Origin of the sequence: Pedobacter gandavensis, from assembly GCF_032678745.1 — a bacterium.
In the GTDB taxonomy this organism is placed as follows: domain Bacteria; phylum Bacteroidota; class Bacteroidia; order Sphingobacteriales; family Sphingobacteriaceae; genus Pedobacter; species Pedobacter gandavensis_C.
In genome coordinates this window covers 288,358-346,028 of the sequence record NZ_JAVTST010000002.1, presented here as the reverse complement: position 1 = coordinate 346,028, position 57,671 = coordinate 288,358, and the positions used below count along the sequence as shown (strand labels likewise).

Annotated in this window: 54 protein-coding genes and 7 tRNA genes (2 of these 61 only partly in view); 31 read left to right on the top strand and 30 right to left on the bottom strand. The window is 39.2% G+C overall.

Going from position 1 to position 57,671, the window contains the following annotated elements:
- From R2S10_RS09190 to R2S10_RS09175, 4 genes are all read left to right on the top strand, one after another.
- Nucleotides 1-2,115, top strand: the 3' portion of a protein-coding gene (locus tag R2S10_RS09190; protein WP_316840150.1) for an FtsK/SpoIIIE family DNA translocase. The gene continues 564 nt to the left of window position 1, outside the view; 2,115 of the gene's 2,679 nt are visible here — the last part of the coding sequence; its start codon lies beyond the left edge, outside the window; it ends in the stop codon at nucleotides 2,113-2,115.
- Between the two features lie 18 nt (nucleotides 2,116-2,133).
- Nucleotides 2,134-2,784 (top strand): outer membrane lipoprotein carrier protein LolA, encoded by a 651-nt coding sequence (locus R2S10_RS09185; protein ID WP_316840149.1) that lies wholly within the window; start codon nucleotides 2,134-2,136, stop codon nucleotides 2,782-2,784.
- 38 nt (nucleotides 2,785-2,822) lie between these two features.
- On the top strand, nucleotides 2,823-3,587 hold the full coding sequence (locus R2S10_RS09180; protein ID WP_316840148.1) for an MBL fold metallo-hydrolase: 765 nt from the start codon (nucleotides 2,823-2,825) through the stop codon (nucleotides 3,585-3,587).
- 21 nt (nucleotides 3,588-3,608) lie between these two features.
- Nucleotides 3,609-3,692: transfer RNA gene (locus R2S10_RS09175), tRNA-Leu, on the top strand.
- 539 nt (nucleotides 3,693-4,231) lie between these two features.
- Here the strand turns inward: R2S10_RS09175 and R2S10_RS09170 are convergent.
- From R2S10_RS09170 to R2S10_RS09160, 3 genes are all read right to left on the bottom strand, one after another.
- A complete protein-coding gene (locus tag R2S10_RS09170; RefSeq protein ID WP_316840147.1) occupies nucleotides 4,232-5,599 on the bottom strand; it encodes a Fic family protein in 1,368 nt (455 codons plus the stop codon).
- A 216-nt stretch (nucleotides 5,600-5,815) separates the two neighbouring features.
- Complete coding sequence (locus R2S10_RS09165) at nucleotides 5,816-6,157, bottom strand: DUF1905 domain-containing protein (protein WP_316840146.1); 342 nt, start codon at nucleotides 6,155-6,157, stop codon at nucleotides 5,816-5,818.
- Between the two features lie 41 nt (nucleotides 6,158-6,198).
- A complete protein-coding gene (locus tag R2S10_RS09160) occupies nucleotides 6,199-6,612 on the bottom strand; it encodes a helix-turn-helix domain-containing protein (protein ID WP_316840145.1) in 414 nt (137 codons plus the stop codon).
- A gap of 95 nt (nucleotides 6,613-6,707) precedes the next feature.
- Here R2S10_RS09160 and R2S10_RS09155 point away from each other — a divergent pair, with 95 nt between their 5' ends.
- The 4 genes from R2S10_RS09155 (at nucleotide 6,708) to R2S10_RS09140 (ending at nucleotide 10,416) form a co-directional block, all read left to right on the top strand.
- On the top strand, nucleotides 6,708-7,802 hold the full coding sequence (locus R2S10_RS09155) for an alkene reductase (protein ID WP_316840144.1): 1,095 nt from the start codon (nucleotides 6,708-6,710) through the stop codon (nucleotides 7,800-7,802).
- Between the two features lie 102 nt (nucleotides 7,803-7,904).
- Nucleotides 7,905-8,633 carry an SDR family oxidoreductase gene (locus tag R2S10_RS09150; protein ID WP_316840143.1) on the top strand — a complete coding sequence of 243 codons (729 nt, stop codon included), beginning with the start codon at nucleotides 7,905-7,907 and terminating at the stop codon, nucleotides 8,631-8,633.
- 12 nt (nucleotides 8,634-8,645) lie between these two features.
- Complete coding sequence (locus R2S10_RS09145; RefSeq protein ID WP_316840142.1) at nucleotides 8,646-9,413, top strand: SDR family oxidoreductase; 768 nt, start codon at nucleotides 8,646-8,648, stop codon at nucleotides 9,411-9,413.
- A gap of 1 nt (nucleotide 9,414) precedes the next feature.
- Nucleotides 9,415-10,416, top strand: coding sequence for an NADP-dependent oxidoreductase (locus R2S10_RS09140; protein ID WP_316840141.1), 1,002 nt, complete (start codon nucleotides 9,415-9,417; stop codon nucleotides 10,414-10,416).
- 350 nt (nucleotides 10,417-10,766) lie between these two features.
- On the opposite strand, the gene idi is transcribed toward R2S10_RS09140, so the two are convergent.
- The 3 genes from idi to R2S10_RS09125 form a co-directional block, all read right to left on the bottom strand.
- Nucleotides 10,767-11,303, bottom strand: a complete 537-nt coding sequence (idi, locus tag R2S10_RS09135) for an isopentenyl-diphosphate Delta-isomerase (RefSeq protein ID WP_316840140.1) — start codon at nucleotides 11,301-11,303, stop codon at nucleotides 10,767-10,769.
- 84 nt (nucleotides 11,304-11,387) lie between these two features.
- Nucleotides 11,388-11,858, bottom strand: coding sequence for a DUF6265 family protein (locus R2S10_RS09130; RefSeq protein WP_316840139.1), 471 nt, complete (start codon nucleotides 11,856-11,858; stop codon nucleotides 11,388-11,390).
- A gap of 58 nt (nucleotides 11,859-11,916) precedes the next feature.
- Nucleotides 11,917-12,720: a helix-turn-helix domain-containing protein gene (locus tag R2S10_RS09125; RefSeq protein ID WP_316840138.1), complete on the bottom strand. Its 804-nt coding sequence runs from the start codon at nucleotides 12,718-12,720 to the stop codon at nucleotides 11,917-11,919.
- 233 nt (nucleotides 12,721-12,953) lie between these two features.
- Here R2S10_RS09125 and R2S10_RS09120 point away from each other — a divergent pair, with 233 nt between their 5' ends.
- The 4 genes from R2S10_RS09120 (at nucleotide 12,954) to R2S10_RS09105 (ending at nucleotide 16,612) form a co-directional block, all read left to right on the top strand.
- Nucleotides 12,954-14,690, top strand: coding sequence for a HAMP domain-containing sensor histidine kinase (locus R2S10_RS09120; RefSeq protein WP_316840137.1), 1,737 nt, complete (start codon nucleotides 12,954-12,956; stop codon nucleotides 14,688-14,690).
- A 79-nt stretch (nucleotides 14,691-14,769) separates the two neighbouring features.
- Nucleotides 14,770-15,201 (top strand): DUF2147 domain-containing protein, encoded by a 432-nt coding sequence (locus R2S10_RS09115; protein ID WP_316840136.1) that lies wholly within the window; start codon nucleotides 14,770-14,772, stop codon nucleotides 15,199-15,201.
- A gap of 63 nt (nucleotides 15,202-15,264) precedes the next feature.
- Complete coding sequence (locus R2S10_RS09110; protein WP_316840135.1) at nucleotides 15,265-16,224, top strand: WD40/YVTN/BNR-like repeat-containing protein; 960 nt, start codon at nucleotides 15,265-15,267, stop codon at nucleotides 16,222-16,224.
- Nucleotides 16,225-16,228: 4 nt separating this feature from the next.
- Nucleotides 16,229-16,612 carry a VOC family protein gene (locus tag R2S10_RS09105; protein WP_316840134.1) on the top strand — a complete coding sequence of 128 codons (384 nt, stop codon included), beginning with the start codon at nucleotides 16,229-16,231 and terminating at the stop codon, nucleotides 16,610-16,612.
- Between the two features lie 169 nt (nucleotides 16,613-16,781).
- Here R2S10_RS09105 and R2S10_RS09100 read toward each other — a convergent pair.
- The 9 genes from R2S10_RS09100 to R2S10_RS09060 all read right to left on the bottom strand — a co-directional run bounded on the left by R2S10_RS09100 (nucleotide 16,782) and on the right by R2S10_RS09060 (nucleotide 24,924).
- A tRNA-Cys gene (locus tag R2S10_RS09100) sits at nucleotides 16,782-16,852 on the bottom strand.
- A 91-nt stretch (nucleotides 16,853-16,943) separates the two neighbouring features.
- The gene (locus R2S10_RS09095) at nucleotides 16,944-17,426 is read right to left on the bottom strand and encodes an Rrf2 family transcriptional regulator (RefSeq protein ID WP_316840133.1); all 483 of its coding nucleotides are present in this window, start codon (nucleotides 17,424-17,426) and stop codon (nucleotides 16,944-16,946) included.
- A 22-nt stretch (nucleotides 17,427-17,448) separates the two neighbouring features.
- Entirely contained in the window at nucleotides 17,449-17,763 is a 315-nt protein-coding gene (locus tag R2S10_RS09090; protein ID WP_316840132.1) for an iron-sulfur cluster assembly protein, read from the bottom strand.
- Between the two features lie 3 nt (nucleotides 17,764-17,766).
- Nucleotides 17,767-18,210 carry a SufE family protein gene (locus tag R2S10_RS09085; protein ID WP_316840131.1) on the bottom strand — a complete coding sequence of 148 codons (444 nt, stop codon included), beginning with the start codon at nucleotides 18,208-18,210 and terminating at the stop codon, nucleotides 17,767-17,769.
- Nucleotides 18,210-19,442, bottom strand: coding sequence for a cysteine desulfurase (locus R2S10_RS09080; protein WP_316840130.1), 1,233 nt, complete (start codon nucleotides 19,440-19,442; stop codon nucleotides 18,210-18,212). The genes R2S10_RS09085 and R2S10_RS09080 overlap by 1 nt, the downstream gene beginning before the upstream one ends.
- Nucleotide 19,443: 1 nt before the next feature.
- Nucleotides 19,444-20,754, bottom strand: a complete 1,311-nt coding sequence (sufD, locus tag R2S10_RS09075; protein WP_316840129.1) for a Fe-S cluster assembly protein SufD — start codon at nucleotides 20,752-20,754, stop codon at nucleotides 19,444-19,446.
- 47 nt (nucleotides 20,755-20,801) lie between these two features.
- Nucleotides 20,802-21,566 (bottom strand): Fe-S cluster assembly ATPase SufC, encoded by a 765-nt coding sequence (sufC, locus tag R2S10_RS09070; protein ID WP_316840572.1) that lies wholly within the window; start codon nucleotides 21,564-21,566, stop codon nucleotides 20,802-20,804.
- Nucleotides 21,567-21,594: 28 nt separating this feature from the next.
- Nucleotides 21,595-23,040, bottom strand: a complete 1,446-nt coding sequence (gene sufB, locus R2S10_RS09065) for a Fe-S cluster assembly protein SufB (protein WP_316840128.1) — start codon at nucleotides 23,038-23,040, stop codon at nucleotides 21,595-21,597.
- 237 nt (nucleotides 23,041-23,277) lie between these two features.
- Complete coding sequence (locus tag R2S10_RS09060; RefSeq protein WP_316840127.1) at nucleotides 23,278-24,924, bottom strand: PNGase F N-terminal domain-containing protein; 1,647 nt, start codon at nucleotides 24,922-24,924, stop codon at nucleotides 23,278-23,280.
- Nucleotides 24,925-25,039: 115 nt separating this feature from the next.
- On the opposite strand from R2S10_RS09060, the gene R2S10_RS09055 reads away from it, so the two are divergent.
- Nucleotides 25,040-26,194, top strand: a complete 1,155-nt coding sequence (locus R2S10_RS09055; RefSeq protein ID WP_316840126.1) for a hypothetical protein — start codon at nucleotides 25,040-25,042, stop codon at nucleotides 26,192-26,194.
- 42 nt (nucleotides 26,195-26,236) lie between these two features.
- Here R2S10_RS09055 and R2S10_RS09050 read toward each other — a convergent pair.
- The 6 genes from R2S10_RS09050 to R2S10_RS09025 form a co-directional block, all read right to left on the bottom strand.
- Nucleotides 26,237-26,321, bottom strand: a tRNA-Leu gene (locus tag R2S10_RS09050).
- 48 nt (nucleotides 26,322-26,369) lie between these two features.
- A tRNA-Gly gene (locus R2S10_RS09045) sits at nucleotides 26,370-26,442 on the bottom strand.
- A 484-nt stretch (nucleotides 26,443-26,926) separates the two neighbouring features.
- Nucleotides 26,927-26,999: transfer RNA gene (locus R2S10_RS09040), tRNA-Gly, on the bottom strand.
- A gap of 439 nt (nucleotides 27,000-27,438) precedes the next feature.
- A tRNA-Leu gene (locus R2S10_RS09035) sits at nucleotides 27,439-27,523 on the bottom strand.
- Between the two features lie 50 nt (nucleotides 27,524-27,573).
- Nucleotides 27,574-27,646, bottom strand: a tRNA-Gly gene (locus tag R2S10_RS09030).
- A 136-nt stretch (nucleotides 27,647-27,782) separates the two neighbouring features.
- Entirely contained in the window at nucleotides 27,783-28,271 is a 489-nt protein-coding gene (locus tag R2S10_RS09025) for a regulatory protein RecX (RefSeq protein ID WP_316840125.1), read from the bottom strand.
- Nucleotides 28,272-28,462: 191 nt separating this feature from the next.
- Here R2S10_RS09025 and R2S10_RS09020 point away from each other — a divergent pair, with 191 nt between their 5' ends.
- Both R2S10_RS09020 and R2S10_RS09015 read left to right on the top strand, forming a co-directional pair.
- Nucleotides 28,463-30,922, top strand: coding sequence for a bifunctional UDP-N-acetylmuramoyl-tripeptide:D-alanyl-D-alanine ligase/alanine racemase (locus R2S10_RS09020; protein WP_316840124.1), 2,460 nt, complete (start codon nucleotides 28,463-28,465; stop codon nucleotides 30,920-30,922).
- A gap of 9 nt (nucleotides 30,923-30,931) precedes the next feature.
- Nucleotides 30,932-31,522: a DUF502 domain-containing protein gene (locus tag R2S10_RS09015; RefSeq protein WP_316840123.1), complete on the top strand. Its 591-nt coding sequence runs from the start codon at nucleotides 30,932-30,934 to the stop codon at nucleotides 31,520-31,522.
- Between the two features lie 185 nt (nucleotides 31,523-31,707).
- Here R2S10_RS09015 and R2S10_RS09010 read toward each other — a convergent pair whose 3' ends face one another.
- Both R2S10_RS09010 and R2S10_RS09005 read right to left on the bottom strand, forming a co-directional pair.
- Complete coding sequence (locus R2S10_RS09010; protein WP_316840122.1) at nucleotides 31,708-32,415, bottom strand: TIGR00730 family Rossman fold protein; 708 nt, start codon at nucleotides 32,413-32,415, stop codon at nucleotides 31,708-31,710.
- A gap of 18 nt (nucleotides 32,416-32,433) precedes the next feature.
- Nucleotides 32,434-33,942, bottom strand: a complete 1,509-nt coding sequence (locus R2S10_RS09005; protein WP_316840121.1) for a sodium:solute symporter — start codon at nucleotides 33,940-33,942, stop codon at nucleotides 32,434-32,436.
- A gap of 78 nt (nucleotides 33,943-34,020) precedes the next feature.
- Between R2S10_RS09005 and recR the strand changes: the two genes are divergently transcribed.
- The 7 genes from recR to trpA all read left to right on the top strand — a co-directional run bounded on the left by recR (nucleotide 34,021) and on the right by trpA (nucleotide 40,297).
- Nucleotides 34,021-34,638, top strand: a complete 618-nt coding sequence (gene recR / locus R2S10_RS09000; RefSeq protein WP_316840120.1) for a recombination mediator RecR — start codon at nucleotides 34,021-34,023, stop codon at nucleotides 34,636-34,638.
- A gap of 5 nt (nucleotides 34,639-34,643) precedes the next feature.
- On the top strand, nucleotides 34,644-35,459 hold the full coding sequence (locus R2S10_RS08995) for an SDR family oxidoreductase (RefSeq protein ID WP_316840119.1): 816 nt from the start codon (nucleotides 34,644-34,646) through the stop codon (nucleotides 35,457-35,459).
- A 25-nt stretch (nucleotides 35,460-35,484) separates the two neighbouring features.
- On the top strand, nucleotides 35,485-36,327 hold the full coding sequence (locus R2S10_RS08990) for an alpha/beta hydrolase (protein ID WP_316840118.1): 843 nt from the start codon (nucleotides 35,485-35,487) through the stop codon (nucleotides 36,325-36,327).
- Nucleotides 36,328-36,604: 277 nt separating this feature from the next.
- Entirely contained in the window at nucleotides 36,605-37,591 is a 987-nt protein-coding gene (gene trpD / locus R2S10_RS08985) for an anthranilate phosphoribosyltransferase (protein WP_316840117.1), read from the top strand.
- A complete protein-coding gene (locus R2S10_RS08980) occupies nucleotides 37,591-38,247 on the top strand; it encodes a phosphoribosylanthranilate isomerase (RefSeq protein ID WP_316840116.1) in 657 nt (218 codons plus the stop codon). The genes trpD and R2S10_RS08980 overlap by 1 nt, the downstream gene beginning before the upstream one ends.
- Nucleotides 38,248-38,339: 92 nt before the next feature.
- A complete protein-coding gene (trpB, locus tag R2S10_RS08975) occupies nucleotides 38,340-39,521 on the top strand; it encodes a tryptophan synthase subunit beta (protein WP_316840115.1) in 1,182 nt (393 codons plus the stop codon).
- Nucleotides 39,522-39,529: 8 nt separating this feature from the next.
- Complete coding sequence (gene trpA / locus R2S10_RS08970; RefSeq protein WP_316840114.1) at nucleotides 39,530-40,297, top strand: tryptophan synthase subunit alpha; 768 nt, start codon at nucleotides 39,530-39,532, stop codon at nucleotides 40,295-40,297.
- Here the strand turns inward: trpA and nhaA are convergent.
- Both nhaA and R2S10_RS08960 read right to left on the bottom strand, forming a co-directional pair.
- On the bottom strand, nucleotides 40,287-41,468 hold the full coding sequence (gene nhaA / locus R2S10_RS08965; protein ID WP_316840113.1) for a Na+/H+ antiporter NhaA: 1,182 nt from the start codon (nucleotides 41,466-41,468) through the stop codon (nucleotides 40,287-40,289). The two genes, trpA and nhaA, sit on opposite strands and share 11 nt — an antisense overlap.
- 39 nt (nucleotides 41,469-41,507) lie before the next feature.
- Nucleotides 41,508-42,128 carry an L-threonylcarbamoyladenylate synthase gene (locus R2S10_RS08960; protein WP_316840112.1) on the bottom strand — a complete coding sequence of 207 codons (621 nt, stop codon included), beginning with the start codon at nucleotides 42,126-42,128 and terminating at the stop codon, nucleotides 41,508-41,510.
- 77 nt (nucleotides 42,129-42,205) lie between these two features.
- Here R2S10_RS08960 and R2S10_RS08955 point away from each other — a divergent pair, with 77 nt between their 5' ends.
- Nucleotides 42,206-43,870: an FMN-binding glutamate synthase family protein gene (locus R2S10_RS08955; protein WP_316840111.1), complete on the top strand. Its 1,665-nt coding sequence runs from the start codon at nucleotides 42,206-42,208 to the stop codon at nucleotides 43,868-43,870.
- A gap of 80 nt (nucleotides 43,871-43,950) precedes the next feature.
- On the opposite strand, the gene asnS is transcribed toward R2S10_RS08955, so the two are convergent.
- On the bottom strand, nucleotides 43,951-45,399 hold the full coding sequence (gene asnS / locus R2S10_RS08950) for an asparagine--tRNA ligase (RefSeq protein ID WP_316840110.1): 1,449 nt from the start codon (nucleotides 45,397-45,399) through the stop codon (nucleotides 43,951-43,953).
- A 143-nt stretch (nucleotides 45,400-45,542) separates the two neighbouring features.
- On the opposite strand from asnS, the gene R2S10_RS08945 reads away from it, so the two are divergent.
- Nucleotides 45,543-46,877, top strand: coding sequence for a HAMP domain-containing sensor histidine kinase (locus R2S10_RS08945; protein WP_316840109.1), 1,335 nt, complete (start codon nucleotides 45,543-45,545; stop codon nucleotides 46,875-46,877).
- Between the two features lie 467 nt (nucleotides 46,878-47,344).
- Here the strand turns inward: R2S10_RS08945 and sucC are convergent, their stop codons facing one another.
- Nucleotides 47,345-48,535 carry an ADP-forming succinate--CoA ligase subunit beta gene (sucC, locus tag R2S10_RS08940; protein WP_316840108.1) on the bottom strand — a complete coding sequence of 397 codons (1,191 nt, stop codon included), beginning with the start codon at nucleotides 48,533-48,535 and terminating at the stop codon, nucleotides 47,345-47,347.
- A 65-nt stretch (nucleotides 48,536-48,600) separates the two neighbouring features.
- Here sucC and R2S10_RS08935 point away from each other — a divergent pair, with 65 nt between their 5' ends.
- The 5 genes from R2S10_RS08935 (at nucleotide 48,601) to R2S10_RS08915 (ending at nucleotide 52,573) form a co-directional block, all read left to right on the top strand.
- Entirely contained in the window at nucleotides 48,601-49,251 is a 651-nt protein-coding gene (locus R2S10_RS08935) for an ABC transporter ATP-binding protein (RefSeq protein ID WP_316840107.1), read from the top strand.
- Nucleotides 49,252-49,303: 52 nt separating this feature from the next.
- Nucleotides 49,304-49,801 carry a hypothetical protein gene (locus R2S10_RS08930; RefSeq protein ID WP_316840106.1) on the top strand — a complete coding sequence of 166 codons (498 nt, stop codon included), beginning with the start codon at nucleotides 49,304-49,306 and terminating at the stop codon, nucleotides 49,799-49,801.
- 13 nt (nucleotides 49,802-49,814) lie between these two features.
- Nucleotides 49,815-50,432 (top strand): HAD family hydrolase, encoded by a 618-nt coding sequence (locus R2S10_RS08925; protein ID WP_316840105.1) that lies wholly within the window; start codon nucleotides 49,815-49,817, stop codon nucleotides 50,430-50,432.
- Nucleotides 50,433-50,504: 72 nt separating this feature from the next.
- Nucleotides 50,505-52,169 (top strand): S41 family peptidase, encoded by a 1,665-nt coding sequence (locus R2S10_RS08920; protein WP_316840104.1) that lies wholly within the window; start codon nucleotides 50,505-50,507, stop codon nucleotides 52,167-52,169.
- A 137-nt stretch (nucleotides 52,170-52,306) separates the two neighbouring features.
- Complete coding sequence (locus tag R2S10_RS08915) at nucleotides 52,307-52,573, top strand: hypothetical protein (protein ID WP_316840103.1); 267 nt, start codon at nucleotides 52,307-52,309, stop codon at nucleotides 52,571-52,573.
- A gap of 3 nt (nucleotides 52,574-52,576) precedes the next feature.
- Here R2S10_RS08915 and R2S10_RS08910 read toward each other — a convergent pair whose 3' ends face one another.
- Entirely contained in the window at nucleotides 52,577-53,539 is a 963-nt protein-coding gene (locus R2S10_RS08910) for a M20/M25/M40 family metallo-hydrolase (RefSeq protein ID WP_316840102.1), read from the bottom strand.
- Nucleotides 53,540-53,680: 141 nt separating this feature from the next.
- Between R2S10_RS08910 and R2S10_RS08905 the strand changes: the two genes are divergently transcribed.
- On the top strand, nucleotides 53,681-54,664 hold the full coding sequence (locus R2S10_RS08905) for an aldo/keto reductase (protein WP_316840101.1): 984 nt from the start codon (nucleotides 53,681-53,683) through the stop codon (nucleotides 54,662-54,664).
- An 89-nt stretch (nucleotides 54,665-54,753) separates the two neighbouring features.
- Here the strand turns inward: R2S10_RS08905 and R2S10_RS08900 are convergent, their stop codons facing one another.
- Both R2S10_RS08900 and R2S10_RS08895 read right to left on the bottom strand, forming a co-directional pair.
- The gene (locus tag R2S10_RS08900) at nucleotides 54,754-56,202 is read right to left on the bottom strand and encodes a glyceraldehyde-3-phosphate dehydrogenase (RefSeq protein WP_316840100.1); all 1,449 of its coding nucleotides are present in this window, start codon (nucleotides 56,200-56,202) and stop codon (nucleotides 54,754-54,756) included.
- Nucleotides 56,203-56,312: 110 nt separating this feature from the next.
- Entirely contained in the window at nucleotides 56,313-57,173 is an 861-nt protein-coding gene (locus tag R2S10_RS08895) for an RNA polymerase sigma factor RpoD/SigA (RefSeq protein WP_062547391.1), read from the bottom strand.
- Between the two features lie 378 nt (nucleotides 57,174-57,551).
- Here R2S10_RS08895 and R2S10_RS08890 point away from each other — a divergent pair, with 378 nt between their 5' ends.
- Nucleotides 57,552-57,671, top strand: partial view of a DUF2975 domain-containing protein gene (locus tag R2S10_RS08890; protein ID WP_316840099.1) — the 5' portion only. 540 nt of this gene lie beyond the right edge of the window; the window shows 120 of its 660 coding nt (coding positions 1-120); its start codon is at nucleotides 57,552-57,554; the stop codon falls past the right edge of the window.

Genomic DNA, 57,671 nt, shown 5'->3' with positions numbered 1-57,671 from the left:
GAGTTTGGTTATTGGACCAATAAATTATTGGCTGCACAGATCGGAAAGGCTGGTGTAGCAGGATTAATTGGCTTTTTAGGGCTATCTATCCTGATCATTGCTTATAATATTGACTTCAAACTTCCGGAACGTAAAAAACCGGATGCTATTATTCCTGATGTTCCAGAAGAGGAAGAAGAAGGGACTGAAAATGAATTGCGCTCAGGCTCGGTAGAGTTTACACTAAATGACCGATTAGCAAGGGATCAGAAGCGGGAGCAAAATGTAGGTATTCAGCCTTCAACAAGATTTGAAGAACGGGAACTGGAAAGAGAAATCATTCCTGAACATAGAGCCCCGGTTTCTCCAATGGCTAATATCCAATTGGAAACAACACCTGTAATTCCAATTCCACCAGTTGCAGCTCCAATAGTGCCGCCAGTACCAACACTAGAGCGGGAATATGTAATGGAACCAGAACCAGAGCAAGAACCAGAACCGGTGGTTTCAGTTGCTGCAGCGATGCCAATGGAAATTACCCCTGTTCCGGAACAAGAATTGGAATTGCTGATTGAAAAGACGGAAGAAGAGAAAAAATCTGATGACCTCGTAGAGCAGTTTGGTAATTATGACCCTACTTTAGATCTGTCGAGTTACAAATATCCAACCCTTGATTTATTAGATAATCACGGTTCCAACAAGATCTCTGTGAATACAGATGAATTGGAGGCGAATAAGAATAAAATTGTCAATACACTGCTTCATTACAATATCGAAATTGATAAAATTAAAGCAACGATTGGTCCAACGGTAACCTTGTATGAGATTATACCGGCACCGGGCGTAAGAATTTCCAAGATTAAAAATCTGGAAGATGACATCGCTTTAAGTTTAGCGGCATTAGGGATCAGGATTATTGCACCAATGCCGGGAAAAGGTACAATTGGTATTGAGGTACCTAATTTACACCCGGAAATGGTATCTATGAGAAGTATCCTGATGACGGAGAAATTCCAGACGACTACCATGGAACTGCCGATTGCATTGGGTAAAACCATTTCCAATGAGGTTTATATCGGTGATTTAGCCAAAATGCCTCACTTATTGGTGGCGGGTGCTACTGGTCAGGGTAAGTCGGTAGGGATCAACTCGATTCTTGTTTCCCTGCTTTATAAGAAACACCCTTCGCAACTTAAATTTGTGTTGGTCGATCCTAAAAAAGTAGAGTTAACTTTATTTAATAAAATTGAACGTCACTTCCTGGCTAAACTTCCTGGAGAAGCTGATGCCATTATCACGGATACGAAAAAGGTAATCAATACCCTGAACTCACTTTGTATTGAAATGGATCAGCGTTATGATTTGTTAAAAGATGCGCAGGTAAGAAACCTAAAAGAATACAATGAGAAGTTTATCAAAAGGAAACTGAACCCGAACAATTCACACCGTTTCCTTCCTTACATCGTCTTAATTGTAGATGAGTTTGCAGATTTAATGATGACTGCCGGTAAAGAGGTGGAAGCCCCGATTGCCCGTTTGGCGCAGCTGGCACGTGCGATAGGTATTCACCTTGTATTGGCTACACAACGTCCTTCGGTAAACATTATCACAGGTACCATTAAAGCGAATTTCCCTGCCAGACTGGCCTTTAGGGTATTGTCTAAAATTGACTCGAGAACGATCCTTGATAGTGGAGGTGCAGATCAATTGATTGGTAGAGGAGATATGTTGTTATCGACAGGAAATGACCTGATCCGATTGCAGTGTGCTTTTGTTGATACACCTGAGGTGGATCGTATTTCTGACTTTATTGGTAATCAAAGAGGGTATGCAGAGGCTTATCAGCTTCCTGAGTACATAGATGAGGCTGCTGAATCAGCTAAATCGGATTTCGATCCTAAAGACCGTGACTCCATGTTTGAAGAGGCCGCACGTCTAATCGTGATGCACCAACAGGGTTCTACTTCTTTGATTCAAAGGAAGTTGAAGTTGGGTTATAACAGGGCAGGAAGAATCATTGATCAGCTGGAAGCCACGGGTGTAGTAGGACCTTTTGAAGGTAGTAAAGCGAGAGAGGTGTTGATTCCTGACGATTATGCTTTGGAACAGTTCTTGACTGACCTGAAGAATAATTAACCCGAAAAGAGAATATAGATGAGAAAAATAATATGGTCGTTGCTGGTATTGACAGGTTTTGGATTTTCCGGTTATGCACAGCAAGATGCGAAGGCGAAAGCAATATTGGCAGAGGTAAGTAAGAAATACCGTTCTTTTGATGTGGTGAAAGCCGATTTCACCTTCAGTTTAGATAATGCACAAGCGAAGCTTAAAGAAACACAACAAGGAACATTAATTGTTAAAGCGAAAACAAATAAGTACCGCGTCACGATGACGAATCAGGAATTGATTAGTGATGGTAAAACGCAATGGACTTATTTAAAAGAAGATAAAGAAGTACAGGTAACAGACGCTGATCATAGCGGTGATGCCTTAAATCCAGCTCAAATATTCACCATTTACGAAATAGGCTTTAAATACGGCTATACCGGCGAAAGTAAGGTTGGTGGCAAAGTATATCAAATGATTGATCTGGCTCCTATAGACGTTAGTAAATCATACTTTAAGATCCGTTTAGGAATTGATAAGGCAGCGAAACAGATTGGAACAGTAGTCATTTTTGATAAAGGCGGGAATAAATACAGCTATACTGTGAAAAAGATGATAACAAACCTGAAAGTTCCGGAAAGTACTTTTTCCTTTGATCCGAAGAAGTATCCAGGAGTAGAAGTTGTAGACTTAAGGTAATTTGTTATTTTTGAAGATATGGTCTCAACTCATCAATTTTGAAAGTTACATTTTTAGGAACAGGTACTTCCCAAGGTATTCCAGTCATTACCTGCAATTGTGTGGTTTGTCAGTCGACAGACCATAAGAATAAGCGACTTAGGGTTTCTGTACTGGTTGAAATGGGGGATAAGACCATCGTCATTGATAGCGGTCCTGATTTCAGGTACCAGATGTTGCGCGCAAATGTGAAGGATCTGGATGCAATTCTCTATACTCATGAGCATAAAGACCATGTGGCTGGTTTGGATGACATCAGGCCTTTTAATTATCTATTGAAAAAGAACATTGATATTTATGCGACTACACGTGTTCAGGAGGCTTTAAAAAGAGAGTTTTCTTATATTTTCGCTGAAACTCATTATCCTGGATTGCCACAGATAGATGTACATACAATTACTGATCAGCCTTTTGAAATTGGCAATACCACAGTGATCCCATTAAATATCATGCATTATAAACTGCCGATTCTGGGTTTTAGAATTCATGATTTTACCTATATCACCGATGCCAAAACCATCTCTGAAGAAACGATAGAAAAAGTAAAGGGAACCAAGGTCCTAGTGATTAATGCCCTTCAACATGAAGAGCATATTTCCCATTTTACCTTAAAAGAGGCCATTGATTTTGCAGAAAAGATAGGAGCGGAAATGACTTACCTGACTCATATTAGCCATAATTTGGGCTTGCATGAGGAGGTAGAAGAAGAATTACCGAAAAATATTAAATTAGCCTATGATGGCTTAAGTATATTCTGCGAATAAATATATATTTGTAGGAGAAATACCCAGGTGGCGAAATTGGCAGACGCACCACCTTGAGGGGGTGGCGCTTGAAAAGGCGTGGCAGTTCGAATCTGCTTCTGGGTACAGCCGGACTTTGAACTCTTCAAAGTCCGGTTTTTTATGAAAAATCGTTATTTTTAGCTATTCTAGCATTGTTCAAAGTATTCCTGCTCATGTTAGTCTGGTAAAGGGGGAAGAGGAGATTAGCTTAGAACTATTTTATTCCAATTGGTGTCTTGCCTATTGACCAATGAGGCTGGTATAAATAATTTAATTGTGTAGGCAGACCGCTTGCTAATTTTTGCAGAGGCGTTACTGGTTGGCAGATTTTATATTCTCAATCAAATTATTAATGTTTTTTTTATTTCTTCCTATCGAAACTACAGACGTTTTTTTGTTGGGGTCACAAATACTATTTATCATTATTCGAGGATTATTGATATTGTCTTTATCATTAATGGTATCCACTCTTTTTTCATGCTTTATTATCTAATTATTATGGTATTTCATTTTACTAGGTTGAAACTAAGTCTCAAATTTATATAATTTCATACAATTTTATCTTACCTACCCTCAGCAAGATAAATTTTACACACTGTGTAGAAAGTTGAGATGGAGCGATATTATTGTTTCGATGAACTGTTGAATGCAGTTTTCCATTGTTTAAATTCGCTGGGCTTGATCCAATACCGGGCAAAGTTGCCCTCATGTAAAGACAGTAATTCGGTTTCCACTGCCTCTATGAATTGTGGACGTTCGATTTCAGGAATTTGAGTGGCAAAATTGGTGATACTTTCGGATGCCTGTTTGGAGTCCATTAACTGAGAGACGATGCGGGTGATCAAAGTGCGGATAGGCTCGCGAAATCTCAGGCGGAAGGGATCTGGTTCTCCCAAAGACTGCCGGAGTGCAGCATAGCGTGCAGCCGAACGTTCGTAGGCCCACAAGAATACATCCTTTAGCAAGTCAACACGATTCATTTCATATATGGCTAGTGTACCTTGTATATACAGATGATCTGGTACATCCACAAAAGAGAGTGGCGACAAGTTATGTTGGTTTAATGAAATGTTGGCAGCTAATCTTGATACGCGCTTGTTCACATCGTCAAAAGGCTGTAGATAGGGGAGTTGCACCATGATGAAAAAGGATTGTTCAAATGGGTTTTCTATTTGTCTTGCTTTTTGTAACATGAGGTCGAAGCTTTCTTCAATCAGTTGTGGTATACCCAGAGGCGTATATACTGATTTGGAGATGCCAACTCCAAAGGTACGCAGTCGACCAGGGGCCTCGGGATCAGGTAATAAGTTGTTGGCCAGTAACCCATGTAGGTTTTGAATGGTATAGCGGTTAAAACCGATTTCTATGGCTGATTGAACAATAAATTCAATGGCATCTTTATGATTTAGAATCATCTGGGCATCTAGAGCCGATTTGCTATCGTCTGCTTCTCCAAGAGAAATCAATCGTTCGGTATCAAGTAAGGTGTAGGTGTTGCCTTCCAACCTGCTGGAATTCCAGGATAGATCGATGAGCAAACGGTTCAGGATTTGTTGAGCATAAGTACCGGCAGGTTGATCTAACTTGGCTGTATTTCCAAATTCAGCGAGTAGCTGCATTTCTTCCTGACTTAGGTAACTGTCAATGTTGGGGCGATAGGATTCCAGGAATTCCCGTTGGTAGCCAACAGGTTTCCGTCTTTGGATAGGTTGGGCGAGGTCTGTTAGGAGCTGCTTGCTACTTGCTGTTAAAGGGATGAGATCAGTAAGTGAGACGCTTGTTGCCTGAGTTTCGGTTTGAGTGGGCAAGTGGTATCGTACAGCGCGAGCTTTACCTGTTACAATGATGTCGCCCTGTTTTTTAAGATTCAATAAGCGACGCTGTAAGCTGCGTTTTTCTATATTTAAATCTAGTGTTTTAATGATTTCATCAATGGATGCACCATCTGGATATCTCTTCAAGGCATCTAATATATGAGGGGCTGTTGTCATACTTTAGCTTTAATTAGTGTATTGCGACAAGAATCAACGTATTGCGACAAATATATGCATAGTCTGTCGCAATACTTACTATTGCGACAGACTATTTAAATTGTGACTACTTTACAAAAAAGATTTTATCCATGCCAACTTTTTTGTTCTATTATAATCTTGTCAAGGTATTAAGTGCCTTGACAAGACTTAATTTTTTAAAAAATCACCAGAGCTTTAAATGAATTTCTTCCACTCTAAATCCTCAATTATGGGTTCTATAAGCAATAAAAAGCGATTTAAATGTTCAAAATATTCCTGCTGATCGGTACATATCGGAAATAAGCATGCTATTGCTTTCCTGATCTCGGCATTAACTGACATATACATATCCAATCCTTTACGTGGTGCTAAATTCATGTTCTTAAATTCATAACCGTCTATTGTTCCAGAAACCTTGATGTATCCCCATTTACCCTTAATGTCTCTAGAATCTGGGATAACAATGTTATAGGTCCATGCGCCATGATTTGGAATATAATTTAGTGTCAGTTTTTTGTTTTTTAATAGTTTGATCATAACCTTTTATGTGTTAAAAACTAATGAGTTAAAGGAATTCTCTAGCTATTATTTAATAGTGCAACTGTTTGGTCCCTAATAAAACCTTCCTTATCTTTTTTAACTTCTTCTAGTATCGCTTTGCTATCTGCCGGAAGCTTAAAATATTTATCAGCCCATAAGTTAATTTCGATCATTAAAGGAAGCAGATCAACACCTTTTTGGGTTAGTTTATATAAGACCTTAGCTTTACTGTCCGGGTGGTCCTGTTTCGTAATTACCCCATTTGTTTCCAGCATCTGTAATCGGGAAGCCAATATATTGGTCGCTATTTTTTCATCCGATTTTAAGAAATCGCCATAAGTACACTGTTTAGAAAACATTAAATCCCTAACAATAAGCAGCGACCACTTGTCTCCCCAAATGTCTAGAGAGCTGCTGATAGGGCAATCAGACCTCTTTTTTAAATCATCCATAAAATAAACTATAAAATCACTTGCAAAATGAAAGTTGTTTGTATATTTGCACTTGCAAAACGCAAGCAAATTTACTAAAATAATTTATACGTGCAATGGAAACAGCATTAATCTTTGAACCATATAGCTTAAACGAGCTAAAATTAAACAATAGAACCGTCATGGCCCCAATGACAAGGAGCCGTTCCGCAAACCCTGGGAACTTAGCTACGGAGCTTACAGCGCTGTATTATAAACAACGTGCAAGTGCCGGACTAATCATTACCGAAGGAACTTTTATCAGCAAAGAGGCTGTTGGTGTAGTAAATGTACCAGGTATCTATAGTAAAGACCAGATACAGGGATGGAAACTGACTACAGATGCAGTACATCAACAAGGCGGAAAAATATTTGCCCAGCTTTGGCATACAGGAGCATATTCCCATCCTGATCTTCATGATGGAAAGAAACCATTAGCGCCTTCAGACGTAAATCCTGGGCAGCAGGTATTCACAGCGGAGGGTTTTAAACCATCTGAAGCCCCACAACCAATGACTGTTGAAGATATTAAAAGAACGGTAAATGATTTTAAGCAGGCTACTATCAATGCTTTCGAGGCTGGTTTCGACGGTGTTGAACTGCATGGTGCCAATGGTTACCTGCTGCAACAGTTCTTTAGTAAAAATACCAATCATAGGGAAGATGAATATGGCGGTTCTATCGAAAACCGTGCACGCATCTTGTTTGAAATTTTAGATGAATTGAAAGAAGTTGTCGATATCAGGCGTGTCGCAGTTCGTCTAAATCCATCGCTTAATGGAATTATGGGCATTTTAGTTGATGACGAAACGATCCCTTTATATGATTATATAGTGAACAAACTTAATGGTTATGGCCTGGCCTACATCCACTTGATAGAGCCATTTACAGATGTTTCTGCACTTTCAGATGCAATCCAAGAAGTTGCAAAGCACTTCCGTAAAATTTATAACGGCACCATCATTATCAATAGGGCGTTTACAAAGGAAACAGCCAATCAGGTACTAAAGGATGGAGATGCTGATTTGGTGTCTTTTGGCGTTCCATTCATTGCCAATCCAGATTTAGTAGAACGTTTCAAAACAGATGCAGCGCTAACCCAACCAGATCAAGCAACTTTTTATACCCCGGGCGAAAAAGGATACACCGATTATCCTAGTCTTAATCATTAAGAAATATTTGGGCGATCGGGTGGGCTCCGCTATATTCCCGATGAAAAATCGGGGGATGCCGCTGCAGTCCCTGTCGCAAACAACAATAAATAACAGAGCAAAATGAAAACTACAGGAAACACGATATTTATTAGCGGCGGGAGCGCCGGAATTGGCTTAGCTATCGCTAAAAAACTTAGTGCAGCAGGCAACAAGATCATCATTAACGGACGTAATGAAGAACGTTTGCAAAACGCCCTGAAACAATTGGATAATGCCATTGCAATTCAGGGCGATTTATCGGTCAAAGCTGATAGGTTGAAAATTGCAGAAGAATTAAAAAGTAAACATGCCGACGTAAATATCATCATTAATAATGCTGGGGCTGCTTTTATGAACGATTTAAGCGACAATAATAATAACGCAGCAGAAAAAGCTTACGAGGAAATTAATACCAATTATATTAGTGTAATTGATTTTACTGCGCTTACGTTGCCATTGCTTTTGCAACAAGAAGAAGCGGCAATTGTAAATGTTTCTTCGATCGCGGTATTCAGATCTAACAAATATTTGCCTACTTATTCTGCAAGCAAAGCAGCGCTACATAGCTACACCCAAGGGCTGAGAGATACCTTTTCAGAAAACAGAAACCTAAATGTGTATGAACTTTATCCGCCTTTGGTGAATACCGATTTTTCTGTCGAAATTGGTGGGGCAAATGGAATTCCAGCATCGGAAGTAGCGGATGAGTTATTTATAGCATTAGAGAAAAATCAATTTGAAGTTCCGGTTGGCGATACGAAGAAAATCCACGAACTGGTTATTCCAATAACAGAAAATGTTCCCCATTAATTAAGAAAGGCAATGAATTTAAAAGGGAAAAGTATCCTCATCACCGGCGGAGGATCGGGTATAGGACTTGAAGCTGCAAAACAGTTTCTGCAGATTGGTGCAAAAGTGATCATTACGGGCAGAAATCAGGATAAACTGGAGGCAGCCAAAAAAGCATATCCAAACCTGATTACCATACAAAGTGATGCTGGAAATGAAGATCACGCATATGCGCTTTTTGATAAGGTAAAACAACTTGGCGGTATCGATATACTCTATAACAATGCAGGCGTTGGTGTACCGCCAATAAACTTAGGCCTTTCAAATGATGCGCATTTGAAAGGAGCTGCGTATGAAATCCAGGTGAATTATCTTGGCGTTGTCCGTCTCAACAACCTTTTTATGGAGATGCTAAAATCAAGGGAGGAAAGTGCAATCATAAATACCACTTCAATTTTGAGTATTGTGCCTTCACTCATAGAGGCTACCTATTCGGCATCCAAAAGCGCGTTGGCTTTTTACACCAAATCCCTAAGAGAGCACTTAAAAATTCTGGGTGTCAAGGTAAAGGTTTTTGAACTGTTGCCACCTTTGGTTGACACGGATATGGTGGCCGATAGGAAAGATAAGAAAATTAGCCCCGAGCAACTGGTTAAGGAATTGATAAAAGGGCTTGAGCAGGATCGGTACACCATTCGGGTAGGTGATTCGAAGCTCATCTATTTCTTCAATCGCTTTTTCCCTAAATTAGCCTTTGGATTGATCAATCCGAAGAAAACAAATGCAACCTTAAAATCATAAGATGAAAGCATTCGCAATAAAAAAATACGATAAAAAGGGCGTTCTTGAACTTATTGATGTGCCTGCTCCGATCGTAAAAGAAGATGAAGTATTGGTAGAAATCCGAGCTTCTGGCCTTAATGTGCTTGATGCCAAGATAAAATCTGGCGAATTTAAAATGATACTGCCCTATAAAATGCCACTCATTTTGGGACATGACGTAGCTGGGGTAATTACTAAGGTAGGCACACAAGTGACACGCTTTAAGGTAGGCGATGAAATCTATGCCCGAGTTGCTGATTTTCACATTGGTACCTTTGCAGAGTATATTGCCATCAATGAGAAAGATATTGCACTTAAGCCAAAGAATATTACGATGGAAGAAGCTGCATCTATTCCTTTGGTTGCCCTCACCGCATGGCAAGCCCTCGTAGAAAAGGCCAATCTGAAAAAAGGACAGAAAGTATTTATTCAGGCGGGCTCGGGTGGGGTAGGTACAATTGCTATTCAGCTGGCTAAACATCTGGGGGCAACCGTGGCTACAACTGCAAGTGAAAAAAGCTTTGCAATGCTGAAGGAACTTGGAGCAGATGTACTGATTGATTACAAGAAGGAAGATTTTGAAAACGTACTGAAAGATTATGATCTTGTACTGAACAGCCAAGATACAAAGACACTTGAAAAATCATTACGGATCTTAAGACGTGGAGGGAAGGTGATTTCGATTTCTGGACCACCAACACCGGCTTTTGCCGAAGCAATTGGTGCCTCTTGGGTTGTTAAAACCGTCTTATCGCTTATTAGTTTTGGCATTAGAAAAAAAGCTAAAAAACTTGGTGCTGACTACTCTTTTTTATTTATGAGGGCAGATGGCAAACAATTGAGCGAAATCACTTCATTGATTGAAACAGGTGTGATCAGTCCCGTGCTTGACAAGGTGTTTCCATTTGAACAAACCAACGATGCTTTAGCTTATGTAGAAAGTGGCCGTACAAAAGGGAAGGTAGTGGTAAAAGTGAAATAAAAACAAACGTTGCTTAAACGGCGGTTTTGTCATGTTTATCCTAAAGTTTGCCCGCTTCTCCATGGCAAGAAGTATCCTTACTGGTCGGATAGTTCGGCAAAATTCTACAGTAGTTACTTTGATATTTGCCAAGTTTTTTGTTCTATTATAATCTGGTCAAGGTATCTTAATCGAAAATTACCTTGATTTTTGATGCCTGATCAAATGAATTTTTTTCTCTCCAAATCTTCAATTATTGGCTCAATAAGCAATAAAAAGAGATGCAAATCTTCAAAGTATCCCTGCTGATCGGTACTTTAGAGCAGGTTGATGTGTTTTTTAGGAAACCTTCAACCTGCTTTTTTTATGTCCTAATTGTAGTTTTTTCTGTATGCTTCCATTACTTGTTCAAAGCATATTTTTAACCATGCGGTATAGTCTTGATCCTGATGGTGTAAACTCTGCTCTAGCGCCTCCATCGTCATATATTTGAAATCAGCTACTTCTTGTGGATTGGGAATTGGCAACGTATCTGTACTTCCAAAATAAACATGGTCATATTCATTTTCAATCAATCCATTTTCAAGTTCTGCACGGTAAGAAAAGTTAAAAACAGGAATGAGTTCGGATTCCATTCCCATTTCTTCTTTTAACCTTCTGTGTGCAGCATCTATAGTCAGTTCGTCGGGTCTGGGATGACTACAGCAAGTATTTGTCCATTTTCCAGCAGAATGATATTTATCAAAAGCGCGTTGTTGTAGTAAAAGTTCTCCGGCACTATTAAAGATAAAAACGGAGAAGGCTCTATGAAGTTTGCCTTCAAGGTGTGCCTCCAGTTTTGGCATAGTTCCTATTGGGTTATCATTTTCATCAACCAGTATCACTTCTTCTTCTGTCGTCAAATTCATCCTTTCTTTTTCTCTAAGCTGTAATTTTATATACCTAAAAATGGGTAGGGGCAAAGGTCAACATTTTTCTGATGCTTTCCTTTTCTATTTGCCTTTAATGAAGTTATAATCCACACTTTGACCACCTCCGGAAATGACCGCTTTTAAGTTATTCCCTTTTCTCTTATAGCTGATCTTCTTTGGGAATTCGTTTTGAGGATTCTCACATACAAAACCATCAGTACTTAATGCAGTAAGCTTGAAATAAGTAGGTTGCTTTTCGCCAGTCACCCTCACCACATAATACAGGTCTTTTCCTTTTAATTCAAAGTCCATATCCTCTACGAACACAACTTCTTTTCCCTTAAGCGTAACTCCTTTTCCACTGAGTTTTGAACCGGAGGATTTTTCCCATTTTTCGTAGCCCGATTCTCCGGCTTTAGCATTGGTACGAACCCATTTGCCAGTTAACCATTCAAGTTTCTTGAGTTTTTCTGTGCTACTATTCTGACCGTATACGGTGTTTATGAATAAAAATGCCGACAGAATTAACAGTGTTTTTAGTTTGTTCATCATGTTTTTTATTTCGAAAATAAGGACATTTCAGTAAGCAGTATTGTACAAAACCGACTTGTTAATCTGTTTTGTTTAAAAAGAAATTGGCCATATTCTTCTCTTCAAAAAAATAAGCCGAAGGATCCTCCCCGGTAAAGGCTTTGAAGTTCCGGATAAAGTGAGATTGATCGTAATACCCGGATCTAAATACAATTTCAGACCAGGTACAGTGTTTGGATTTGAGGAGTAGAAATATGTAGTTAAAGCGTATAATTCGTGAATAGTATTTTGGAGAAAGGCCAACATATTTCTTGAATAAACGTTCCAGCTGTCGTTCGCCAACCTTGGCCACAGCGAGCATTTCAGCAACAGTAGCCATACCATTTGAGTTGAATATCAGGGATAGGGTATCTTTAATTGGATTTTCGGTAGCAGCAGTACTTTTGGAAATAAAATAATCATCCAAAACTTGTTTCAATATCTTTTCATCCTTAAAAGGGAGTATTTTTTCTTTAAGGCTAGCCAGTTCAGTATTAGGGAAGGTGTCCAAATCAACAATTTTATCCAGATACTGGTTCATGTTTAGAGAAAATAGCTGGGTAAGTGCTGCCGGCTTTAACTTAATCGCAACAGATGCAGTTGGCCCGGTATTTTCCAGGTAAAAATAACTGCTGATTTGGCCGGCCAGTAAATTTGGCGTTTGCAAGCACCAACCATCTTTGTTTTTTGATTTATATACACTCCCATAGTTGAAAATAAGCTCTGTGAAACCATCAGGAATAATTTTTTCTATACTTGGGCTTGCTTCATCGGATTGCATGGTCCAGTAGCATTCTATAAATTCATTTAAATCAGGATGTGGTTCAATTCTACTGAAATTCATTATGCAAAATAGGAAATATCTTCCTGGAAATATTGGCTGATGTAGGATCAAGGACAGAAAGCTTTAGACCTAAATTTTAAATGCCTGAAAGCTTTTATAGATTGGAAATTCGTTTTTCCTATTTATGATGTTTTGTATACGGTTGATTTACTGATCTTTCTTCCGTTATACTGGATAAATAATGATAAATTTGCAGTCCATTATTTTTTTTGAAGCAATTTTTAAAATCCTATATGCTCGTTAACAAAACAGGTGAAACCTCTAATAATCTCCGTAAACTTTTCATTTTATTTCTTGCCTTCACTTTTTTAATCGCTGCAGGTTCTTTGTTGCTGAGGCATTCCATCTTTAAAAAACTGGATACGCTGGCGGAACAATTGAGGGGGCATGCACAGAACCAGGAGATCAGTAATATCTTGCTGGACTTAAATGGCGCTGAGAGTGATTTTCAGCAGGCTATTCTATATGGGGAGAGTCAGAAGCTGGAAGATTATAAAACTAAACTTACCCGTACATTTAATCAGATCGAAGTGATACTGAAAAAATATGATCTGGACAGTACAAGAATGTTATCCGCGAATAAAGCACAATTGGGGAAAGCATTTGATGATAAATTGATGATTTCTAATGAGATTTTTAGTCTCAAACATAACTTCGATTCTCTACTAAGGATTACAAATATTCAAAGTATCGGTGGACAGCCATCAAAAGATGTTATTGAGAAGTATAAGTTTAACACTACTATTAAAAGAAGTACTGGAAAGGCAGACACTTCGGTTCGGGTTATCAAACCTGAGCAAAAGAAAAAAGGACTATTTAAACGTCTTCAAGACGCAATTGAGAATAAACAGGAAAATGCACAGTCGGTTAAGGTAGTTACTGTAAATCGGGAAAAGCAAATCCGTGATTCTGTAAATAGGTCGGTACTGAGAAAACAAAGCCATTCTCAGGGTGATATTCTAAGGAAATTAAATGAAGAAAATGGACGGTTGGCGAAATCCAATCAGCAGCTGATTTCTGCCAATTTAAGTCTGGTTATTCAATTGCATCAATTGGTTCAGGAACTAAAAGATATTCATTTGAATGATTGGGAAAAAGCCAGAACAGAAATGCTCAACCAATACCAATCCGCTACGAATGACATGAATAGTTTTACAGGAGTGGCAGTTTTAATGATCCTTATTTTTATCATTTTACTGATCATTTATATCCGTAAAGCAGGAAAATCAGAAGATAATTATATCCGTGAGAATGAACGTGCAGTAGCATTGGCCGAACAGAAATCGGAAATGCTGGCCATCATGAGTCATGAGATTAGAAACCCGCTAACTACCATAACTGGCCTGATTTACCTTTTAAATCGTAGCCCTTTGAATGATGATCAGAAAAAGAAACTGAACTCTATCAATTTATCTTCCAGTATGCTGATGGATACCATCAATGATATTTTGGATGTGAGCAAAATTGATCACCAAAAAGAAACTGCATTGAAAATTGTTTCTTTTCAGCCTTGCGTGGAGATTAAAGAAACGGTTGCTGCCATGACTTTTATTGCAGAAAGAAAACAAATCTCTTTATCAGCGGAATTTACCGGGGAAGAAGAAGCGATGGTTAATGGAGATCCTTTTAGATTAAAACAAATCATGATCAATCTCCTCAACAACGCTGTAAAGTATACGGATCAGGGTGGGGTAGTGGTAAAAGTCAATTTGAATACTGTTGATGGAAATACAATATTGTTGAATGTGAGCATCATAGATACGGGGATTGGTATTCCTAAGGATCAACAAGGAAAACTTTTTACCAGATATTATCAAGCAAATCGATCTGCAGGAAAACCTGGTACGGGATTAGGGCTGTATATCTGTAAGCAGTTGATCGAACTTCAAAATGGACACATCAGCGTGGAAAGCGATGCAGGAAAAGGTTGTCATTTTAAATTCGATATCCCTTATCAAAAACCAGAATAAGAAACAAAGCGCTAATTTTGTTGTTCCTTCTTAATCTAGGGGCTATTTAGTAACTTTAGGTACATTTAAAATATGAAATATGAGATACATTTCGTTGTTACTTCTATTCACCGTAATTTCTTTATCCGGATTTTCTCAAACTAGCGATGCTATAGTGGGACAATGGGTTAATTCTTCAGGTGAAGCGCACATTGATATTTTTAAAAAAGGAGACCGCTTCTTTGGTAAAATCGTTTGGTTAAAAGAACCTAAAGATGAGAAGGGGGATCCAAAGCTGGATGTGAAGAATCCTGCTGATAATTTAAAAAGGAGACCAGTATTAGGCCTTGAAATGCTAAAAGACTTTGTTTATGAGAATGGTAAATGGGTAGATGGTACGATTTACGATCCAAAAGTAGGAAAGACTTACAGCTGTAATATGAGCCTTAAGAGTAATGGACAATTGAATGTGAGAGGATATATTGGTTTCTCTCTGATAGGTAGGACGGATGTTTGGAAAAGATTTAAATAGATGAGAGGACTTATTTTTTGTTTATTATTTTTTCCTTTATACTCATTTTCACAAACCTACGATTTGATTCCGCTTATATCAGGGGAAAATACGAGTCTGCGTGGAATGAGTGTAGTTTCTGATCAGGTAGCCTGGGTAAGTGGTAGTAATGGCCATATTGGTAAAACTATTGACGCCGGGAAAACCTGGGAATGGATCAAACCTGAAGGTCGTGAAAAACTAGATTTCAGAGACATTGAAGCCTTTGATGCTGATAAAGCAATTGTCGTAAATGCAGGTTCCCCTGCTTATATTTTGCAAACTACTGATGGCGGGAAGACCTGGACTGAGCGTTATAAAAATCTGGACTCAGCTATATTTTTAGATGGAATGGGATTCTGGAATGACCAGCGTGGTATTGTTTTTGGTGATCCGATTAATAGTAAAATGCAATTGCTAAGAACGATTGATGCTGGAGTTACCTGGAATGATATTTCAGAAAATCTTCAAGCTAAAATGGGTATTGGTGAGGCGGCTTTTGCAGCCAGCGGAACTACCATTAAAACGATGGGCAATGGAAAAGTATGGATTGCTACCGGAGGAAAGGTGTCAAATATCTACTATTCCAGTAATTTTGGATCTACCTGGCAAGTTTTTGAATGTCCGATTCTTCAGGGCGAAAGCAGTACTGGCCCCTTTTCTATGGATTTTTATGATGAAGATCATGGAGTGATCGTGGGTGGTAATTACCTGAAAGATAAAGAAAATGAAAACAATGTTTTATTGACCAGTAATGGTGGTAAAACTTGGGTCAAACCAGCTAAACCAGTGGATGGCTATCGTTCTGGTGTCGTTTATATCACTGAAAAAACCTTGGTTGCTACAGGCAGCTCAGGAACAGATGTTTCTTCTGATGGTGGAAAAAACTGGTATAATATTTCAGAGGTTAGCATGAATGTGATTCAAAAGTCAAAAGCAGGTGATTTAATCCTACTTGCAGGTAGTAAAGGACAGATTTATCAGCTCACCATAACTTCAAAATAATTCCATGTTAAGTAAAGTACACCATATTGCAATTATTTGCAGCGATTATAATGTTTCTAAACGTTTTTATACAGATGTATTGGGTTTAACCATCATCAGGGAAGTATATCGGGCAGAAAGAGATTCTTACAAGCTTGACCTTGCGTTGAATGGAGTGTATGTAATAGAACTTTTCTCTTTTCCTAACCCACCTGAACGTCCTTCCAGACCAGAATCTGTAGGTTTAAGGCACCTTGCTTTTCAAGTGGAGGATTTAGAACATGTAATAGAGGTATTGAAAGAAAAAGGAGTAAACTCAGAGCCGATTAGGGTGGATGAATTTACCGATAAGCGTTTTACCTTTATCGCTGATCCTGATTTACTGCCCATAGAGTTCTATGAGAAATAATTTTTTTTACGCCTCATACAATAATCAGATGATTTAGTCGTCTTATATATGAGAGCGTTAATTTAGATGACGGGGATGTGGCTGGAAGCTATATCCCCGTTTCTTTTTGCCCAATATTTTTCAAATGAATTTATTGAAAAAAAGCCTGTCCGAAGACAAGCTTTTAATGACGTCATGGGCGGATTCGAACCGCCGTAAAAGGTTTTGCAGACCCACACCTAACCACTCGGCCACATGACTATAAAGTAGTTGTTGTGACAACAGGAGCAAATATATATAAAGTATACTAAATTAGTAGTCTTTATTTTAAAATACTTTAGAATGCCTTATCTTAGGCTTTTAAGGAGGGTTTTGTGGCAGGAATGGTTAAAATTAATTTTAATATATCAGTAGAGGCTTGCTCCTGACTGATTAAATCTTGTAAACTTACCTTGTCCAGGAGCTGGTCTACCGTCAGTTGTATCATTTGCCATAAGGACCTGATGGAACAGTCTACAGAATTCGTGCATAATTTTTCAGAGCCGGGATAATCTTCACAAAACTTTTTACTGAACAATGCCCCTCCAAGGATTTTCAATACCTGATTGATGTTAATTTGACTGGCAGGCATAGCCAGCAGGTAACCACCTTTATTTCCTGGAGTACTTTGCAGGTAGCCTGCGATTCGTAACAGTCGACTTAGCTTACTCACATAGGCAATAGACAAGCCTTCCACTTCGCTTAGTGCCTGGATAGTAATGCCTTCTTCCTGATCAGATCGTGCTACGCGAAGGAGTATTCGCAAACCATATTCTTCTTGTGCCGTAATTTTCATATTGATTTCTTTGGATGCAGATTTACATCATTCCCAATTCAAATCTAGCGGTTTCTGACATCATATCTCTGTTCCATGGTGGATTCCAGGTTACGATAACAGCTACTTCATTCACACCTTCAATTTTTTTTACCTTTTCTTCTACTTCCAGCGGGATGCTTTGTGCAGCAGGGCAACCCGGTGCCGTAAGGGTCATCACAATTTGAACGTTGTTGAACGGAGGCATGATCTCTGTTTCATAGATTAAGCCAAGTTCATAAATACTGACTGGTATTTCCGGATCATAAATCGTCTGTAAACAGTCTATGATTTTTTGTTTCAATTCGTCTTTGTCCATGGTCTATTTCTTTTCAAGTTCTTCAATAGTTTGATAAGCCAATGCATAATTTTTCATTTGCTTGATCATTGCCAATAGTCCGTTTGATCTGGTTTGTGCCAGGTGGCTAAACATGCCTATTTCTTTAATAAATTCTAATTTTGTCTCCAGAATGGCTTTAGGCGGCTGTCCGGACAAGACTTTAATCAGCATACTAACCAGGCCTTTTACAATCATGGCATCACTATCAGCCTTAAAAAACACTTTTCCATCCTCATAAGTAGCAATTAACCATACACTGGATTGACAACCTTTTATTTTATGATCTGTAGTTTTAAAAGCATCCGCTAATGGAGGCAATTGTTTTCCTAAGTCAATGAGGTATTCATATTTGTCTTCCCAGTTTTGAAACATGGAGAAATCTGAAACTATTTCTTTTTCTATCTCGGCAATACTCTTTTGATTCATCAGGATAACATTTTAATGGACTTATAAATCCCTTCAACAAGGATGTCAATTTCTTCTTTGGTATTGTATAGCGCAAAAGAGGCCCTAATCGTACCAGGAATTCCAAATCGTTTCATGAGTGGTTGGGTGCAATGATGGCCTGTTCTCAGGGCAATACCAAGATGATCGAGTAAGACCCCGACGTCATGAGGATGGATATTTTTGAGGATAAAGGAAACGAGACTTACCTTTTCTGTTGCTTTTCCAATGATCTTTAAACCAGGGATATCTTCCAACTGTCTGGTTGCATAATCGAGTAACTCATTTTCATGTTTTCTGATTTGTTCTTTTCCTATGCTTTTAATGAAGTCTAAAGCTGATTTTAAGGCAATCGTATCTGCGATATTTGGGGTCCCTGCTTCATATTTATAAGGAAGATCGTTATAGGTGGTCAGCTCAAAGCTAACTTCCCTAATCATTTCTCCTCCGCCCTGAAAAACAGGCATGGCTTCCAGGAGTTCCTTTTTACCATAAAGGACGCCAACTCCTGTGGGCGCATATAATTTATGCCCTGAAAACGCAAAAAAATCGCAATCTAAATCCTGTACATCTATGTCGAGGTGAACAGCCGATTGCGCAGCATCTACCAATACTTTTGCTCCAAACTGATGCGCCATCGAAATCATTTCCTTAACAGGATTTACGGTTCCCAGCGCATTAGATACCTGCACGATAGCTACAAGTTTGGTTTTTTTATTGAGCAGGCGCTGATAGTCATCCATGGAAAGCGTACCATCATCCAATACCGGAATCACCTTTAAAATGGCATTCTTCTCCTGACAAAGGATTTGCCAGGGGACAATATTGGAATGGTGTTCCATTTCAGAAATCAGAATTTCATCACCAGCTTTGATATTTTGTCGGCCCCAGGAATAGGCTACCAGGTTGATTCCTTCCGTAGTTCCCCGGGTAAAAATGATCTCTTCTACCATTGCTGCCGAGATGAACTCCTGAACGGCATGGCGACTGGCTTCATAAGCCAATGTAGCTTCTTCTGCCAGTGTATGTATTCCGCGGTGGATGTTGGCGTTATAGCGACTGTAATAGTCGCTTAAAGCATCAATCACGCATTGCGGTTTTTGAGAAGTTGCGGCATTGTCAAAATAGATCAGATTCTTTTCATTCACCTTTCTGCTCAGAATAGGGAATTGTTTTCTGATGTCGAGTACTTCAAAGGGCTCCGGTGCTTTCATTTTAGGAATTGGTTAGCTGAGCTATAATTAACTGTTCAACATGATTACGTAAGGAAGGTAGTTTAATCTGATCCAGAATATCCGATGCAAAAGCCTGTAATAATAAAGATTCTGCAGTTTTAAAAGGAATTCCCCTTGCTCTTAAATAGAACATGGCTTCTTCATCCAATTGTCCTACGGTACAGCCATGAGAACATTTTACATCATCAGCAAAGATCTCCAGCTGTGGTTTTGCATTAATGCTGGCACGTTCAGATAAAATAATGTTCTTGCTGGACTGGTAGGCATTTGTCTTTTGTGCATTGGGTTGCACGATGATTCTTCCACTGAAAACTCCCGTTGCAGTATCGTCCGCAATTCCCTTGTAGAGTTGGTTGCTGAAGCAGTTTGGTTGCTTATTGTCGATCAATGTATGGTGGTCTATATGACTGTTTCCTTTCAAAAGAGAAAGGCCATATAAATGTGTTTCATTTCCAGGGGCATCTAAGATCAGGTTCAGGTTATTGCGAACCACAGCACCATTAAGGGAAATGGTTAAGGTTTGTACATAGCTTTTGCCAATTTGGTGGATCTGGGTACTGCTTACCTGCGCCGCATTTGAACCATCATTTTGAATTTTATAATAGGCTAGGAATGCATTTTCCTGCAATACAATTTCTATCACCTCATTATTAAAGCTCTCCATACTGCCTACTGTAGTATAGGTTTCTATAAGTTGTACATTCGTGTTTTCTGCTAAATATACCAGGCTGCGGGGCTGAGAAATGATGTTTTCTGTATTTGCATCCGTAACATGATGAAGATACAATGGAATCTCCAACTGTTGCCCTTTTGGAATGTAAATGAAAATGCCATCCTTTATGAATGCTGTATTTAGCGCATGAAGGCCATCTTTAAGGTATTTACTACTGCTACCCAAATGCGCGTCTACGATCTTTTGATACGGCCCTTTTGCTGCGACTGCTAAAGGCAAAATGATCAATTCATTTTCAGAAGAGATGATCTTTGATAAATGAGGCATAAACCTTCCATTTATAAAGTAAAGTTCATTGGATTCGTTCTGTCCGGGTAGGTTCAGTGCCTGTAGACTGGAAGGGCTAAACCCGTCATTTAAATTCTCTTTTGAAAACTGATAATTCTTGTCAAATAAGCTGCTGATATTGGTGTATTTCCATTCTTCCAGCTTATAATTTGGTAATCCTGATTCATTAAAAGTGTCAAAAGCCGTTTTGCTAAGCTCATTGATTGGGCCAGGGGAATCCGTAGCTACTAATGCTTCAAATTGATCTTTAAAATAAGCGATGTTAGTCATTATCTTTTCTTTTTTGAGGAGGAATCGATTGTGTGTAAAAAGCGCGTCTATTCTTTTGCGGCTAAATCAGTTTCATCGGTAATGAAATCATATCCTTTTTCTTCCAACTCGAGGGCAAGGTCTTTATTACCGGATTTAACGATACGGCCATTATAGAGTACATGCACATGATCTGGCTGGATATAATCCAATAACCGTTGGTAGTGAGTAATCAATAAGATGGCACGATTCTCATTTCTCAATTTGTTGATCCCATTGGCCACAATACGAAGTGCGTCAATGTCAAGTCCGGAATCTGTTTCATCAAGGATGGCAAGTTTCGGCTCTAACATGGCCATCTGAAAAATTTCATTACGTTTCTTTTCGCCGCCAGAAAATCCCTCATTGATTGAACGGCTGAGTAAGGATTGGTCAATTTCTACTAAGGCCATTTTTTCCTTCATGATCTTCAAAAAAGCGAGTGCATCCAGTGGTTCCTGACCATGGTATTTGCGTTTCTCATTGACCGCTGCTTTAATAAAATTGGTGGTGCTGACTCCCGGGATTTCAACTGGATATTGAAATGCCAGAAATAAACCTTCCCTTGCACGGTCTTCAATCGATAAATCCAATAGGTTTTTATTTAGAAAGGTAACCGTACCTTCAGTAACTTCATATTCTTCTCTTCCTGCAAGTACTGAGGCCAGCGTACTTTTTCCAGAGCCATTGGGTCCCATGATGGCATGCACTTCTCCCGCCTTGATGTCCAGGTTTATCCCTCTCAGGATCTCTTTGCCGTCAATATTTGCGTGTATGTTTTTTATAGATAACATCATATTTGAAAATTTTGAGGATTAAAAATTAGCCTACACTGCCTTCCATACTGATGGCAAGTAGTTTTTGTGCTTCTATTGCGAACTCCATAGGTAGTTGATTCATCACTTCTTTGGCAAAGCCATTTACGATCAGCGCTACTGCAGCCTCAGCATCAATCCCCCTTTGTCTACAATAGAAAAGCTGGTCTTCCCCGATTTTAGACGTAGTGGCCTCATGTTCCACAATGGCAGTTTTGTTTTTTACTTCTATATATGGAAAAGTATGTGCGCCACATTTATCACCCAAAAGGAGGGAGTCGCATTGCGAATAGTTCCGGGCATTAAGGGCTCCTTTAGCTGCACGAACCAGACCACGGTAACTGTTCTGACTTTGTCCGGCAGAAATGCCTTTTGCAACAATCCTACTTCTCGTATTTTTTCCAAGATGTATCATTTTCGTCCCCGTATCGGCTTGCTGGTGATGGTTGGTGAAAGCCACAGAATAAAATTCCCCGATAGAATGGTCCCCTTTGAGAATTACACTAGGGTATTTCCAGGTGATGGCTGAACCGGTTTCTACCTGTGTCCAGGAGATCTTTGAATAGTCCCCCTGACAAATGCCACGCTTGGTGACGAAGTTGTAGATCCCGCCATTTCCTTCCTTATCGCCAGGGTACCAGTTTTGAACGGTAGAGTATTTGATCTCGGCCTTTTCCATCGCAATAAGCTCCACTACTGCTGCGTGTAACTGGTTTTCATCTCTCATTGGTGCGGTACATCCTTCCAGATAGCTGACGTAACTTCCTTCTTCAGCAATGATCAATGTTCTTTCAAACTGACCGGAGTTTTCGGCATTGATTCTAAAATAAGTAGACAATTCCATCGGACAGCGGACACCTTTAGGGATATAACAGAAAGATCCATCAGTAAAAACAGCTGCATTTAATGCCGCAAAGTAATTGTCGGTCATCGGTACTACCGAACCCATGTATTTCTTTACCAATTCGGGATGCTTTTGGATGGCTTCAGTGATAGAACAAAAAATGACCCCAATTTCAGACAATTGTTCTTTAAAAGAGGTCGCAATGGATACACTATCCATCACCACATCAACGGCTACTCCTGTTAGTCTCTTTTGCTCATTTAGGGAGATGCCCAGTTTTTCAAAAGTACGCAGGAGTTCAGGGTCAACTTCATCGAGGCTGTTGAGCTGTTCTTTTTGTTTAGGCGCAGCATAATAAATTATGTCCTGATAATTAATAGGAGGGTGTTTGATATTAGCCCAGGTAGGCTCTACTAACTTTAACCAATAGGCATAGGCTTTGAGTCGCCAGGCAAGCATCCATTCAGGTTCGTTCTTTTTTTTAGAAATGAGTTCGATAATCCCCTCATTTAATCCCTTCGGGATTGTATCTGTATCTATGTTTGTAACAAAGCCGTACTTGTAGTCATTTAGCGCGGATTGCTCCAACATATCCAAATCTTCATTCATGATATCGGTCTTTAATGTATTGATCACAATAACTGTACCTTATAAAGATAGGGCTAAACTATTGTTTGTACAAAAAAGTATAAACAGCTAAATGTAAGATTTTAAGAGGTTTGACTCTTGGTTTGGAAGTTTGAGGCGAATTGCGATATAATAGCAATGCCCTCATAATTGTCTGAATTATGAGGGCATTGCAAAAAGGTTTATTTTACCTTAAAAAGCTGCTTCTTTGAATGAATATTATTCCTGATCACCAATTAACACACCAGATACATTCCAGGAGCTGAAGCTGGTCCCTTCAGGTTTTCCAAGAGGTATGGCAACCTGGAGCTTATGTTTACCTGGTGTAAGGTTCTCTAAAGGAATTTCTACCGGGAGCGTAAGTGTTCCTGGGCACCAGTTTGAGCGACTTAAATCTGAGGAAGATAGCCCATTTCCGAAATTACCGGAAGAAGGATTGCTAAAACGGTAGGTTGCACAATCTTCTCTCCATGGAATAAAGTGATAAACTCTTTTTCCATCTACAAAAATCTCGTTCATTTTTGGAACGAATTCATCTCCTTTACCCCAGCCACCATGACCGGTAGTCAGGTACCTTAACCTTAGGTTTTTTACGCCTTGAGGGACATCAATGGTTACAGTCAGGGAATCTTTGTCGAACATAGTTCCGTACTCTTGTCCCGCCATTTCCATTAAGTTGGTGCTATTAAACACTGGCATAATGAAAGATTTCTTTTCTATCTCTTTTTCACCCTCATATCCAGGGTAGTAGTTTAAATTCAAACTTACATTATGTCCACCTTTATCATAGTTACCTATAAATACACCAATCCATACTTCGCCTTGCAACCTCGGTGAAAGTACGGTAATGTCTTGTTTGTAAATTGTAGAATCTGCCCAGTTGTATCCTTTTATTTTTGCCTGTTCATTGAAGTGCTTCACCCCAAATGAAGTGAAAAAACGCATCAATTCTAAAGGAGGTAGGTAATTATCTGTAGCTATTACTCCCTGGTATTTTTTGCCATTGTGGGCATTGTAAACTGGTAAGGCCTGTAATCCGTTTTGTAATGCATTAAGGAAAGAGACTGATTTGTCTACAGGGATCATGAATACAGATCCAGTTCTGTCGTAAGCATCCCCATTAGAGTTTTGAATCAATTCTGCAAATACAGATTGTCCAGGTCTTGCTGTTGGAAGTTTTACTTTTTTCAAGATCACTGTACCACCAGAAAAATGATATGTTACATTGGCCTGATCGGCTGCCGGGTTTTCAATTTTATTTCCAAAACTGATCTTTTCTTTATTGAATATGTTGATGGTTTGATAGCGACTTTCAATGATCTGACGTTGATAAGCGGCTTCATCAAGAATGTTACCCCATTGTTTTGGCCAGGCTAACTCTTCAGCTTTTACCTTACGGTAATCAATCTTTTTCGCATAGGTTTCTGTGTTGCCATTGCGAATGGTTTTTAAAATCAAACCTATGCCAGGAGTAATGCTAAGGTCTGGTGTTCCTTTAATTTTCAGGTCGTTGGTGTACCAGATTTCAATGGTATTAGAGCGGATAAATACCTTAGCTTTTTTACATGGGATTCCCATTATTGTATCTACACCCGCAATAAGTTCTGCATTTGCATATTCAGAAAATGGTTTTTTTAGGGTATAGGTGTTTCCATTGCTATTCAGTACCTGATAGGTAACAGCCTCCGCAAATTGAAGGAATTGTTCTTGTTTTGCCTGGCGATCCTGACCGGCAATCCTTGCCTGGGCTCCTTTAATAAAAAGCTTTTTCTCTCCGCCAACTTCTTTGCCGTTGCTGCGGGAACCATAAGTGATCACCGCTTCGGTAGCGGAAGTGTTTTTTTGTGCAATTGAGGCAGTACTCATAAAGAGCATTGCTATACAAAATAAATGGGTTCTCATAGGTGATAAAGCTAAGAATTATTATAATTAGAATATTTTTATATTCTTATTTTACCTTTATTTTAAACAGATTGCCAAGATGAAGATCGTAGTCAAATCCATTCTTTTTATTATCCTTTTTTCTCTGGTGACTGAAGCCAGAGCGCAGTTCCAGATAAATGTTAGTGTGGATACGGTACATAACACATTGAACAAGAAAATAATTAGGGTACTTGAGGATTATTTTAAGGTGGCACGAACAGATTCTCTTGCTCGAAAGTTCTGGGTTGATGAGGAGGTTCGTACACTAAAAGGCTTCGATTTACTGAAGGACATTTATAGCTATACCACATCAAAAGATTGTATGATTTTAGGAATAGCCAAGGAAAGAGAAGACGTCTTCAGAATAAAGTTGATGAATGAAAGTATAGGGACGGATGGAAAAAAGACCGTTTATTTTATTTGTAACTATATCTTTTACAAGAAAGGAGATACATTCCGCATCGGAAACGTTTTGTTTTGGCAACTAAAGGCTGATCAATACCAACAATTAGCGTCCAAAAATATTACTTATCATTTCCCCAGGAATACTCACCTGCCAGCTCAGAATGTGAAATTAGCCAATCGCTTGTTGGACAATTTACAGACTTTTATAGGCAAGAAGCTGGATAAGAAGATTGATTTTTATTCGGCAAACAATTGTGTTGATCTTTATAGATTAAGGGGATTTGATTACTATCCAGGAACGATGTCATCAATTACTGAGAATAATTGTGGGTACACAGATGATCGAAATTACCTGATGTATGGAGATAACTCCGGTTATCAAAAACATGAGCTTTTGAGATCTATTCTATTCCTTTGTCCAGATGGTGCTGGCGTGCTAAAGGATGGCCTGGTAAACCTCTGCGGTGGAAGCCTGGGAAAACCTACGACCTACCACATCAAGAAACTCTTACCTTATTTAAGAGATAAACCAGAGGTTTTTAAGAATATCGAGGATTTCTACTTTTTTGACGAGGAGACAGTTCCCTCTTTCGTTTTCAATGCAGTATTGGTTAACTATATCCTGAAGAAAGAAGGACCAGAAAAACTGAAGTCTTTATTGAAAGATAGTTCACTGAAATACACAACACTATCCGAATTGTTAGAACGACTTTATAATATAAAAGATCTCTCTAGTTTTTTCTTAAGCGAAATGGCTAGATATGAAGATGGTGATCGGAAGCTGGAATACCAGACTTTGCTTGACTAAAGTGCAAAAAAAAGCCTCTTTACGGGCTGTAAAGAGGCGATGTACTCAGAGCGGGAATCGAACCCGCACGACTTTTAAGGTCACAGGATTTTAAGTCCTGCGTGTCTACCAGTTCCACCATCTGAGCAGGTGTTAAACCTTTTAATATAAATATCTTCTATCTGGAAGATATTAGAGCGAAAGACGAGATTCGAACTCGCGACCCCGACCTTGGCAAGGTCGTGCTCTACCAACTGAGCTACTTTCGCGTTGATGACGATACGAAGATAGGTATTGTTTTGACTTTTTTATACTCCGTTCTGAAGATTTCACCGAATGTGCTGGATTTCAAGTAGAAAAAAATCATTTATTTTTTCTTAGCCATCATTTTTGGTTAGAAATGGCTGTTTTTAATCTTTAAATGAGCTTTTGATGAGCCTTAATCAGGTCGTTTATTTCTGAAAAACACGGTCTGTTCTAGAAAATCAGATATAATTTCATCATTTTCTACTGTAATTTGAGCAATAAAGGACTAGAAAGATGAAACCCTGCTAGGATATTTTATAGACTGTATTCGATCGTTGAAGTATCGGATCTATTTTAAACTAGATTGCTGTTTAAATTTTGTATTCGAATTTTGTTTTAGGAGGAAACGATAGATGAGTAGGGAATAGATTCCGTAAGTTATTTAGCTGCTGCCCTGTGATGAATTTTGCTGTAAAATAGAAAAGCCTTCCGATTGGAAGGCTTTTGAGCGAAAGACGAGATTCGAACTCGCGACCCCGACCTTGGCAAGGTCGTGCTCTACCAACTGAGCTACTTTCGCTGTTAACGTGCCACGAAGATAGGGATAGTTTTCAGTTTTCTGCAATCTCTTTTTAGAATTTAGTTGAATGGGCTGAATTTCAAGGAGAAAAATTTCAATCCTCCTGTTTTCTGCCGTACTAAATGTGATCAGCTAAAGAGATAGACCTATTAATGCCAATGGAAGGGTTGGTCTGTAGGTGTTTTATATAAAAGATGATTATCGAAATGATGTGCGATTGCTTTAGTTATTGGTATTCTGATGTCGAGCGGTTTTTTAGAGGGGGCAATATCCTTTTATGTCAGCAGTACGCGTTATGCTAATTTAGTTATTTCCAGGTAGCTTGCTGTGCTGAGTGTTGGATTTAAAACTTAAGGGGAGGGGTCGAGAGGCTGCTTAACTTGTATTTGAGATTTATAGGGCATAAAAAAGCCTCTTTACGGGCTGTAAAGAGGCAATGTACTCAGAGCGGGAATCGAACCCGCACGACTTTTAAGGTCACAGGATTTTAAGTCCTGCGTGTCTACCAGTTCCACCATCTGAGCAGGTGTTAAACCTTTTAAATTAAATCCCTTCATAAAATGAAGTTATTTAGAGCGAAAGACGAGATTCGAACTCGCGACCCCGACCTTGGCAAGGTCGTGCTCTACCAACTGAGCTACTTTCGCATTGTTTTATTTTAACATCATCCGATGTTGCCAAGTTCTTAAAGTGTATTTCGTAATACCCTTTGTTTCGTTTGGGAATGCAAATATAGGGACTTTTATTTATCTGTCAAGTTTTTTTTATAAATAATTTCGATGTTTAGTATAAGTCGTTGTCTTTCAATACTTCAATCACTAAATTATTTTCAAAACCCTTTGTCATAAGGTAGGTGATCAGCTTATTCCTTCTTTTATAAGGATCAGTTTCTTTGATTAAATTCGACTTTTTCTCTGCAGAAACTAAAATCGCTTTTAAATAATCATCGTAATCTATCGTATTTAAAGCTTTCAAAATCATTTTTTCCGGAACCTTCTTTAATTTAAGTGCCTGCTTAATCTTGATTTTACCCCATTTCTTGATATTAAACTTCCCGGAAACATAAGCCTGAGCGAATCTTTCTTCATTTAAATAGTTGGTGCCGATCAACTCAGAAATGTTTTCTTCCACCTCATCAGGCCTCAATCCCCACTCATAAAGTTTATTCCTGACCTCCTGTTGTGCGCGTTCCTGATAAGCGCAGTAATGCTCAGCTTTAAATAAAGCTGTTTTCTGATCGTATTTTACGGGTTTTTTCTCTGAATTTTCCAATATTACAATATTACACAATCGATACTTACAGAATTTCAAATCCTTTGTTCATAACGCAATATTGACGTTTTTAATACAAATAGCATTTAGCATAGGAAGCGGTCATTCGTATAACAGAACTGGAGGGCTGATTAATCAAAAAAATGGAGGTTTAGGAGTGTTATCCATACAAATCTTTTAATTTTGAAGCCATGAGCAACATTACCTATACCATCGACCATTTTGCGGAGATTCTTCATGCAAAAGCTTTTATTCCTCAACCGGAATTGATCGTTACCAGATTGGTGATTGATAGTAGAACGGTGATTGATCCTGAAAGTTCTATGTTTTTTGCTTTGAAGGCGAAGCGTGATGGTCATGAGTATTTGAAAGAGGCTTATGCAAATGGAATCAGAAGTTTTGTCATCAGTGATGAACAGTACTTTGGAATTTTTCCTGATGCAAATATGCTATTGGTTGAAAATGTAAGTCAGGCTTTGCAAACCCTGGCTATTGATCATCGGAATCAATACGATTTAAAAGTATTGGCGATTACTGGTAGTAATGGGAAAACGGTGGTCAAAGAATGGCTTTATCAGCTTCTTGCTGCCGATTATAACATCGTACGTAGTCCTAAAAGTTTCAACTCTCAGATCGGTGTGCCATTGTCAGTATGGAATATCCAGGAGGAACATACGCTTGGGGTTTTCGAAGCTGGGATCTCTAAAGAAAATGAAATGGAAGCGCTGCAACGCATTGTTCAACCCACAATAGGGATTCTAACCAATATAGGAGAAGCACATGCAGAAGGTTTTTCCTCTCCAAAAGCAAAGCTGCTGGAAAAATTAAAGCTCTTTAAGGATACAGAAGTTTTCATTTATTCTCCTGAATATACCAGTGGAATAGCAACTAAAGATCTACCAGGACAAACAAAATTTTCCTGGAGCTTAATCCAAAAAGCAGACCTGCAGATCTCTTTTATAGAACCTATAGAAGACAAAACCTATATCAGGGCTATATATAAAGGTACGGAAATAGAATGCCTGATTCCTTTCAGCGACAGGGCTTCTGTAGAAAATGGCATTATTTGTTGGGCTACGTTGCTTTCCTTAGGATATTCAGCGGAAGTAGCAGATGCGCGCCTTGAGAAATTAAATAAAGTAGGGATGAGATTGGAGTTGAAGAATGGCATCAACCAATGTTCTGTAATTGACGACTCTTATGTTGCTGATATCCCTTCTCTGGCCATTGCTCTAGATTTTTTAAACCTGCAAAATCAACACCCGAAAAAAACACTGATCCTTTCCGATTTACAGGAAACAGGCAAAAAAGAAAGCCTGCTTTATGCAGAAATTGCAGACCTATTGAAGCAGAAAAACCTGCAACGATTAATTGGTATTGGGCCCAATATCTCCTCTATGGCCTCTTTGTTTGATTTAGAAGCCTCATTTTACGAAAGTACACAAGACTTTATAGATCAATTTCCGGCCATACATTTTTACAATGAAACGATTTTGGTAAAAGGAGCCAGGAAATTTGAATTTGAACGGATTAGTAAGATGATCGCTCAAAAAGTTCATGATACTGTCTTGGAAATTGACCTCAATGCGCTCGCCGGAAACCTGCAATTCTATCGCAATAAGCTGAAACCAGGCGTGAAAATTATGGCAATGGTAAAAGCATTCTCTTATGGAAGTGGGAGTTTTGAAATCGCTAATGTCTTACAATACCATAAAGTAGATTACCTGGCGGTAGCCTATACAGATGAAGGTGTAGCTTTGAGAAAAGGAGGGATTACCTTACCAATTATGGTGATGAGCCCGGAGCCTTCTGCCTTTGATGCGATCCTGAAATACAAACTGGAACCTGAAATCTATAACCTGGATATTCTGAATAGCTTCCTTAAGTTTCTTCCAGCGGAGGTATATGATTATCCGGTTCACCTTAAAATAGATACCGGGATGCATAGGTTAGGTTTCGAAGAATCCGAGTTGGAGGAGTTATTATCTACCATTCAAAGTAGTAAAAAGGTCAAAGTAGTTTCTGCTTTTTCTCATTTGGTGGGCAGTGATGAGGTTCATCATGATGAATTTACCCAGCATCAAATTCAGCGATTTAAATCATTTGCACAAAAAATAGCCGATGGACTCGGATATTCTTTTATCTGGCACATTTCAAATACTTCCGGAATTTCCCGTCATCCGGAAGCACAGCTGGATATGGTACGTCTGGGGATTGGTCTATACGGACATGATGGCGGATTGAATCATAATAAAGGATTACAAACTGTTGCCGTACTTAAAACGACCATTACACAAGTCAAAGAGATTAAAGCAAATGAAACTGTTGGTTACGGTCGACAAGGTCTTCTACCTAATGGAGGGACCATTGCTACCGTTAAAATCGGTTATGCAGACGGTTATACCAGAAGGTTTGGGAATGGGGTAGGCAAGATGTTAGTGAATGGCCAATTGGTACCAACCGTTGGAGTAATTTGTATGGATATGTGCATGTTGGATGTAACCGGATTAGAGGTTAAAACAGGGGATGAAGTGATCTTATTCAATGGAAAACTTACCATTGCCATGCTCGCTGAACAAATTGGAACCATTCCCTATGAGATTTTAACGAATATTTCACAAAGGGTGAAACGGATTTATTTTTATGAGTAGTTTTGCAGCATGAACAGAATTGGTAGGGCCTTATTAAGATACATCATCAAAGGACTCTTAATTGTATTGCCTATTGCGCTAAGTATTTTTATTGTGATCGTTGCTGTAACTACAGTAGACAGCTGGTTAAATGTGAACAATATTCTAGGGGTTGATCCACAAACTGGAGCAAGCAGAAATATCCCAGGACTTGGTTTAGCCTTGGTTGTGGCCATCACATTGGTTGCAGGTGTTTTCGTGACCAATTTTGTAACAGAACCCATGTACAACTGGTTTGCCAGAATCCTGGACAGACTTCCCATTCTTAAATTCATTTACTCTTCCATCAAAGACCTTACAGAAGCTTTTGTAGGAGATGAGAAGAAATTCAATAATCCGGTACTGGTAGAAGTAGAAGGTGATTTAAAACGAATCGGGTTTTTAACGCAAAGCGATCTGACAAACATTGGATTACCTGGAGAGTCTATCGTATATTTTCCCTTTTCTTACTCTTTCGCCGGACAGGTTTATGTAGTGAAAAATGAAAAGATCAAACCTTTAAATATGACCGCTGCCGAGGCTATGAAACTAGTAGTTTCTGGTGGAGTAAGTCATGTCTAAAGCTGAAATAAAGTAATCACCATAAATGTAACTGGTGCTGAAAATGAAAAAAGATAGTTGTTAGCCCGACATTCAAATCTTTTGCCCTTTAGCGAAAGATTTGAGAAGGGGAGCAACTATCTTTTTCATTTTACCTGAGTTCTTACACCAAACCACAGGTCAATTATATAACCAAGCTTTAAAGCCTAGAAATTCGGTTTCAATACATACTTGTCGTAGAATCTGAAAATATGTTCAGCGGCTTCTTCTGCCGTATCTACTAACCTAAACAGGTTCAAATCTTCCGCATGAATATTGTGTTCCTGATGCAACATCGTAGAAGTAATCCAATCTACCAAACCACCCCAGTACTCTTTTCCTACCAATACAATTGGGAATCTGGCAATTTTACCCGTCTGAATCAATGTAATCGCCTCGAAAAGCTCATCCATTGTTCCCATTCCACCAGGTAAAACCACAAAACCTTGTGAGTACTTCATGAACATTACTTTCCTGATGAAGAAGTAATCAAATTCCAGTAGTTTGTTGTGGTCAATATATTTATTGTGAAACTGTTCAAAAGGAAGGTCAATGTTTAATCCTACAGACTTTCCTCCGTTCATGTGTGCGCCTTTATTTCCCGCTTCCATAATTCCAGGACCACCACCGGTGATTACTCCATATCCGCGTTCTGTAAGCAACCTGCCACATTCTACAGCAATCTCATAGTATTTATTCGTTTCCGCAGTTCTTGCCGATCCAAAGATGGATACACAAGGACCAATTTTCGCTAATTTCTCAAAGCCGTCTACAAATTCGGCCATAATTTTGAAGATCTGCCAGGAGTCCGTAACTTTTATTTCCTGCCAGTTTTTGTTTTCAAATGCACTTCTAATTTTCTCTTCACTTGTCATTCTATAGCTATTTAAGTCTTAAAATCTGGTTTGTAATTCTGTTTTTTTACTGATCAGTAACAGTCCAATAAAGGTGATCAACCCATTCACGAGGATCAGCTCTACACTAAACGTATATCCGCCAAGTAAGGTGGCAGAATTGGCGTTAAGCAGGTAGCATATCGCTGGTGATAGGATACATACTAAAGGTACTAATTTATCATGAAGTCCTCTTTTCTTCATGAAAAGACCGAAACTATATAAACCAAGTAATGGCCCGTAGGTATAAGAGGCCACCTTGAAGATTCCTTTAACGACAGATTCATCATTTAAAGTATTGAAAACAATGATCACCAGGAACATTAATAGGGAAAATGCCACGTGTACCAAGTGTCTTTTCTTTACGGCCCCAGCTGCATTCGCATTGTTGCCTTTATCCATATGCAGGAAATCTACACAGAAGGAAGTCGTTAAAGCGGTTAATGCAGAGTCTGTTGTGGCAAAAGTTGCGGCGGTTAAGCCCAACATGAATACAATAGCAGGCACAACGCTCAAATGATTAAGTGCAATCTCCGGGAAAAGAAAATCTGTTCTTGGTTTTCCGGTAACATGATCTAAAGGGATCTCTATGCCATTTTTAGTGGCGTAGATGTATAACAAAGCACCAACACTTAGGAAAAAGATGTTCAGGACCACAAAAATCCCTGTGAAAGTAAACATGTTTTTTTGTGCTTCGCCAATGGTTTTCATACTCAGGTTTTTTTGCATCAAATCTTGATCCAAACCAGTCATGGCAATCGTCACAAATACGCCTCCTATAAACTGCTTACTGAAATGGAAGCCGTTTGTCATGAAGTCCTCGTAAAAGAAAATCTTCGAATAACCACTTGTTTTAATGGCTTCGAAAGCCTGAGGGATATTCATGTTCAGACTGCTACAGATAAAATATAGCGTCAGAAAAACTGATAACACCAGGAAGAACGTTTGCAAAGTATCTGTAATGATGATGGTTTTTAGTCCGCCTTTGAAAGTGTATGACCAGATTAATGCCAAAGAAATCAATACGGTTACCCAAAATGGAACGCCATAACTGTCGAAAATAAAGCGCTGTAATACAATAACTACCAGGTATAATCGGAAAGCGGAACCGATGGTTCTGCTGATCAGAAAGATCGATGCTGCGGTTTTATAACTGTAAAAGCCTAACCTCTGTTCGATATAACTATAGATCGAGGTGAGCTTCATTCGATAATACAGGGGGAGCAATACCGTAGCTATAATGATAAATCCGACTGCATTTCCCAATACAAACTGAAAATACTGAAACTGATTACCGGAAGGGGCACCTACTTCTCCTGGAACAGAAATGAAGGTCACACCAGATAAAGCGGTACCAATCATCCCAAAAGCAACCAGATACCATTTTGAATTTCTATTCGCTATAAAAAAGGTAGCATTGTCTGATGATTTTTTGGAAGTAGCAAAGGCAATGATGATCAATAGCAGGAAGTAACCAATCAAAAAAGACAAAAGTATAGCTGGGCTCATAGTATGTTTTTAGCAGCTAAATGTAAGAAAATCAAATTTTAAAAATCAAATAACGGAAGATAAATATAAATTTGTAAAATGAACTTTTCCTCTAAGCTTCTTGAAGACGCTGTCAACGAATTTTCAAAGTTACCGGGAGTCGGACAAAAGACCGCATTACGCTTGGTATTACACCTTTTAAACAAGGAGCAGGAAGAAGTTTCGAACTTTGGAAACTCCATTATCAAGCTTAGACAAGAAATCAAGCATTGTGCCGTTTGTCATAATATCTCGGACCATTTACACTGTGAAATCTGCACCGCTAATAAGCGTGATAAGGAAATCATTTGCGTAGTGGAAGATACCAGAGATGTGATGGCGGTAGAAAATACTTCACAATATTTTGGCGTTTATCATGTGTTAGGCGGATTAATCTCTCCAATGGATGGGATCGGGCCAGCAGATCTTTTTATCGATTCATTAGTGCAACGCGTGGCCACCAGCCCGGTTAAGGAAGTGATTTTGGCCTTGAGTGCAACGATGGAAGGAGATACGACACTTTTCTACCTTTATAAACGTCTTAAAGATTTTCAAATTCCGATTACAGCTATTGCTCGTGGTATCGCTTTTGGTGGCGAATTGGAATATGCAGACGAAATCACTCTGGGTCGCTCTATCATTACAAGAGTACCTTATGAAAACTCATTAATCAAATAATCAGCATGGATTTTAAGAATAAAGTAGTCATCATTACCGGTGCATCTTCCGGTATAGGGAAGGCTTGTGCCGAAGAATTTGCCAAGCGTGGTGCAAATCTGGTACTGGCTGCCAGACAATATGTGACCCTTTGCGAAGTTACAGCAGATTTAGAAAGTAAATATGGCATTCGTGCGGTTGCTGTACAAGCAGATGTGAGCAAAGAACAGGATTGTGAAGAACTGACTAAGCAAGCCATACTCAGCTTTGGTAAAATTGATATCCTGGTGAATAACGCCGGACTATCCATGCGCGCTTTATTCAATGACCTTGACCTTACCGTATTGAAAAACCTGATGGATGTGAACTTCTGGGGAACGGTATATTGTACAAAATATGCATTACCGGAGATTTTGAAAACCAAAGGCAGTGTAATTAGCGTATCTTCTATTGCAGGTTACCGCGGATTACCAGGACGTACTGGTTATTCAGCTTCAAAATTTGCGATGAATGGATTTATGGAAGCTTTAAGAACAGAATTGTTAAAAACAGGAGTACACATTATGGTGGCTTGTCCTGGTTTTACGGCTTCAAACATCCGTGTTACGGCATTGGCAAAAGATGGTCTGGCACATGGAGAAACCAGTATGGAAGAAGGTAAAATGATGACTGCCGATGAAGTGGCTAATCGTATTGTGGATGGTATTGCTGCAAGAAAACGCACGCTGATTATGACAGGACAAGGGAAGTTGACCGTTTGGATCAATAAGCTGTTGCCTGCATTGGCAGATAAATTGGTATTCAACCATTTTACAAAAGAGAAGAACGCTTTGATTAAGTAAGGAACGATTGATCAAATAAAAAGATATGAAAACCAGGTTATTATTCATGATAGTCGCTTTCATCGGACAAGTATTTACTTCTGCTGCCCAGGTTAAGGTAGCGAAGGATATCGATTACGGTAAAGAGCCGGGCAAGATCAGTAACCAGTTAAATATCTTTTATCCGGAAGATACCCTTGCTAAAAAAGGAGTGATTGTCTTTATTCATGGTGGATCATGGAGCGGTGGTAAAAAGGAAACGTATTGGTGGTTGGGCAGAAACCTGGCGAGAAAGGGATTGGTGGCAGTAATGATCAATTACGGTCTGGCTCCTGATCAGCAATATGCGCAAATGGCTGCCGATTGTGCTACTGCGGTTACCTGGGTATCGGAACATATTGGTAATTACGGGGGAGATCCTAACCGGATATTCCTGATGGGACATTCGGCCGGTGGCCACCTTGCGGAGTTGATCAATTCAGATTCGCAATACCTGAATGCAGCTGGATTTAAAGCTGAAATTAAGGGCCTGATTTTAAATGATGCTTTTGGCTTGGATATGAATGAGTATATGAGCGCAGCCGAGCATGATGCCAATTATTATAATTTCCTTCGAACCTTTACGGAAAATCCAGAAGTGTGGACTAAAGCATCACCTCTAACCTATGTGCAGCAGATAAAAAATCCGCACCTGATTTTTTACGGTGGAAAAACTTATCCAGCCATACAATTGCAATCGGAACGCCTTAAAAAGCAATTAACCGAGCAACAGATTCCCAATTCAATACAAGTGATCAAGGGTAAGAAACACGTGGGGATGATCAGTCAGATGGTATTGGGAAGCAATCAATTGTATCAAAAGATACTTGATTTTGTCGCCCAGTATTAGTCTTGCTTTTGTGCTAATCGGTTGACTTACAAAATGAAAATCATCATTTGATTGGTATTCCGGCTTAAATAGTGTCCTATTTCTTTAATTTTTCAAGAAAAATTTTGCAATTATTAAAAACTATTCCATCTTTGCTTCAGATGATACAAACAAACGGACTTAATCTTTGGTGGTGGCACAACGCAATAGCGTAGTGTAACCCCCTATTTGAACGTTTTATTTACATAAAAATATTTTGAGGGTTGCTTTTTAAGCAACCTTTTTTGTTTTATACCCCATGAAGAAAATACTAAACCACTTATTTGAAAATAAGACCTTCAGCAGAGCTGAGGCACAGAAGATATTGACGGCTATTGCTTTAGGTGAGTTTAATACTTCACAGATTGCAGCCTTTATCACTGCTTACGGGATGCGTAACATTACAGTAGAAGAACTACAGGGATTCAGAGATGCCATGTTGGACTTATGTGTAAAGCTTGACTTTTCGGATTTTGAACTGATCGATCTTTGCGGTACTGGTGGTGATGGAAAAGATACTTTTAACATCTCCACTCTTGCTTCTTTTGTGGTTGCCGGAACAGGAAATAAAGTAGCAAAACATGGTAATTATGGCGTGTCTTCAGGCTGCGGTTCTTCTAACGTAATCGAATACCTGGGTTATCAGTTTACGAGCGATCCTGATACCTTAAAGAGAAATCTGGATACTTCAGGAATTTGCTTTATTCATGCCCCATTGTTTAACCCGGCGATGAAAACTGTTGCTCCAATTCGTAAAGAACTGGGAGTGAAAACATTCTTCAATATGCTTGGGCCGATGTGTAATCCGGCGCAGCCGAAAAACCAATTGGTAGGTGTGTTTAGTCTGGAATTAGCGCGTTTGTATGCTTATTTATATCAGGATACTGATAAGAATTATACGATTCTACATGCAGTAAATGGCTTTGATGAAGTTTCATTGACCTGCGACTATAAAATATTCAGTAAAAAAGGAGAAGCTTTAGTAAAAGTAGCGGATATCGGTTTTGAAGAGATGGACGAGTCGTTGATTAAAGGTGGTGATACGGTTGCTTCTTCGGCGGAGATCTTTATGAACGTATTAAACGGACAGGGAACAGATGCACAACACAATGTGGTCTTGTGTAATGCTGCCCTGGCTTTACAAACGATCGACGATACCAAATCTTTTGCCGATTGCTTTTATGAAGCAGAAGAATCGCTGTTTAACAAAAGCGCATTGAAATGCTTTAAAAGTCTGGTAGGGTAATGAGTCATCCACTGTTAAAAGTATGTGGGATGCTCCATCCGGAAAATATCATGGAGCTGGCTGCTTTGCAACCGGATTATCTGGGCTTTATCTTTTATAAAGGTTCTAAAAGATATGCCGGGGAAGTTTTACCAGAAGTTTTGGAGCGCTTACCGGAACAGATAAAGAAGACAGGTGTATTCGTGAATGAAACCATTGATACCGTACTCCAGCTGGTTCAGAAATATCCTTTAAATGCCTTGCAATTACATGGTTCAGAAAGCCCTGAATATTGTACTACATTGAAATTGAGGTTACAGGAGCATTCAGGAGCAGGAGTGAAATTGATTAAAGCATTTGGTGTCAATGATACTTTTGATTTTTACCAGCTAAACGCTTATGTGGGCTTGGTTGATTACTTTTTGTTTGACACCCAAACCCCGGATCATGGTGGCTCTGGTCGCCAGTTTGATTGGCAGTTACTGGCTAAATATACATTGGATGTCCCTTATTTTTTAAGTGGCGGAATCGGCGTAGAAAGCGCGGAAATGTTAAACGAAATTGTGGATGAAAGACTATTTGCGATTGATGTGAATAGCAAATTTGAAATAGAACCCGGCTTAAAGGACCTCAGTAAACTGAAAGAATTTATAAGCAAATTAAGAGATCGGAATTAATGTATAAATGATCCTGGAAAAATGCTTTTAAAAGGAGTAACAGGCCATAAAGCGAGCATATCAGGATTAATAAAAGAAATAAGAACAAGATTATGAACTATTTTGTAAACGAAAAGGGATACTTTGGAGATTTTGGAGGAGCATATATCCCTGAAATGCTGTACCCAAATGTAGAGGAACTGAGAACTAAATACCTGGAAATTATTGCAGACGAAGGCTTCCAAAAGGAGTTTCATCAACTGTTAAAAGACTATGTAGGCAGACCTTCGCCCTTATATCTGGCCAAACGCCTCTCGGAAAAATACGGTGCAAACATCTTTTTGAAAAGAGAAGATCTGAACCATACCGGAGCACATAAAATCAACAATACCATCGGTCAGATTTTGGTGGCAGAGCGTTTAGGTAAAAAGCGCATCATTGCAGAAACCGGCGCAGGACAACATGGTGTGGCTACGGCTACTGTATGTGCTTTGCGTGGTCTGGAATGCGTAGTTTATATGGGCGAAATCGACATCGCACGTCAGGCACCTAACGTAGCCAGAATGAAAATGCTGGGTGCAACAGTAGTGTCCGCAACTTCTGGTAGTAAAACATTGAAAGATGCGACTAATGAGGCCATGCGCGACTGGATCAATAATCCGGTAGATACCCATTACATTATCGGTTCTGTAGTTGGCCCGCATCCATATCCTGATATGGTGGCGACTTTCCAATCGATCATTTCTGAAGAAACAAAGAAACAATTAATAGAACAAACTGGTAGCGATCAGGCGGATTACGTATTGGCTTGTGTAGGTGGTGGAAGTAATGCCATGGGCATGTTCTATCATTTCATCAATGATGAAAACGTGAAACTGATCGCGATTGAAGCTGCTGGAAAAGGTGTAGATAGCGGACATTCTGCTGCAACCACTGCTTTAGGTAAAGAAGGCGTATTGCATGGTAGCAGAAGCATCCTGATGCAAACGGAAGATGGACAGGTGATCGAACCTTATTCTGTATCTGCAGGTCTGGATTACCCTGGCGTTGGCCCTCAACACGCACATTTGTTTAAAACCAAAAGAGGTCAGTACGTTTCAGTAACTGATGATGAGGCTTTACAGGCAGGTTTGTTGTTGACTAAGTTGGAAGGCATTATTCCGGCAATTGAAAGTGCCCACGCTTTAGCGTATTTAGAGAAAATGGAGTTTACAGGTAAGGAAAATGTTGTGATTTGTTTGTCTGGTAGGGGCGACAAAGACATGGATACCTATATGAAGTATTTTGGTTTATAAGAAGAGCAATGAATAGAATTAATAAGTTATTTCAAGAGAAAAAAAATATATTATCCATCTATTATACTGCGGGTTATCCGAAATTAGGGGATACAGTTGCCATTGCAGAAGAGCTGGAGAGATCTGGTGCAGACCTATTGGAAATTGGTTTCCCTTATTCTGATCCTGTTGCAGATGGACCGGTGATTCAGGCCAGCAGTAAAGCGGCATTAGATGCAGGTATGACACTTACAATGTTGTTTGAGCAATTGAAGGACCTGCGTAAAACGGTAAGTATTCCAGTATTGTTGATGGGTTATGTGAATCCTCTATTACAATATGGCGTAGCTAATTTCTGTAAATCATGTGCAGAAGTAGGTGTGGATGGTTGTATCGTTCCCGATCTTCCAATGGCAGAATATGAAGAGTTTTATGCAGGTGATTTTGCAGCACATGGCTTAACAAATATCTTCCTGGTTACCCCTCAAACTGCTCCTGAAAGAATTCAAAAGATCGATAGTTTAAGTAATGGATTCATCTACCTGCTTTCTTCTTCGGCTACAACCGGACAAAATTTAAAGGTGTCTGAAGGTACGGAAGCCTATTTCTCGAGAATCGCAGCCTTGAAGTTAAAGAACCCAACCATGATCGGTTTCGGAATCAGCAGCAAAGAAACCTTTGATAAAGCTTGTCAGTATGCTAACGGAGCCATCATCGGTAGTGCTTTTGTAAAGAACCTCAAAGCCGATGATGTATCCGGTAGTGTGAAAGAATTTATGAAAAATTTTAAGCCGTAACGGCTTTCTTTTTGTTGATTGATTTCAGGTATATAAAACCTGCTAATCCAGCAACTATAGAGGCGCAAAGGATGGCAAATTTAGCCTCCGTAACATGCATCTCGTCGCTGAAAGACAATAGGGAAATAAAGATGGACATGGTAAAACCAATTCCGGCAAGCATACCCAATCCGATGATGTGCTTCCAACCGGATCTGGAAGGTAAGGTTCCTAATTTGAGCTTTACCGCCAGCCATGAAAATAAAGTTACCCCTATTGTTTTTCCGGCAAATAGCCCCAGGATAATTCCCATGCCTAATGGTGAAACCAGTCCCCCAAGCATTTCCTTCTGAAAAGTAATGTTCGTGTTTGCCAAAGCAAAGATGGGCATGATAAAATAGTTAACCGGGCCGTTTAACAGGTGTTCCAGCTTTTCCAGCGGAGATTCTATATTCGTCTTGTTAGTCGGAATGGTGAAAGCCAGTAATACCCCTGCAATAGTCGCGTGAATACCCGAATGGTGGATGAAATACCAAAGGAAAACCCCTGGAATCAGGTAAAAAAATAATGCTTTTAGGTTCAGGTAATTGAATAGGGTTAAGACCGCAAGAACACCTGCTGCCATTAAAAGGTAGTCAAAATGAACCTCATTCGTGTAAAACACCGCAATCACTAGGATGGCACCAAGGTCATCTACAATGGCCAGCGCTGCTAGAAACACCTTTAAAGAGGTAGGAACACTTTTACCCAACATAGAAATGATGGCCAATGCAAAAGCAATATCTGTGGCCATTGGGATACCCCAGCCACTTGCAGTAGGAGTCCCGGCATTAAATACATAATATATTCCCGCAGGAACCAGCATTCCACCTAATGCCGCGATAACTGGTAAAGAAGCTTTCTTCAGCGAAGACAATTCTCCCTCCAATAGTTCTCTTTTGATTTCCAAACCTACCAGCAGGAAAAATACAGCCATTAAAGCATCATTAATCCATGCAGAGACCGTATAAGATATACTGCTACTGCCAAAGTTGAATCCTAATTCGGTCGTCAGCAGATTTGCAAATCCTGTACTAAAAGAAGAGTTTGCGATAAATAAAGAGATAGCCACACAAACCAAAAGGATGATCCCCCCAATTTGTCCGGAACGGAAAAAATCCCTGAATGCTTGTAAATTTAATAGTTTCGCCATGTGCTAAAGATAACATTCAAGGGGGAGTTAGGCAACAGCTTAAAGGAAACTTTCCAGGTCGCCTTTTCCTTCACGAATGATTTCAAATGTACCGGAAGTACAATCTACTACTGTAGAAGGTTCATTATCACCGTATCCACCATCAATCACCAGGTCTACACTATCTTCGTATTTTTCATGAATTAATTCAGGATCTGTAGAATATTCAATCACCTCATCATCGTCTCTAATGGAGGTTGATAAGATTGGATTTCCTAATAGTTTTACAATTTCTCTGGCAATGTCGTTGTCTGGTACCCTGATGCCGACTGTTTTCTTTTTAGAACTCAACAGCTTTGGTACATTATTACTCGCATTAAAAATGAAAGTAAAAGGACCTGGAAGGGCTTTCTTCAAGACCCTGAATGTAGTTGTGTCAATTGGTTTTATAAAATCTGAGATGTGTCTCAGATCAGAGCATATGAAAGAGAAATTGGCCTTTTCAGGTTTGATGCCACGTAATCGACAAATTTTCTCTACTGCTTTTTGATTGGTAATGTCGCAACCCAATCCATAAATGGTATCGGTAGGATAGATGATGATGCCTCCTTTTTTCAAGACTTCAACAACTTCTTCAATTGCCTTAGGATTTGGGTTTTCAGGATAGATTTTTATAAGCATATGTAAATTTACAAAATCTTTATACCGATTCCGGATTATTATTGTTGTATTGGTATGTTTTCATTAAATTATCCTTTATGAGAAAAGCTTTTATCGCAATTGCTGCATTTTTGGTGAGTGCTACGCTGATGATCAGCTTCGCCTGGCCACCCTTCTATTGGGCATTTATATTTATCGGCCCAATCATTCTGCTCGGAATTTATGATTTATATCAGCCCAAGCACAGTATCGTCAGAAATTACCCCGTGTTGGGTAGGTTAAGGTATCTGGCCGAGGACCTCCGACCGAAGGTATACCAGTATTTTGTAGAAAGCGATACGAATGGAAAACCTTTCAGCAGGTTAAACCGCTCGCTCATTTACCAGCGGGCAAAGCGTGAAAATGATACCATTCCTTTTGGAACGCAGCTCGATGTCTATGAAAATGGATATGAATGGTTGAGCCATAGTATTGCGGCAATCAGTCATATGGAGTTAAATGAAGACCCAAGGGTGCTGGTAGGTGGTCCGGAATGCAAGCAGCCTTATTCTGCCAGTATCTATAACATATCAGCAATGAGTTTTGGTTCTTTGAGTCAAAACGCAATTCTGGCTTTAAATGGTGGCGCAAAATTGGGAAACTTTGCCCATAATACCGGAGAAGGCGGTATCAGTGACTACCATGCAAACCCAGGTGGAGATTTGATCTGGCAGATTGGGACCGGTTATTTTGGCTGCCGACACCATGATGGAACCTTTAATTTTGAAGCTTTCGGAGAAAAAGCACAATCAGATCAGGTTAAGATGATTGAGATCAAGCTTTCTCAGGGAGCTAAACCGGGTCATGGGGGCATATTGCCGGCAAAGAAGGTAACCCCGGAAATCGCCAGAATCCGATTGGTAAAAGAGGGTTTTGATGTGATCTCACCACCTGCCCATTCGGCTTTTAAAACCCCTTTGGAACTGGTTGATTTTGTACAGAAATTAAGGGATCTATCCGGAGGGAAACCAATAGGTTTTAAACTGTGTATTGGCAGAAGGAGCGAGTTCTTTGCCATTTGTAAAGCCATGTCTGAAACCGGAATCTATGTTGATTTTATCACAGTAGATGGGGGAGAAGGTGGTACCGGAGCAGCACCACAGGAGTTTTCAAATGCAGTGGGAATGCCTTTAAGAGAAGGGGTTGCTTTTGTGTATGATGTACTCAGCGGATTTAATTTAAAACAACATATTAAGATCATTGCTTCCGGGAAAGTAGCTTCCGGCTTTGATCTGATAAAGAATATCGCATTGGGTGCAGATTTATGTAACTCAGCAAGGGGAATGATGTTTGCCTTAGGTTGTATTCAGGCGCTTGAATGTAACAGCAACACGTGTCCAACCGGGGTAGCCACTCAGGATCCGAGTTTGATGAAGGGATTGGTGGTAGAAGATAAAAAGGTACGGGTGCATAATTTCCACAAGTATACTGTTGGCAGTGCGGTAGAGCTGCTTGGAGCTGCGGGATTGCACCATCCATATCAACTCACCAGAGCTTATATCAACAGAAGAATTGCGCCGAATGTGATGCAGTCGTACATGGAAACATTTCCTTATATCCCGGAAGGGAGTTTATTGAAAACACCTTATCCATTGCGTTTTGAATTGGGAATGGCTTTAAGTACTTCCAGCAGTTTTAACCCTACAGATTACAAAGTCTCTCTTGTGGATTATGCACATGCGAACTCTTTTAATGATAACCTTCCTCCATCAGGACAAAGCTAAAGGGGGCTCAAGTAAATAAATAGAAAAGGCCAGGATTCTTGAAAAATCCCGGCCTTTTCTATATAATATAGATTCCTAACTTAAAATTCTGCGTTTCTTGGGAAACGAGGGAAAGCGATTACATCTCTGATATTGGTCATACCACTCACAAAAAGTACCAGTCTTTCGAAACCTAATCCGAAACCTGAGTGTGGTGCTGATCCAAAACGACGGGTGTCTAAAAACCACCACAGTTCTTCCTGAGGGATATTTAGCTCTTCCATTCTTTGAGTCAGTTTATCTAAACGTTCTTCTCTTTGAGAACCACCGATCATTTCACCGATACCAGGGAAAAGAATGTCCATAGCGGCCACTGTTTTTCTACCTTGAGCATCAGGCTCATTTTGACGCATGTAGAACGACTTAATATCTGCCGGGTAATCAGTTAAGATTACTGGTTTTTTGAAGTGTTTCTCTACTAAATAACGTTCGTGTTCTGATTGTAAGTCTGCACCCCATTCATCAATAAGATACTTGAATTGTTTCTTTTGATTTGGTTTAGAAGACTTTAAAATCGCGATGGCTTCTGTATAAGTTAAACGCTCGAAATCATTGTTTAAGCAGAAGTTTAACTTGTCAATCAATGACAATTCACTACGCTCATTCTGAGGTTTAGTCTTTTCTTCTTCCAGTAAACGGTTGTTTAGGAAGTCGATTTCTTCTTTACAGTTTTCTAAAGCATATTGGATGACATACTTCATCATGTCTTCTGCCAGTTGCATGTTGTCTTCAAGGTCTGCGAAAGCAACCTCTGGTTCAATCATCCAAAATTCGGCAAGGTGACGTGTAGTATTGGAGTTTTCAGCTCTGAAAGTAGGGCCAAAAGTATAAATCTGTCCAAAAGCCATTGCCGCTAATTCGCCTTCTAGCTGTCCGGAAACAGTAAGGTTAGTGGCACGGGCAAAGAAATCCTGAGAAAAATCTACTTTACCATCTTCTGTTTTTGGAGGATTATCCAAATCTAAGGTGGTTACTTTAAACATCTCACCAGCACCTTCTGCATCAGAAGCGGTAATGATAGGGGTATGCATATAAGTAAAACCTCTGTCATTGTAGAACTGATGAATAGCAAAAGCTAAAGCATGACGCAATTTGAAAACCGCATTAAAGGTATTGGTACGGAAACGTAAATGAGCGATTTCTCTTAAAAACTCTAAACTATGTTTTTTAGGTTGTAATGGGAATTTCTCCGGATCACTGTCTCCTAATATTTCAATAGAATTCGCTTTAATATCAACTCTCTGACCTTTACCAACAGATTCTACGATGATACCAGTTACTGCAATAGCAGCGCCGGTAGTGATGCGTTTCAATAAATCTTCAGGGGTATTATTAAAGTCAACAACAATCTGGATATTTCCCATGCAGGAACCATCATTGATAGCAATAAACTGATTGTTGCGGAAAGTACGCACCCAACCCATCACTGTTACTTCTCTGTCGAACTGCTCTGTTTCTAACAGGCTTTTTACTTTTTCTCTTTTGATCATGATTTTATTGTGGAGAGGTTCAAAAATAAGGATTTAATCAATAAACCAAGAATGAACGACCTGCTTATCTTCAATTGTAGATTGATTTTTTTTATGTTTCTTATTATATTAAGTTTGCGAAGCGACATCTCAATCATATTAACGTGCAATCAAATCATAATAAATCTTTTTGGCAAAATGCCATTGGTGGTATAGGTGAGTTTTCTTTAGAGGAGCGAATTTTCAATACCACCTGTATATTTGCATTTTTTGCCATGCTGGTAGAGGCACCATATAATTATATAATGGACCTCAAGGCACTAGCAGGGTTATGCTGTGTCTGCATGGTGTTTATTGCAGGGCTATATTACCTCTCCAAAGTAAGACGGAAATCCTCCATCGCCATTACGCTTTTCTGTATGGCCAGTAATGTTACTTTTATTTACTGTTATTTTTACAATTCAGGAATCCTTGGGCCGAATGTATTGCTCTTTGCCCTTTCTTTTTTTATCACGATTACCATCATTCCAAAAACACAGTATAAGTTTTGGGTGCCTGTAAATATTATAGTGGTCTTGTCTGTGTTAACGATAGAATTCTTCTGGCCGAATCTGGCTCCAGATCTTTACCTTAATTCTTTAGCAAAGACCATTGACTTCGCAGTCACCTACCTCGTTTCAACAGTTTTAATATTTATGTCTATCCGTTATATGCGGAGGAATTATGAGTATGAGCGATCATCTGTAGAGCAACGCAACCGGGAGATTGAAGCTCAAAAAGATGAGATCCTATTGCAAAAGGGCTCGCTTGAATACCTGAACAGGGAAAAGGATCGCTTGTTGTCTATTGTGGCTCATGACATCAGGATGCCTTTAAGTTCCATTCAAGGCTATCTGGAAATCCTGAACTCCATAGGACTGGATGAAGAAGAAAAGCAATTGATCGAAGGACAGCTGTTACAGATTACCAGAGATACCTCAGAAATGCTCATGAACCTGCTTTCCTGGTCTAAGACGCAGCTAAAAGGAAGCAATGTACAGTTGAAGGCATTGGATGTAAATGAAGCGCTACAGGGTTGGTTGAAGATAGAGCATGCCATTGCCGTTAAAAAGGGAATTCGTTTGAGGATGCTGACTGCCGGACAACTGCATGTAATGGCCGATCATGACATGTTACACCTGGTCATCAGAAACCTGGTTTCAAATGCCATTAAATTTACCCCGGAGGGTGGAGAGGTGATTGTTTCTACCCGGTACCGGGGAACGGAGGGATTGATCATTATATCCGATAATGGGATCGGAATTACCACCGAAAAGCAGGAAAGCTTATTCCTGCTCAATGCTTCCGCTACTTATGGTACAAACAATGAAAAAGGTATTGGCCTGGGACTGTTGTTGTGTAAGGAGTTTACCGAAAAACAGCAAGGAAATATTTGGTTCGAAAGTGAATTCGATAAAGGTTCTGTTTTTTATGTTTCCTTGCAATTAGAATCTTTTTAGTCTATAATTTTAGTGTTTTTTGGTATTTACTGGTTAATATTTCAATTTTACCTTATTTATTTATATGTTTTTGGTTTTTGTGTGGATAAAATTTCATTTATCATTGATTTTTGATTGAAACATAAAACAGATACATCTATTTAATCTTGATTTTTACCTTTTTCTTGGTTTTTATTCAATTTAACCCTTATTTTTTTATAATTTTTAGTGTTTAATCAATTTTATCACAATATATTTTGAAATAAATTGTGATTTGTGTCTTTAAATTCTATATTTGTGTCAGCTCGTTTAATTTATATTTGGTTAAAGCGGCCTACAGTTGGATGACTGTAGGCCGCTTTTGTTTTTTAAAGGAGTTTGGAGAGGGAGGAGCTGTTTCCTGAGCTTGAAATTGAAAATATAGCCCATAAAAAAAGGCCAATTGAATAAACAATTGACCTTTTAAGATTTTAATTAAGAATTGGTGCTTATGCCAATACTTTAGTTACTAAATCTGCAGCATCTTTCAATGCGATTGCAGAATATACTTTTAATCCTGACTCGTCGATTAACTGTTTCGCTTCCGCGGCATTAGTACCTTGTAAACGACAGATAATTGGAACAGGAATATCACCGATTTCTTTGTAAGCATCGATTACACCTTGAGCAACACGGTCACAACGAACGATACCACCAAAGATATTTATCAGGATAGCTTTCACATTTGGATCCTTAAGGATAATGTTGAAACCTGCTTTTACAGTTTGTGCATTTGCAGTTCCACCTACATCCAGGAAGTTAGCTGGCTCACCACCTGCGATTTTGATGATGTCCATGGTCGCCATTGCTAAACCAGCACCGTTCACCATACAGCCAACGTTACCATCTAATTTCACATAGTTTAAGTTAGACTCACTTGCTTCCACATCTGTTGGATCTTCTTCCAATTTATCACGCATTGCTGCATAATCAGGATGACGGAATAAAGCGTTCTCATCTAAGTCAACTTTAGCATCAACAGCGATGATTTTATCATCAGAAGTTTTCAATACTGGGTTGATCTCAAACATTGCAGAGTCAGTAGCATCATATGCTTTGTAAAGCGCGGTAATAAATTTCACCATGTCTTTGAAAGCAGCACCACTTAATCCTAGATTGAAGGCAATTTTACGAGCCTGGAATCCTTGAAGACCAACTTTAGGGTCAATCTCTTCTTTGAATATTAAATGAGGTGTTTTTTCTGCAACTTCTTCAATATCCATTCCACCTTCGGTAGAATACATAATGATGTTAGTTCCAGTTGAACGGTTTAAAAGCACGCTCACATAGAATTCTTTAGTTTCAGACGCTCCAGGATAATAAACATCCTGTGCAACTAAGATCTTGTTAACTTTCTTTCCTTCCGGGCCAGTTTGAGGAGTTACCAATTGCATACCTAAAATATCGGTAGCTCTTTGTTTCACTTCTTCCAGGTTCTTCGCCAGCTTTACGCCACCGCCTTTACCTCTTCCGCCTGCATGGATTTGTGCTTTAATCACAACCCAATCAGAATTGTAGTCGGTTTTCATTTTTTTAGCCGCTTCTACAGCCTGCTCAACCGTATGGGCAACGACGCCTTCTTGTACGGCTACACCAAAACTTTTAAGTATTTCTTTACCTTGATATTCGTGGATATTCATTTGCTGAAAAAATTTGTCCAAATCTACAATTTCAGATTGGTTTTAAAAACAGTAAGTTTGCATTTATGCTAAAAGCAACAGGTATAAAGAAAGCTTATGGAAATTTACCCATCCTGAAAGGGGTAGATTTTGAGGTAGAAAAGGGAGAAATTGTCAGCATTATCGGCGCTTCCGGTGCGGGTAAAAGCACGCTGCTGCACATTTTGGGTACTTTAGACAAGCCAAATCAGGGAACAGTGGAACTGAAAGGTGTCAAGGTAAGTCAGCTTTCTGGAGAACTACTGAGTGTATTTCGTAACAAAAATATAGGCTTTGTTTTTCAGTTTCATCACCTCTTACCTGAGTTTAGTGCTTTAGAAAATATCTGTATTCCTGCCTTTATCGCGAAAACCAGTAAAAAGGACGCGGAATACCGGGCAATGGAGCTTTTAGAACTCTTAGGATTGAAAGATCGCGCCTCACACAAGCCTAATGAATTGTCGGGAGGAGAGCAGCAAAGGATTGCTGTAGCCAGAGCATTGGTGAACCATCCTGCCATTATCCTGGCAGATGAACCTTCTGGAAACCTGGACTCCGCCAATGCCAATGCTTTACACGAGTTTTTTATCAACCTGCGTGATAATTTTAAACAAACCTTCGTCATCGTAACCCACAATGAAAGTCTGGCAGAAATATCTGACCGGGTAGTCACGATGAAAGACGGATTAATCATATAATATTTTGAGGCTTATGACAGCTTCATAACGATTGAAAGACAATTACATTCCAATGAAAATACTAATTACAGGAGGCAAATCTGCCTCCGCATTAAAGCTATTGAAAGCTTTTGCGAACCACCATATATTACTTGCTGATTACGGAGATATGCCAACGTTTTCTTCGGCAGCTTATCAAATGCATTCTTTAGGCATCAGAAATGATGATACTACCGCGCATACCTTGCTGAACAATTGCCTGGATGAAAATGTAGAAATTCTCCTGCCAATCCACGATTTCGAAATTGAGGCAGTTGCTAAATCAATGGTGTTATTCGAAGAATTTGGGATTAAAGTATTGCTTCCTCAACCAGGAGATTTACCGAAATACCTGAATACGGAAAAACAAACCGGAGATTGGGCATTATACCAGGACGGTGTATTGCAATTTCCCGAAACTGTTTCCGAGGCACAGAAAGAACTAGGACTAAAAGAAAAATTGAATGGCGTGTTTTATACCCTTGATCGTCCTGAAGGTTTAATCCCTGTTTTATTTACCATCAATTCTTAATCATTTTATAGCCATGATGCCTGAGCAATTATTAAAAGATAAACAAGCATTCGTTTTTGATCTGGACAATGTCCTTTATCCTGAAAAAGATTATTTATTGCAGGTTTACTACCTGTTCGCGCAATTTATTGAATACGGTGAGCAATTAAATTCTACAGATATTGTAAAATATATGCAGGAGCAATACCTTGCTCATGGTCCGGAAAATCTATTTGAAAAAACTGCTGCGGAGTTCAAAATCCCAGAGAAATATAAGATGAATTTCGATCTGGTGATGCAAAATGCAAAGCTTCCATTGAAATTGCTGATTTATAATAAAGCCCTTGTATTCCTACAGGAAATTGTTGCCGCTGGTAAGCAAGTATTTTTGTTTGTAGACGGGGACCCTATTATGCAATTAAATAAAATCAGACAAGTTGAATGGAATGGTTTAGAAAAGAACCTGATCGTTTATTTTTCTGAAGAATCTGAACCGAAACCGAGTACACAAGGAATTGAACAGATTCTGGAGCGCCATCATTTAGAGCCAGCTCAGTTGGTTTTGATCGGAGCGAAGGCAGCAGATCAGGAAGCTGCCAAAAAGGCAAAAATTGAATATTTGCCAATAGATTTGATTTTAGAGGGGAAATAGCGAGAAAAGCTTTGATTATCATGCGGTAATCCATTACTATTATTCTATTTTTGCTTTAGAAAATCTCCAGGAATGATAAATAATGCCATCTCAAAAAACAAGCTAGTCTTAGCTCTAGCAGTACTACTTATTGGATTTAGTGCTTGCAAAAAAAATAAAGTCGTTCCAGAAGTCCCGGCGCCTCCGAAGCCGGTTACTGGAACGAATGATAAACAGACGCCTACCACAGACCGGAGAGCCCTAACCAACGACTCTCTGTTTTTATATGCGCAGCAAATTTATCTCTGGAATGATAAGCTACCTACTTATGACGTTTTTGATCCCAGAACATACACCAATTTATCTACTGATCTGGCGAACTTTAGAAACGAACTGTTCAACATCACTAAAACTTCAGGATTTGAAACGGTAAGCGGTTCTTCCAGTCCTAAGTATGCATTCATCAGGGATGAAGATACGGCTAATGGAAGTCAGAGTGCTGCCCCGGCTAGACTAGCTAGTGTAGATCTATTGGACCGTGGCCATGATATGGGCTTTTTGAATTTTCAAGGATATGGTGATGATACAGGATTTGACCTCTATGTAAAAGCGGTTTATCCAAATTCTCCGGCAGATCTGGCAAAGATTACCAGAGGAACCCTGATTACCAAAATTGGTAACCAAAGTATAGGTTTTAATTTTAATGCGGAAGTAGGAATTATCAATGCGGTATTAAATGGTACTACTACCAGCACTACCTTTTCTGGGATGAGACCAGATGGAACCGTCTTTACTGATGTTGAACTTAGTGTTAAAGATTATACCAGCAGTCCGGTATTTGCCTCAAAAATTATTGAACAAGGTGGGAAAAAGGTTGGCTATCTTGCTTATTCTATGTTTTCGGTGTTGACAAATACTGATAGTAAAAACCCTTCTGATACTAGGATTGATCCTGTATTTGCAAATTTTGCAGCTAATAATATTACCGATCTGGTGATCGATTTACGATACAATGGTGGAGGGTCTGTACAAACTGCAGAGTATCTGTTGAACCTGCTCGCTCCTGCGAATACCACCGGAGTAATGTTCAGTGAAAGTTACAATAGTACGATGAAAAGTGGAAAAGCAACTATTCTGGCCAATCAACCTCTAACAGATGCCAAAGGGAAAATCCAATACAGTAGTTCGGGTAAAATGTTTACACTGAATGATGTGGATTGGTCTGATGCGGCTAATGTTTATTCTTTTTCAAAAAAAGGCTCATTAAATGGACTGAAAAACATTGTGTTTCTGGTTTCGAATAACACCGCTTCTGCAAGTGAATTGGTGATCAATAGCATTAAACCTTATGTACAGAGTATAAAACTAGTAGGGAAGACAACTTATGGTAAGCCAGTAGGATTCTTTCCGATTACGCTGGATAAACATTATTCGGTCTATCTGCCAAGTTTTGAAAGCAAAAATAAAAATGGAGAAGGTGGTTATTATACTGGTATGAAACCAGATTTTATGGATACTGGGAAATCTGATCTTTTTGATGACTCCTCCCGCGATTTCGGAGATCCTAAAGAGAGCTATTTAGCAAAGGCACTTTCTCTATTGGCGCCGGTAGCGACAGCAGGTGTGGCCAGTCGTACCTCCTCAAATGGTATCGGAGGTAATGTTGCCACTGCTGTGAAAATGACGAAAACAGAGTTCTCTAATCACAATATGGGGCCATCTGGTATGGTAGAAACACGGTACAAGCTGAAAAAGTAACAGCTTATGATTCAGTATAGTTAAAAAGTATGTAAGCTATTATTTACAAAATAGCTAAAAAATGACTTTGATCTGTGGCATTTAATTGCGATTTTAAATTTAGAAACGCATATTTATTATAAAAAAGCCAGCGCATTATGATAGGGGAATTAATAGAAAAAGAATCAATAGACATCAGCCAGATCATACCTGCTGAACAGAACCATACTGAAGAATTAAGAGATAAATTGAATTCTGCACAGCGCCTTGGAAATGAGTTTAAATCAAAAGCAGACATTTCCTTTAATACCAAAGAAGGACCAAAAACAGTTTCTACAACGGTATGGCAAGTCACAGAAAAATACCTGCAATTAAAAAATGGTATTCATATCCCTTTAAACAGTCTTTTAGCAATAGAATTTTAAATTCTATTGCTTTTTCATCTGGAGTTTTTCTCTGAAAATAGACTGCAGGTTACGTTCTTTATCGATGTTGTCAATGATTTCCAAAATGGACTCAGCAGCATCGGTAAAGAACTTTTTATTGATGTTTTTGTACTCATCTGAGGCCTTATGATAATCTTTATGGTCTTCTACTCCAAAATATAAGAAAGGAATACCTTTCGCATTAAAAGAACCCTGGTCGCTTTGATTGCTCCAATCCTCATTGCCGGTTTTTGGATCGTCATGTCCGAAAATCACTTTAATCGTTGGTTTGCTGGTGATGAAGTACTTTTTTAGTTCCGGATATTTATAAGTACCACAAGCATAAAGTTCGCCCTTGTCGTTATGGCTGATCATATCCATATTCACATTTAGCTTGATTTTCTCTAATGGTAGTACTGGCTGATCCACAAAAAACTTAGAACCTCGTAATCCCATTTCCTCTGCATCAAAAGCGGCAAATACTAAGGTATAATTGGGTTTGTTGTTTTTGTAATGCGCTGCGAATTTCAATAAAGCAGCTACGCCTGAAGCATTATCGTCGGCCCCATTGTAGATTTCCTCATTAATGATGCCTACATGGTCGTAATGTGCCGAAATGACAATGATTTCCTGGCTTTTGCCTGGGATATAAGCCAACATATTTTTCCCTGTAATGGAGCTACCTGATCTATCTTTAAATGTAAAATCCTGCGTATAGCCAGGAAGCGAAGGGATTGGTTTTAAGCCGATTTCCTTAAATCTTCCAGTAATGTATTCCCTGGCCATTTCAGCGCCTCTAGTACCTGTTTTACGGCCTTCAAAGCGATCAGATGATAAGGTCTCTACATCCTTGAGTAATTGCTGGGCTGTTTTAGAAAAAGTAGCCGTGTTTTGTGCTTGTCCAGGATTCTTTTGGGCATTACAGCTTAACATTACAATTAGAGGGATCAGCAGGTAAGTTCTCATTTTTAGGGGTTCTTGTTATATAAAGGTAAAAAAATGCGGGAGATCTGCTTCAATACCGGATCTAGAAAACTTAATTCAACAAAATATGTTTTCTTACTGCCCTTTAAACCGGGTAAATCAACTCATAAAAAATAACATTAAATGGAATACAGACGTTTAGGAAAATCAGGATTACAGGTGAGTGCGCTTTCTTTGGGGAGCTGGCTTACTTTCGGACAACAGATCAGCGATCAGACTGCTGATGAATTAATGGGAATTGCTTATGATGCAGGGGTAAACTTTTTCGACAATGCCGAAGGCTATGCAGAAGGCAAATCTGAATTGGTAATGGGTAAAATCCTTAAATCCAGAAAATGGGAGCGGGAATCTTTTGTGGTATCGAGTAAAGTGTTTTTTGGTACTGAAAACAAAGGGCCAAACCGAATGGGGTTATCCCGTAAACATGTAATAGAAGCTTGTAATGGAGCATTAAAGCGTTTACAGGTGGATTACCTGGACCTTTATTTTTGCCACAGACCAGATAAAAACACACCGATTGAAGAAACGGTATGGGCGATGAATACCTTGTTGCAACAAGGAAAAATCCTGTATTGGGGAACCTCGGAATGGAGTGCTTCAGAAATTATGGAAGCCATTCGGGTGGCTAAGCAATATAATTTAATAGGTCCTACAATGGAGCAACCTCAATACAACCTTTTAGAGCGCAACAAATTGGAAAATGAATACCTGTTGCTGTTTAAAGAGTATGGCTTGGGTACAACGATCTGGTCGCCATTAGCCTCCGGCTTATTGTCGGGCAAGTACACCAAAGGGGGAACTAAAGATACCCGTTTAGAACTTAAAGGAATGGAGTGGCTGAAAGATGCGGTATTGAACGAAGAGAAATTGAAAAAGGCAGAAAAGCTTCAGGGATTGGCAGATCAGTTGAACATCCCACTGGCCAAATTATCCCTGGCCTGGTGTTTAAAAAATCCCAATGTCAGTACTGTGATTTTAGGGGCTTCAAAAACAGCGCAGCTAAAAGAAAACCTGACTACACTGGAGGTTTTGCCTTTGCTTACTGAGCAAGTGATGACAGACATTGAGGATATCATGCAGACGAAACCTCAGTTGCCACAATTTTAAAGATAGAAGGCAGTAAATTTTCTTGCAGTTGAATAAAAAAGGCGGGTGTTTTTAAAACACCCGCCTTTTGCGAATAGAAAGCTTAATGCTTAGTAATAAGTTAACCTCACTACACCAGCCAGTTTCTTAGCCAGGCGAATCACTTGTCTGGTGTAACCATACTCGTTATCGTACCAGGCGTATAATACTACAGATTTATTGTCCTTAGCCATGATCGTAGCTGGACCGTCAATAATCGAAGCATGACTGTTACCGATCAAATCAGTACTCACCAGTTCGTTAGAAATAGAGTATTCAATTTGCTCTGATAAGTCTCCGAATAAAGAAGCTTGTCTTAAGATTTCTGATATTTCTTCTTTGGAAGTTACGGTGTTCAATGACAAGTTTAAGATGGCCAATGAAACATTTGGTGTAGGGACACGCACTGCGTTTCCAGTCAGTTTGCCACCTAAATGAGGGATTACTTTAGCCACCGCTTTATCTGCGCCGGTTTCTGTGATCACAAGGTTTAAAGCAGCAGCTCTGCCTCTTCTATATTTTTTATGGTAATTGTCTAGTAAATTCTGGTCATTCGTATAGGAGTGAACCGTTTCGATGTGTCCTTTTTCAATCCCAAAAGCATCATCAATTAGCTTCAATACTGGTACAATGGCATTGGTAGTACAAGAGGCATTTGATAAAATGGTCTCTGATTCATAATCAATCCCCGAATCATTAATTCCAGCCACTACATTCAGGATATCTCCTTTAGCAGGGGCAGTTAACAATACTTTACTGATTCCTTTGGCATTTAAGTGTCTGCCCAGACCTTCACGATCGCGGAAAACACCAGTATTGTCAATCAGCAAGGCATCATGGATATCATAGCTCGTATAATCTACGTCTTCAGGTTCTTTTGCAACAATAAAGTAGATGGTCTGACCATTAATGATTAGCGCTTTGTTTTCGAAATCTTCTGTAATGGTCCCATTGAATGGGCCATGAACAGAGTCCGTACGTAGCAATTCTGCTCTTTTGATCAGCTCTTCGTCACTATAACTACGGGTTACGATGGCTCTTAAGCGCAATTGTTCGCCTTTACCGGCTTGTAAGATCAACTCACGGGCAGCAATTCTGCCAATACGACCGAAACCAAATAATACCACGTCTTTAGGGACTAAGTTTCTTTTGTCTTTACCGATGTGTTTGCTGAGTTTGCTCACCACAAAATCGTGGATGGTAGGGTAGTGGTCATTGTCATCCAGCCATTCCGAAGCTAGACGGCCGATGTCAATACGGGAAGGGGCAAGGTTGCATTTTGAAATGGTCAACGCAAGCTCCAGGGTTTCATAGATACTGATGTCTTTTCCGCTGATCTGTTTCGCATATTGGTGATGCGAAAGGATTTCGCTACTTCCAACATCAAATAAAGGTTTGCGGAACAATACAAGTTCAATGGATCTGTCGAACCAGAGTTGGCCTACGACGTTAATTAGCTCGATGGCTTTTTTTTCTTTTTCAATCCAACTTTGGAATTCGGATTGGTACTTCTTTAGCATGTGGCAATATTTTTGGTTAGAATGCCACAAAAGTAAAAAAGATTGAGCGAGATACCCAACCTTTTTACTTTATAAATTTATCACACAAGGTGTTAAATGGAACTAATAGACTAGCCCAAATATGATTTTAAGATTTTACTTCTTGAAGTATGACGTAAACGCTGTAAGGCCTTGTCTTTAATCTGACGAACACGCTCACGGGTTAGGTTAAACTTTTCACCAATCTCTTCTAAAGATAGTGGGTGATTTGTGCTTAATCCAAAGAAAAGTACGATGATTTCGCGCTCACGTTCTGTTAATGTAGAAAGAGAACGTTTGATTTCTTCAGAAAGAGATTCATTGATCAAACTGCTATCCGTATTTGGCTCATGATTTTCCAATACATCTAACAATGTATTTTCTTCACCTTGTACGAATGGTGCATCCATTGATACGTGACGGCCAGAGTTACTTAAAGTGTCAGAGATTTTATCAACCGTAGTTTCTAAGATATCTGCCAATTCTTCCGGAGAAGGCTCACGCTCAAATTCCTGCTCAAGCTTAGAGAAAGCCTTGCTGATTTTACTTAAGGAACCTACCTGATTTAATGGCAAACGAACGATACGACTTTGTTCAGCAATCGCCTGTAATATAGACTGACGAATCCACCAAACAGCATAAGAGATAAACTTGAAACCTTTTGTCTCATCAAAACGCTTTGCAGCTTTAATTAAACCCAGGTTACCTTCGTTGATTAAATCTCCTAGTGTTAAACCTTGATTTTGGTATTGCTTCGCTACTGAAACAACGAAACGCAAATTGGTCTTGGTTAAACGTTCTAATGCGGCCTGATCCCCCTCGCGTATTTTCCTTGCTAATATTACTTCTTCTTCGGCGGTGATTAAATCTACTTTACCAATTTCGTGAAGGTATTTGTCTAAAGATTGACTTTCGCGATTGGTAATGGATTGCGTGATTTTGAGTTGTCTCATTTATATGCTTTGGTACTCGTTATGTGTTTGAACTTGCAAAAGTAAGAATTTAAAGGCAATTTGAAAACATAAATTCCTGAAAACGTTACAGTTTACAACTGCTATTTCTACAAATTTTAAGTAGCAATAATTATTCCAAAATACTTTTGTCAGTATTTTGCGGCGGTATTGTGAATAGGTCTATATTTATTGTTTTACAATAAATATATTTTGATTTGTAATAATAAATCAGTTATGTTTGTTTAGAAATATGCTTTGTCTAGCAGAAGTCAGAATGTAAAATTCTTTGCTACGGAATATTAATTTCGGGAAAGACAGCGAAACTGTCAGCTGACAAAAAATAAAACGAATCGAGAAATACCTCAAAAAACTGTCAAAATGAGAAAAGATCTTAAATTTATTCGAATAATAAGGGCTTTATTGCTCTTGATTTCTGCTTTTTTATTGATTTGGGCAGTTTATGATCATCGCTTTGCCTTTTTTAAAGGCTGGAATGCA

Bases quoted from the DNA above. Each gene is read 5' to 3' on its own strand.
- R2S10_RS09185 (WP_316840149.1), top strand. From the start codon at position 2,134: ATGAGAAAAATAATATGGTCGTTGCTGGTATTGACAGGTTTTGGATTT.
- R2S10_RS09170 (WP_316840147.1), bottom strand. From the start codon at position 5,599: ATGACAACAGCCCCTCATATATTAGATGCCTTGAAGAGATATCCAGAT.
- R2S10_RS09165 (WP_316840146.1), bottom strand. From the start codon at position 6,157: ATGATCAAACTATTAAAAAACAAAAAACTGACACTAAATTATATTCCA.
- R2S10_RS09160 (WP_316840145.1), bottom strand. From the start codon at position 6,612: ATGGATGATTTAAAAAAGAGGTCTGATTGCCCTATCAGCAGCTCTCTA.
- R2S10_RS09155 (WP_316840144.1), top strand. From the start codon at position 6,708: ATGGAAACAGCATTAATCTTTGAACCATATAGCTTAAACGAGCTAAAA.
- R2S10_RS09150 (WP_316840143.1), top strand. From the start codon at position 7,905: ATGAAAACTACAGGAAACACGATATTTATTAGCGGCGGGAGCGCCGGA.
- R2S10_RS09145 (WP_316840142.1), top strand. From the start codon at position 8,646: ATGAATTTAAAAGGGAAAAGTATCCTCATCACCGGCGGAGGATCGGGT.
- R2S10_RS09140 (WP_316840141.1), top strand. From the start codon at position 9,415: ATGAAAGCATTCGCAATAAAAAAATACGATAAAAAGGGCGTTCTTGAA.
- idi (WP_316840140.1), bottom strand. From the start codon at position 11,303: ATGAATTTGACGACAGAAGAAGAAGTGATACTGGTTGATGAAAATGAT.
- R2S10_RS09130 (WP_316840139.1), bottom strand. From the start codon at position 11,858: ATGATGAACAAACTAAAAACACTGTTAATTCTGTCGGCATTTTTATTC.
- R2S10_RS09125 (WP_316840138.1), bottom strand. From the start codon at position 12,720: ATGAATTTCAGTAGAATTGAACCACATCCTGATTTAAATGAATTTATA.
- R2S10_RS09120 (WP_316840137.1), top strand. From the start codon at position 12,954: ATGCTCGTTAACAAAACAGGTGAAACCTCTAATAATCTCCGTAAACTT.
- R2S10_RS09115 (WP_316840136.1), top strand. From the start codon at position 14,770: ATGAGATACATTTCGTTGTTACTTCTATTCACCGTAATTTCTTTATCC.
- R2S10_RS09105 (WP_316840134.1), top strand. From the start codon at position 16,229: ATGTTAAGTAAAGTACACCATATTGCAATTATTTGCAGCGATTATAAT.
- R2S10_RS09095 (WP_316840133.1), bottom strand. From the start codon at position 17,426: ATGAAAATTACGGCACAAGAAGAATATGGTTTGCGAATACTCCTTCGC.
- R2S10_RS09090 (WP_316840132.1), bottom strand. From the start codon at position 17,763: ATGGACAAAGACGAATTGAAACAAAAAATCATAGACTGTTTACAGACG.
- R2S10_RS09085 (WP_316840131.1), bottom strand. From the start codon at position 18,210: ATGAATCAAAAGAGTATTGCCGAGATAGAAAAAGAAATAGTTTCAGAT.
- R2S10_RS09080 (WP_316840130.1), bottom strand. From the start codon at position 19,442: ATGAAAGCACCGGAGCCCTTTGAAGTACTCGACATCAGAAAACAATTC.
- sufD (WP_316840129.1), bottom strand. From the start codon at position 20,754: ATGACTAACATCGCTTATTTTAAAGATCAATTTGAAGCATTAGTAGCT.
- sufC (WP_316840572.1), bottom strand. From the start codon at position 21,566: ATGTTATCTATAAAAAACATACACGCAAATATTGACGGCAAAGAGATC.
- sufB (WP_316840128.1), bottom strand. From the start codon at position 23,040: ATGAATGAAGATTTGGATATGTTGGAGCAATCCGCGCTAAATGACTAC.
- R2S10_RS09060 (WP_316840127.1), bottom strand. From the start codon at position 24,924: ATGAGTACTGCCTCAATTGCACAAAAAAACACTTCCGCTACCGAAGCG.
- R2S10_RS09055 (WP_316840126.1), top strand. From the start codon at position 25,040: ATGAAGATCGTAGTCAAATCCATTCTTTTTATTATCCTTTTTTCTCTG.
- R2S10_RS09020 (WP_316840124.1), top strand. From the start codon at position 28,463: ATGAGCAACATTACCTATACCATCGACCATTTTGCGGAGATTCTTCAT.
- R2S10_RS09015 (WP_316840123.1), top strand. From the start codon at position 30,932: ATGAACAGAATTGGTAGGGCCTTATTAAGATACATCATCAAAGGACTC.
- R2S10_RS09010 (WP_316840122.1), bottom strand. From the start codon at position 32,415: ATGACAAGTGAAGAGAAAATTAGAAGTGCATTTGAAAACAAAAACTGG.
- R2S10_RS09005 (WP_316840121.1), bottom strand. From the start codon at position 33,942: ATGAGCCCAGCTATACTTTTGTCTTTTTTGATTGGTTACTTCCTGCTA.
- recR (WP_316840120.1), top strand. From the start codon at position 34,021: ATGAACTTTTCCTCTAAGCTTCTTGAAGACGCTGTCAACGAATTTTCA.
- R2S10_RS08995 (WP_316840119.1), top strand. From the start codon at position 34,644: ATGGATTTTAAGAATAAAGTAGTCATCATTACCGGTGCATCTTCCGGT.
- R2S10_RS08990 (WP_316840118.1), top strand. From the start codon at position 35,485: ATGAAAACCAGGTTATTATTCATGATAGTCGCTTTCATCGGACAAGTA.
- trpD (WP_316840117.1), top strand. From the start codon at position 36,605: ATGAAGAAAATACTAAACCACTTATTTGAAAATAAGACCTTCAGCAGA.
- R2S10_RS08980 (WP_316840116.1), top strand. From the start codon at position 37,591: ATGAGTCATCCACTGTTAAAAGTATGTGGGATGCTCCATCCGGAAAAT.
- trpB (WP_316840115.1), top strand. From the start codon at position 38,340: ATGAACTATTTTGTAAACGAAAAGGGATACTTTGGAGATTTTGGAGGA.
- trpA (WP_316840114.1), top strand. From the start codon at position 39,530: ATGAATAGAATTAATAAGTTATTTCAAGAGAAAAAAAATATATTATCC.
- nhaA (WP_316840113.1), bottom strand. From the start codon at position 41,468: ATGGCGAAACTATTAAATTTACAAGCATTCAGGGATTTTTTCCGTTCC.
- R2S10_RS08960 (WP_316840112.1), bottom strand. From the start codon at position 42,128: ATGCTTATAAAAATCTATCCTGAAAACCCAAATCCTAAGGCAATTGAA.
- R2S10_RS08955 (WP_316840111.1), top strand. From the start codon at position 42,206: ATGAGAAAAGCTTTTATCGCAATTGCTGCATTTTTGGTGAGTGCTACG.
- asnS (WP_316840110.1), bottom strand. From the start codon at position 45,399: ATGATCAAAAGAGAAAAAGTAAAAAGCCTGTTAGAAACAGAGCAGTTC.
- sucC (WP_316840108.1), bottom strand. From the start codon at position 48,535: ATGAATATCCACGAATATCAAGGTAAAGAAATACTTAAAAGTTTTGGT.
- R2S10_RS08935 (WP_316840107.1), top strand. From the start codon at position 48,601: ATGCTAAAAGCAACAGGTATAAAGAAAGCTTATGGAAATTTACCCATC.
- R2S10_RS08930 (WP_316840106.1), top strand. From the start codon at position 49,304: ATGAAAATACTAATTACAGGAGGCAAATCTGCCTCCGCATTAAAGCTA.
- R2S10_RS08925 (WP_316840105.1), top strand. From the start codon at position 49,815: ATGATGCCTGAGCAATTATTAAAAGATAAACAAGCATTCGTTTTTGAT.
- R2S10_RS08920 (WP_316840104.1), top strand. From the start codon at position 50,505: ATGATAAATAATGCCATCTCAAAAAACAAGCTAGTCTTAGCTCTAGCA.
- R2S10_RS08915 (WP_316840103.1), top strand. From the start codon at position 52,307: ATGATAGGGGAATTAATAGAAAAAGAATCAATAGACATCAGCCAGATC.
- R2S10_RS08910 (WP_316840102.1), bottom strand. From the start codon at position 53,539: ATGAGAACTTACCTGCTGATCCCTCTAATTGTAATGTTAAGCTGTAAT.
- R2S10_RS08905 (WP_316840101.1), top strand. From the start codon at position 53,681: ATGGAATACAGACGTTTAGGAAAATCAGGATTACAGGTGAGTGCGCTT.
- R2S10_RS08900 (WP_316840100.1), bottom strand. From the start codon at position 56,202: ATGCTAAAGAAGTACCAATCCGAATTCCAAAGTTGGATTGAAAAAGAA.
- R2S10_RS08895 (WP_062547391.1), bottom strand. From the start codon at position 57,173: ATGAGACAACTCAAAATCACGCAATCCATTACCAATCGCGAAAGTCAA.